Source organism: Empedobacter sp. UBA5528 (genome assembly GCF_002426075.1).
In the GTDB taxonomy this organism is placed as follows: domain Bacteria; phylum Bacteroidota; class Bacteroidia; order Flavobacteriales; family Weeksellaceae; genus Empedobacter; species Empedobacter falsenii_B.
Genome location: NZ_DINY01000026.1, coordinates 1 through 57,671 on the forward strand (window position 1 = coordinate 1; position 57,671 = coordinate 57,671).

Genomic DNA, 57,671 nt, shown 5'->3' on the forward strand with positions numbered 1-57,671 from the left:
GAACTTACAACTCATAACTCGATAACACTCCTTTGTAGATTTTTATTGTCAGTCTTAAATCTTATGTCTTATAACTTATTACTCAAAACTCAGAACTTAAAACCCGCGTTAGGGATAGTAGTGTAAATCCTTTTGTAGGAGTTGGATTTTCTGTAATCACTTCTAATCTTCTTTTACAAAAGATTGGAACGGATAGCCCAACCGAGCGATTTGCATTAGCTGTGTTTGTATTATTTTGGTTATTTTATAAATAATATAAATGGAAGGCAAAGAGCGAGGGAACGCCCAAATAATTACAAAAAAAGCCCAACCGAAGTTGAGCTTTTAAAATATAGATGAAAGGGTAATAATTTACTCGCCTAAATATGAAACTGTCTTAGAATCTCCTTCAACAGTAACTTTAGTCAAGTTATATTTTGCTAAATTTTTCATTGATTTGTCCCATTTTTTACCGCTTAAAGCAGCTTGAGATTTTAATTCATTCAAATCAATGTTTTCGTTAGCTTTTAAAATTTCAATAATTTGAGTTTCTTCTTCTGTCAATTCGTAAGCTGGTGCAGCTTTTTCTGGACGCATTTGAGGGAAGAATAAAACTTCTTGAATAGATGGATTATTTGTTAAGAACATAATCAAACGATCCATTCCGATTCCTAAACCTGATGTTGGAGGCATTCCGTATTCTAATGCACGTAAGAAATCTTGGTCGATAAACATTGCTTCGTCGTCACCTCTATCAGCTAAAGCCATTTGTGCTTCAAAACGCTCACGTTGATCGATTGGGTCATTTAACTCAGAATATGCGTTAGCAATTTCTTTTCCACAAACCATTAATTCGAAACGCTCAGTTAATTCTGGATTATCACGGTGCTTTTTAGTCAATGGAGACATTTCTTTTGGATAATCTGTAATGAAAGTTGGTTGAATGTAGTTTCCTTCACATTTTTCACCAAAAATTTCATCGATTAATTTTCCTTTACCCATAGTCTCATCAACCTCGATCCCCATTCCTTTAGCAGCTTCAAATAATTCTGCTTCAGATTTTCCATCGATATCAAATCCTGTAAAATCAATAATTGATTGACGCATTGTTACACGTTTGTAAGGTGCTTTGAAATCAATTTTATGTTCTCCGAAAGTTGTTTCAGAAGTTCCATTAACAGCAATTGCACAATGTTCTAATAATCGCTCTGTGAAATCCATCATCCAGTTGTAATCTTTGTAAGCAACATAAATTTCCATTGCTGTAAATTCTGGATTATGCGTACGATCCATTCCTTCGTTACGGAAGTTTTTAGAAAATTCGTAAACACCATCAAAACCACCAACGATTAATCTTTTTAAGTATAATTCGTTCGCGATTCTTAAATATAATGGAATATCTAATGCGTTATGATGCGTAATAAATGGACGAGCTGCTGCACCTCCAGGAATCGATTGTAAAACAGGAGTTTCTACTTCCATGTATCCACAATCATTAAAGAAATTACGCATTGCTGTAAAAAGACGTGTACGTTTTAAGAAAATTTCTTTGACTTGAGGATTAACAACCAAATCTACATAACGCATACGGTAACGCAATTCTGGATCTGTAAAAGCATCAAATACATGACCTTCGTCGTCAGTTTTTACAATTGGTAATGGACGTAAAGTTTTTGATAACAACGTTAATTTTGTTACGTGAACAGAAATTTCACCCACTTTAGTTTTGAATTCATATCCTTCAATTCCAATAAAATCTCCGATATCCATCAATTTCTTGAAAATTGTATTGTACTCAATTCCTTCTTCAGACGAAGAAATATCATCTCTCGAGATATAAACCTGTACACGACCTTCGCTATCTTGTAACTCAGCGAAAGAAGCTTTTCCCATTACACGAACACTCATCAATCGTCCGGCAAGCTTGACAACCTTTCCTTCTTCGTACTTTTCCTTAATTTCTTTAGAATTAGAAGTTATCACGAATTCTTCGGCAGGGTAAGGCTCAACGCCTAAGTCTCTTAATTGTTGTAGTTTTTCTCTACGAATAATTTCTTGTTCAGACAATTGCATAGTGAATATAATTTATATAAAATGAATGCAAAATTATGAAAAATAATCTTGATTCACGAAGTTTTTATGATTTAATAATGTAAGAATTATCAGTATTGATGCGAGTTTTAGTCTACTAACTCAAAACGGCGCTCTAACGTGTAATCCGTATCTTGAAATTTCACCTTTTTGGTTTCGATACTATACGAAATCCAACCGTTATCTTTGATACGCGAAGTTGTTTTAACGTAATATTTTATGTCGTCTTTCAATCTTTTTTCAGATGGTTGTTCAGAACCTAATTTCGTAGCTAAATCTTTCAAATAGCTGTACCAAGAATTGGCCAACCAATCTTTATCGGCTTGCTGAAAACTTGACATAATATAATTGGTTTGCAAAACTCCAATCTCATTCAATTTCAATTCTGTTGTCGCTGGAGTGGGAGAAGTGCTAAATAAATTATCCATGTAAGATTGATAAACAAATGGCGCACTTTCTAAAGTAAAATTACTTTTTCCATAAAAATGATGGAATTGACGAATGTCTTTGTCAAATAATTTAACAATATTTTCTTCTGTAGAATATTGTTGAAGATTTTTTTTGATTAACGCAATCGCAGTAGGATTATCCAAATATTTATTCTCTAAATCTTCTGATGATAAAACCAATTGTTTGATCGTTTTATCTAAATCTGTATAACCTAAAAATCGTCCGTCTTGATCTATTTTAAAGGAAATCGAAACATTATTAACTAACGAAAAAGGATTATTTAAAAATGATTTTGAATTGAATTGTATATTTCTGAAATTCCACTTTACAATGGTTTCGTTTTGATAAATATTTTCAACTTGAATAATAACGTTATAAGTATATTGTTCTTGATGCGAAATCGTGTCATCTTCCAATTTCACTTCACTTGTTGTTACATTATATCGTTTTTCGTTTCCAATATTCCAATATGTTTTGGGAAAAATAATCGTTTCCTGCGGAGCATTAAAAATGGTATCATTTTTAACAACCGGTGAAATTGTATCTTGAATAGGATCTTGGGCAAATATTTTTATCGAAAAAAATAGAAAAAACAGATAATATGTAAAATTAATTTTCATTTATAAGTAATCAAACTAATTCAAAAATAGAGCAAATTATCTAAAATGAAGTTTGAAATTCGTTAAAAAATAAAATTTAGTCATTTAAAAGTTTTATACTTAATTGATTAACTGTTTTCTTAGAACCAATATTTAAGCTAAATAAATATTCAGATTTGATTAAAATTGAATTCAAATCGTACGTATTTTCATATTTCACTTTTAATTCAACTGTTTCTGAATATTTTTTGATTTCTTTTTTTACCTGTTCTTGCGACAAATTCAGTTTAGCATCATTCAACATATAATACGCCATTTCTTCCCATAATTTCTCAAAATCATCTTTGCTCAAATTTTGGTCAGAAGCAATTGTATACGTACCTTTTTCTTTGTTGATATCTTTTAGATAAGTATTTGTGGTAGAAGAAATTGGAAATCCAAAAATATTTTCCTGTACAGATTTTCCTTCATATGTTTCACCTAAACGAAAATATTGTCCATTAAAATAATTGAAAACGTGAATTTCTTGCTCAAAAACATAGGGAACATATGTTTTCGATTTGACCATTTCCTCAATGTACGCAATATTTGCCTTATAATCATCAGATTTTTTGCGTTGTTTACCAAGTTTATCTGTTATTTTAAGCAATTTTTCTTCAATCTGAGGAACATTTAATAATTCTAAAAATTCTCCAGAAGGATTTGTTGTGAATTCGTACTCTATTCCTTCAGAATTATTGATAAAATCGCGGTAAAATTCATCAGGATCATTGGATTGATTTTTACCATTTACAAATGTATACTTATTGGCAAAATCATTCTTGTCAACCAATTCCATCGATTTATTTGATTGGTTGATGACTTTAGAAACCGTATCATTTACAGAAATCGAAAAGTTACGATCTGTAAATGAGTAGTTATATATTTTGTTTAATTCTAAATTTGGTTTTACCTGTACAGATTTTTCTTCAAAATTCACCTGCGCAAAAATGGCAGGAGAGTATAGTAAAATCAAGGTAAATAGGCTTGTTTTCATTCTCTCTAAAAGTTGTACAAATATAGAATGATTATTGAATATCCAAGTTATTTATTGAACGAATCATTGTATCAATTGGCTTAGTTTCCGAAATTTCTTTTTCCATCAAAGTTCCACCGATTTCTTTCAGCTTTTTAACCTGCGGAATAAATCGATTTTCTAGTGAACCTATAGCTTTATTGTAACTTTGGGTTGCTTGGTTTAGATTATGACCAACCGTCGCCAAATGTTGTATTAAAACATTCACACGATTGTATAATTCTATTCCAGCATCTCGCATTTGATATATATTTTCCGCAACATTTAATTGTTGCCAGCTAAACGCAATTGTGCGAAGCATTGTAATCAAAGTAGTTGGTGTTGCAATAATTATTCTATTGTTTAGTGCATCTTCTATCAAAGTTCGCTCCAATTCTAACGCAGCACCAAAAGAACTTTCAATTTGCAGATACATCACCACATAATCGGGTGCTTCTGTGTATTGATTCCAATAAGCCTTAGAACTCAAATTCTTTAAATGTTCGCGTACAGCTTTCGCGTGCATTTGTAAATGATGTTTTCTTAAATTCTCATCTTCCGTTTCAAATGCAAGCATATATTGGTTTAATGGAACTTTAGAATCGACAATTACTTTTCGATTTCCAGGAAGATTAACGATTAAATCCGGGCGAAGCAAACCATTTTCGGACTGAACAGAAGTTTGTTCTTCAAAATCACAAAAAGATGACATTCCAGCAAATTCAACGACACGACGCAATCCAATTTCTCCGTATTTTCCTCTTGTGTGTGAAGTTTTAAGAGCAGAAACTAATGTATTGGTTTCTTTTTGCAATTTATCAGTTGTACCACGCATTGAATCTAAGAAAACTTTAATTTCTGAATAAGCGCCTTCTCGAGCTTTTTCTATTTCGGATATTTTTCCGTCAAATTTATTCAAGCTTTCATTTAATGGTTTGATTAACGAATCAATCGCTTGTTGACGTTTTTCTAAATCGTTTTGAGAATTAGAAAAATGTTTATCCAATGTTGTTTTCGCTAAATCAAGAAATTGTTCGTTATTACTTTTCAAAACTTGAGCTGAAAGTGCTTCAAATTGCTCTTTTAATCGTTCATTGGTTTCGAGCATAAACGATTTTTGCTCCTCCACAGCTTTCATTGCTTCTTGATGGCGAACCGTTAATTCTGTATTTTTTTCGCGCTCTTTTTGCCATTGATCCAAATTGAAATTTGCATCATCTTTTATTTCGATAAATTCATTTTTTAGCGAATCATATTGTTTCTGAAGTTCTTGGTGTTTTATTTCATTTCCAATTATGGCTAAATTTGCTTTCGATTTTGAATATAAAAAACTGATAACGGCTCCAATGATAAAAAAAAGGATGGATGAAAGTATGATTGCGCTGTTCATAATCTTAAAATTTAAACAAAGGAACGATTTTATACGACACAATATGTCGTTATTAAAAATAAAATCATAAAAAAACGATTTCTAAGAATTGTTTTTTCATCTTAAATTAATTGTTTTGATCTCTTTAGATAATTTTTGTGCCTTTTATAAAATTAATGTTAAGAAAAAAGACAGCTTGAAAAAGCTGTCTTTGTATGATCATAAATGAATAGAATCTTGGGATTCTGTCCTTAAATTATCTTTTGTTTCGAAGATAGAATTTTTGATGATTTGAGAACTTTCGTTCAAAATTGGTAAAATCTGGCTTTCGTCTTTTGTTTCTTTAAATCCTAGTTCTAAAATCGGATCGATATAATACAAAATACTTGATGTTAAAAGTAAAGAGATTATTAATCCTAAAGCCGCTCCACCAAATCGATTAATGATTCCTAAACCAACTGCTTCTACTGTTTTTTGTGTTAAACTTGACGCTAATTTTATTGTGAAAAAAGCAATTGCAAATGTAATAACTAACGCAACCAAAGAAGTTAAGCTATCTGCAACAATGTTGTAAGAATCGACATAAACTTCGATGATTTGATAAAATTTAAAACTGAACCAAATTGCTACAAAAAAACCGACTAACCCAATTAATTGAGAAATAAAACCTTTGAAAAATCCGTTGATAAAACCAAAAGCTAACGCAATTAAAATCAGAATATCAAGTTGATTGAAATCAGTCATTAAGCGTTTTGTAATTGATGTTTTTCAGCGATTTTTTTCAATGTTCCAACTAAGACATCAATATCTTCTTTAGTTGTTTCGTATGAAAAAGATACACGTAAAGGCGTCATTTGATCAATTTCTTCTTCTGTGTACAATGTTTGCATAACTAATGAAACTTTTGCTGCACCAGAACTGCAAGCACTTCCTTGTGAAACAGCGATACCAGCTAATTCTAATTCGAATCCGATTAAGGCATCATGAAATGGTAATTTGATGCTTAATAATGCATACAAACTTTTGTCTAAATCATCTGATAATCCATTGAAAGAAACGCCTGGAATAGCTGCTTTTAATTGATCGATTGTATATTGTTTAATTTCTTTGATGTGATTAACATGAGCTTCTAACTCATCAATTGCTAAATCAAAAGCTTTTGAAAGTCCAACAATTCCGTATACGTTTTCGGTACCAGAACGCATTCCTCTTTCTTGTCCTCCTCCAGCAATCAAGGCTTTTAAATGCGAAGCTTTTTTTGCATATAAAAATCCAGCACCTTTTGGTCCATGAATTTTGTGTGCTGAGCAAGAAGCGAAATCCATTCCCAAATCTTGGAAATCTAAATCGTAATGACCAACTGTTTGCACCGTATCTGTGTGGAACAATGTATTATTTTCTTGACACAATTGCGAAATACGTTTAATATCTGTTAAATTTCCAATTTCGTTATTAGCATGCATCAAAGAAACCAATGTTTTTTTAGATTGATCTTTAACTAATTCCTCTAATTGAGCATAATCAATGTCTCCATTTTTTTGAATATTGATGCGGATTACTTCAACTTTTCCACGATATTCTAAATCTTTGATACTTTCTTGTACGCATTTGTGTTCCATATCCGAAGTAATGATACGTGTAACATCTAAATCATTTACACAAGAACGTATAATCGTATTGTTAGATTCTGTCCCACAAGAAGTAAAATAAATTTCGGCAGGAGAAATATTTAAACGCTGCGCAATGTTCTTTCGAGCCATTTCTATAAGTGCCTTGGCTTCTCTACCAAAAACGTGGGTAGAAGATGGATTTCCGAAAACATTTTTCATCACATTTGCCATTTCGTCAACTACTTCTGGACGAATTGCTGTGGTTGCTGCATTGTCTAAATATACTCTTTGCATTATCGATTATTTACTGTATTGTTGTTTACTTTGAGGTTTTGAACAACAAATTTAAGTAAAATGTAAGGATTGAAAAAGTAAAATGTTATTTAAAACGCATCAAGTCCGAAGACAAAAATCTCCACTCAGGTGTAAGAAGTATGCCTTCTTTTGCAATATACCATGGTGAGATTAAATCGTTGCTTGGATTAGAAAGAATATGAATGTCTTGACTTGGATAATAACTTTGAGCCAAAATGAATATATTATTCCCATTTTTATCTTTCGCTAAATCAATTACCATTACAGCATGACTTTTTATATTTCCCTTTTGAAAAAATACATCGCCAATTTGAATCTCTTTGATAGAGATTGGTTTTAATAATTCAGCAATTGTATTTGAATTTGTATTTTCTAAATAATAGATCAAATATTGCATGTATTTCGTATGAGAATAATCTCCTTTTACATAGTCAGTGTAAGGAATTGGCTTTGTAGAAATTTTAGACAATTTATCTATTTCATTGTATTTTTTCGAACGGAAGAAATACTCTAAACGCAAACTCATCATCGCATTTGCATTAAACTGTACATTTTTTTTGGGTTGTTCTAAATCTAAAACTCCTACATATATATTTGGATTAGATTTTTTTTGACCATCAAAAGAATAAACAGCTGTATTATTGTTTTTGAGCGGAAGGTTATTTATCCATTTACCAAAATCTGTATAATTTTGATTCCTTTCATAATTTGGAGGTGTATCAAATCTCTTGAAAATCTTTAATTCACGTGTATGAACTAAACTACTTTCTTCATTTTCAAGCAATTCATTATTTGAAGATGATTTTAAAATCTGTGTGTTACAAGATGATAAAATGGTAAAAAACGATAGAGTTAAAAAAAATGTATTCTTAAAAATTTTCATTGAAATGTTGAAAAAAACGTGCTATTCTTTGGTTAAGAGTTGAATTTGATCTCTTAATTCGGCTGCTTTTATAAAATCTAAATTTTTTGCAGCATTTTCCATTTCTTTCTGCAATTTTTGTACCAATTTCTCTTTATCTTCTGTCGAATAATTTTCATTAATCTCTGCTGCTTGTTGAATCAAATGTTTTTGTTCGTAAGGATTTTCTTCAAAATCTGCTGCAGCTAAACTTAGTTTCGTTATTTTTTTGTTTAAAGCTTGCGGAACTTTATTGTGATCTTTGTTGTATTTCATTTGAATTTCACGACGACGATTTGTTTCATCAATCGTTAATTGCATACTATCTGTAATTCTATCTGCGTACATAATCGCCAAACCATTCACGTTACGAGCAGCACGACCAACCGTTTGCGTTAAAGAACGATGACTTCTTAAAAAACCTTCTTTATCAGCATCCAAAATTGCTACTAGAGAAACTTCAGGTAAATCTAAACCTTCTCTCAAAAGATTAACTCCAACCAAAACATCAAATAATCCAGCGCGTAAATCAGCCATAATCTGAACACGTTCTAATGTATCCACATCAGAATGAATATAACGACATCGAACGCCATATTTTGTCAAATATTTCGTTAACTCTTCCGCCATTCGTTTCGTTAAAGTAGTGACCAAAACACGTTCGTCTAACTCTACTCGTTTATTGATTTCTTCCATCAAATCATCGACTTGATTTTGTGTTGGACGAATTTCAATAATTGGATCTAATAATCCTGTTGGACGAATGACTTGCTCTACAACAACTCCTTCCGATTTTTCTAATTCATAATTCGCAGGTGTTGCTGAAACATAAATCACTTGATTTTGTAAAGCTTCAAATTCTTCGAATTTTAACGGACGATTGTCCATTGCAGCTGGAAGTCGGAAACCATATTCTACTAAATTCTCCTTGCGCGAGCGGTCTCCACCATACATTGCATGAACTTGAGAAACTGTAACGTGCGACTCATCAATCACCATCAAATAATCTTCTGGGAAATAATCTAACAAACAGAATGGACGAGTTCCTGGTTCGCGACCGTCTAAGTATCTCGAATAATTCTCGATTCCAGAACAATATCCCAATTCTTTGATCATTTCCAAATCGAATTCAGTACGTTCTTGCAAACGTTTTGCTTCGAGATGTTTTCCGATTTCATGATAATATTCAACTTGTTTACCCAAATCGATCTGAATATCAGCAATTGCACCATTTAAAGTGTCTTTAGAAGTAACAAAAAGATTGGCTGGATAAATATTAATTTTATCTAATTTAGTTGAAGTTTTACCTGTTTCTACATTGAAAACTGAGATTTCTTCGATTTCATCACCAAAGAAATTAATTCTGATTCCATCATCCGCATAAGCAGGGAAAATATCTAATGTATCTCCTTTAATTCTAAAATTTCCGCGTTGAAAAATACCTTCTGTTCTCGAATATAAAGCTTGGACTAATTTATGCAAAAAAGCTGTTCTCGAGATAATTTGCCCCGTTTCAATCTGAATCACATTTTTATGAAATTCTGTTGGATTTCCAATACCATATAAACACGAAACTGAAGCCACAACCAAAATATCGCGACGACCAGAAAGTAGGGAGGAAGTTGTACTTAAACGAAGCTTTTCAATTTCTTCATTAATTGATAAATCTTTCTCAATATAGGTTCCTGATGAAGGAATGTAAGCTTCTGGTTGATAATAATCATAGTAAGAAACGAAATATTCGACTGCATTATTCGGAAAAAATTCTTTGAATTCCATATACAACTGTGCCGCCAACGTTTTGTTATGTGCCAAAACTAAAGTTGGACGTTGCACATCTTGTACAACATTCGCGATTGTAAATGTTTTACCAGAACCTGTAACACCCAAAAGTGTTTGATAACGATCATTATTTAGAATACCATTTGATAATTCTTCAATAGCTTTTGGTTGATCACCAGTTGGCTTGAATTCAGAATTTAATTGAAACTGCATTCTACAAATTTACAAATTATTCAGATAAAAAAGGATTGTTATGAATTGTGATTTTACATAGAAGTTGATAAAAAATAAAAAGGCGACTTTAAGTCACCTTTTCATCAAAACCACAAAAAAATGAGAAAACTGTTTACTTAGTAAACAAACTTCCTTCCATTATTACAAGCTATTGCCCGCTATAACCATTGCAAATATATGTCGGTTTTCTGTGCGTGCACAATAATTTGTAATACTTTGTTTTATTGGTGTCGATAAAAGTTATTTATAATAGTGTTAAAACGTCTGATTACAACGTTTTCGTTGATTTGAATAAACTTTATAGTGTTAAGTTTACACTAGCGAATTTTCGCTAAATTCCATAATTTATCTAATTCGGAAATGGTTAAATCAGCTATGTTTTGACCATTTTCTTTCGCGATTTCTTCTAATTTCTGAAAACGTGTGATAAATTTTTTGTTCGATCTTTCTAAAGCATCTTCAGAATTGATGCCATTAAATCGTCCATAATTAATCAAAGAAAATAAAATGTCACCAAATTCCATCTCTTTATCTGTTGGATTTTGTTCTTCTTTGAATTCATTAATTTCCTCGATAATTTTATCAAAAACTTGATCAGAATTTTCAAATTCAAATCCAACACCTTTTACTTTGTCTTGAATTCGGTAAGCTTTTACCATTGCTGGGAGAGAAGTAGGAACGCCAGAAAGTACAGATTTGTTACCTTCTTTTAGTTTGATTTGTTCCCAATTTTGAAGCACCTTTTCTTCTGTATTTGCTTCTACATCGCCGTAAATATGTGGATGACGATGAATTAATTTGTCACAAATACCATTTAAAACATCAGCAACATCGAAGTTGTTTTGTTCTGATGCGATTTTAGAATAAAAAACTAGGTGAAGAAAAACATCACCTAGTTCTTTTTTTATTTCATCCGAATCTTTTTCGATGATGGCATCCGAAAGTTCATAAATTTCTTCGATAGATAACGTACGCAACGTTTCCATTGTTTGTTTACGATCCCACGGACATTTTTCACGTAATTCATCCATTATATCCAACAATCTTTCGAAAGCCTGTAATTGATCTTTACGTGTATTCATCTCTAATTATTCAGCGTCTTTATCTTTTTTTGCTGTTGTTTTTTTAGCAGCAGTTTTTTTAGCAGGTTTTTCTTCAGCGTCTTTTTTGTCAGCAGCCTTTTTAGCAGGAGCTTTCTTTTTTGGTTTTTCTTCCACAACAACTTCTTCTGTAGCTTCTACTTCAGCAACAGGAGCTTCTTGTGCTTGTTGAGCAGCCATTGCAGCTTCTACAGCAGCTAAGTCGATGTTTAATAATCCGTTTTTGTGTAAGATATTATACCATTGGAATAATTTTTTCAAATCAGAATCATAAACTCTTGAATCGTCATATTCTGGTAAAACTTCTTCCATATATTTACGCAATTCTGCACCAGAAGTTTTGTAATCGATCGTTTCTCCTCCGTTTTCTTTTTTGTAAATTCTGAAGAAAACTTCAGCCAAAGGAAATTCTTGTGATACTCCGTAAATAGCAACGTTGTCTAATAAACTAACATTGTAGTTAGAAGCGATTGAGATTTTTTTACCTTTTTCTAAATCTTCAACAACAAAACCACCTCTTGTTTGAGAAACTAAACGGTATAATCCTGGTTTTCCTGAAATTGCGATAACTCTTGATAAATCCATATTCTATTATGTTTAAGGGTCTATGAAGGGAATTTCATTTTGTAACTCGTGTTTACTTTCCCTTTTGTTATATTTTTTAATTTATTACTTATTAATTTCTTTTTAAAGCTCGAAATATAGTCAATAAAAAGCTTTCCTTCCAAATGATCGTATTCGTGTTGAATAACTCGAGCGCGAATATCCGAAAAAGTTTCGGTATGTTTCACCCAATTTTCATCAAAATATTCTAAAGTTACCGATTCTGGACGTGTTACATCTTCGTGAATGTGAGGAATACTCAAACATCCTTCTGTAAAAGCCCATTCATCACCTTCAGAACTACTGATTTTTTTTGGATTGATGAAAACTCGTTTGAAATCTTTTAATTCATCTTTTACATCATCATAATCTTCATCTTCTTCGAAAGGCGAGCAATCAACAACAAATAAACGTATATCTTTCCCGATCTGAGGCGCTGCGATACCAACTCCGTTAGAGTCATACATTGTATCGAACATATTTTGGATCAGTTCTTGTAAATTTTTATAATCTTGATCGATTTCTTGTGAAACTTTACGCAAGACAGGATCTCCGTAAGCTACAACTGGTAATACCATTTTCTGATCTTTTTTTATTAATTTAACGGCAAAGATACAATTTGTTATAGTTTATGTGATAAAAATGATTGTAAAATTATTACGGCACTCACTTTATCGACCATTCCTTTTTCTTGACGTTTTTTCTTTTTCATTCCTCCAGCAAACATTGCTTGAGAAGCCATTTTTGAGGTAAACATCTCATTTTCACGATGAATTTTAATCAACGGAAATTGTTCAGAAAATTTTTTCAAAAAAGGTTGAATTTGATTTTCAATCTCATTTAATTCTCCTGAAAAACGAACAGATAATCCAACTACAAGGTCAGAAACGTTTTCTTTCTCGATATATTGTTTCAAGAAATCCATCAATTTTGATGTATCAATTGTATCAACTGGCGAAGCTATAATTTGCAATTCATCGGTTACGGCAACGCCTGTTCTTTTTCCTCCGTAATCTAACGCTAATATTCGTGACATTTGGCAAATTTAAAAAAACGATTCAATAATAAATAATCTCTATGAAATCCCTTGATTATAATTTTTATATTTGTGGCTATTATTAATAAAGATGGAGAATTTAAAACAAATCATAGAAAAAGCTTGGGACAATAGAGAATTGTTACAAGAAGAGTCAACACAAATTGCAATTCGTGAAGTAATTGAGTTAATCGATAACGGACAATTACGTTGTGCAGAACCAGTTGGAGAAGATTGGCAAGTAAACGAATGGGTGAAAAAAGCAGTTGTAATGTATTTCCCAATTCAGAAAATGGAAACTTTAGAAGCAGGAATTTTTGAATACCATGATAAAATGGAATTGAAACGTAACTATGCTGAAAAAGGAATTCGTGTTGTTCCAAATGCTGTTGCCCGCTATGGTGCGTATATTTCTTCGGGAGTTATTTTAATGCCTTCTTATGTAAATATTGGTGCGTATGTGGACGAAGGAACAATGGTTGATACTTGGGCTACTGTAGGTTCTTGTGCACAAATTGGTAAAAATGTTCATTTATCTGGTGGTGTAGGAATCGGTGGAGTTTTAGAGCCATTGCAAGCTGCGCCAGTAATTATTGAAGATAATGCGTTTATCGGATCTCGTTGTATCGTTGTAGAAGGAGTTCGTGTAGGTAAAGAAGCGGTTTTAGGAGCAAATGTTGTGTTGACAGCATCTACTAAAATTATTGATGTAACAGGTGACGAACCAGTAGAAATTAAAGGTTATGTTCCTGCTCGTTCAGTTGTAATTCCAGGTTCTTATACAAAGAAATTTGCTGCAGGTGAATACCAAGTTCCGTGTGCTTTGATCATCGGAACTCGTAAAGAGTCTACAGATAAAAAAACTTCATTAAACGATGCATTACGCGAGCATAATGTGGCGGTTTAAGTAGAATAAATTTTATAAAATATAATCCTCAGCAGTTTTGTTGAGGATTTTTTATTTTCGAATCAAACATATTTTAGTAGTTTTGCTTTATAACTATGTTTTATGAAAATTTTGATTATCCAACACAAGATGATAGGCGATGTTTTAATCACATCATTGTTGTGCGAAAATATCAAAAGAGCTTATCCAAATGCTATTGTTGATTATTTAATCAATAGTAATACTTTGCCTGTTTTAGAGAATAATCCATACATCGATCATAAAATTGTTTTCGATGAAAAAGAAAACAAAGGCTTGATGAATTTGATTAAATTCTCGAAAAAAGTTAATCAAAATAGATATGATATTGTAATTGATGCTTACTCAAAATTACAGAGTTGGGTAGATGTTTTTATCAATAATGCACCAAAAAAAATATCGTACAAAAAGATTGGAAGAACGTTTTTGTATACAGATAATGTAGAAAAACATGACGAACCAAATTCATATTTAGGTTTAGCAATCGAACATCGTTTGTCTTTATTGAAGCCTTTAGGAATTGAAATTCCTTTGGCAACAGAACCGAAATTGTATTTAACAGAAGAAGAAATAAACTTTGCGAAAGATTTATTTGAAAAACATCAAGTTGATTCTACTCGTAAATCAGTTATGATTAGTTTACTTGGTTCTGATCCTTCAAAAACTTATCCGTTGAATCAAATGGCAAAAATGGTTGATTTTATTGGTCAACATTATAATGTCAATATTTTATTCAATTATTTTCCGAAACAATTATCGCAAGCAAAAGAAGTATATAATCAATTATCTGATGAAACCAAATCGAAAGTTTATTTTGAATTGTTGGGTAATGATTTGCGCGAGTTTATTGCAATTGCAAACGAATGTGATGTGATTGTAGGAAATGATGGAGGAGCAATTAATATGTCCAAGGCTTTAGGGAAAAAATCGTTTATTATTTTTTCTCCTTGGATTGATAAAAAAGTTTGGGCAACTTTCGAAGATGGAATTAATCACACAAGTGTTCATTTGAAAGATTATTTTCCTGAAAAACTTGGAGATTTAAACAATCGTCAAATAAAAAAACAAGTAAATGAATTTTATTCAATATTTGATTTCGAGTTGTTTAAAGAAAAGTTAGAAAATTTTCTAAACAATAACTCATTGGATAGGCAATTAATAAGTAATAATAACGTTGAAATAGAAACTAAAAAAGAATATTCTATAGAATCAATGTCTACTAAAATTTCAGCTTTACTGATTACTTATAATGAAGAAAAAAATTTACATCGTTATTTAAATGATGTAGATTTTGCTGATGAAATTATTATTATTGATTCTTTTAGTACCGATAAAACAGAAGAAATTGCTCGTCAAAATCCTAAAACTAAATTTGTAAAACGTAAGTTTGATAATTTTACGAATCAACGTAATTACGGACTTTCTTTAGCAAAAAATGATTGGGTTACTTTTTTTGACGCAGATGAAGGAATCCCACTAGAATTAAAAAAAGAAATTGTTTCGGTTTTTAATCAGCAACCTACTTTTGATGCATACTTTGTTTATCGAAAATTCTTTTTTAAGAAGAAGCATATTAAATATTCGGGCATGCAAAATGATAAAGCTGTTCGAATTTTTAAAAAATCTAAATCTCAATATAAATCAGATAGAATGGTTCATGAGATTATAGAATGTAATGGTAGAACAGGTTATTTAACAAACAAACTTGATCATTTTACATTTGATAATGAAGAAGAATATTTAGATAAACTGAATAGTTATTCTCGCTTACGAGCACAAGAACTTCGTCTTAAAAATTTGAAACCATCATTTTATCATTATACGATAAAACCTGCCTATCGTTTTTTTAATTATTTCGTAATGAGACTTGGTTTTTTAGATGGAAAAGATGGTTATACAATCGCGAAACTACACGCAATTTCTGTTGCAAATCGTTATAAATATTTAGACGAAATTTATAGAAAAGAAAATCAAAACTTAGGTTAAATAAAGAAGTTTAAGATTTTATTATACATTTGTCATACATTAAAAATAATACAATGAAAGCATATGTTTTTCCAGGACAAGGTGCTCAATTCTCTGGAATGGGTAAAGACTTGTACGAAAATTCTGAAATCGCAAAAGAATTATTTGATAAAGCAAACGAAATCTTAGGATTTGATATAAAATCAATTATGTTTGAAGGTTCTGCAGAAGACCTAAAACAAACAAAAGTTACACAACCAGCAGTTTTTTTACATTCTGTTATTTTAGCGAAAATTTTACCAGATTTTAAACCAGAAATGGTTGCAGGACATTCTTTAGGAGAAATTTCTGCTTTAGTTGCAAATGGAACTTTAGACTTTGAATCTGGATTAAAATTAGTTTACAAACGTGCTTTAGCAATGCAAGCTGCATGTGAAGCTAATCCATCTACAATGGCTGCAATCTTAGGGTTAGAAGATAAAATTGTAGAAGATGCTTGTGCAGAAATTGATGGAGTTGTAGTGGCTGCAAATTACAATTGTCCAGGTCAGTTAGTGATTTCTGGAGAAATTGAAGCGGTTAATGTAGCATGCGAAAAACTGAAAGAGTTAGGTGCAAAACGAGCATTAGTTTTACCAGTAGGAGGAGCTTTTCACTCACCTTTAATGAAACCTGCTGAAGAAGAATTAGCACAAGCTATTGAAGAAACAACATTCAATACTCCAATTTGTCCAGTTTATCAAAATGTAAGCACAACAGCTGTTACAGATCCTGCTGAAATTAAGAAAAACTTGATTGCTCAATTAACTGCTCCTGTAAAATGGACGCAATCTGTTCAAAATATGATTGCTGATGGTGCGAGTGAATTTATTGAGGTTGGACCAGGAAATACTTTACAAGGTTTAGTGAAAAAAATAAACAGAGAGGTCTCAACTTCTTCGGCACAAATCTAAACGAAATGAAAACATACCGTTCCAATGGAAAATTATTCCTTATCGGGGAATATATTGTAATTGATGGAGCGAAAGCATTTGCATTGCCCACGAAATATGGGCAATGTTTGTTTGTAGAAAATTCATCAGAAACTGAGAATTTAATCACTTGGAAAGCGACGAAATTTGATAATTCTATTTGGTTTGAAGCTGAAATTAGATCGAATGATTTAGAAATAATTTCTTCTACAAACGAGAAATTAAGTCAATCATTACAAAATATTTTAAAACAAGCTAAAATTTTAAATCCTGATTTTTTTGATTCTAATAACAGTTATCAATGTTTAACGAAGTTAGAATATCCGCAAGAATGGGGACTGGGAAGTAGTTCGACTTTGATTGATTTGATTAGTCAATGGATAGAAATAAATCCGTTTGAATTAAATCAATTAACCTTCAATACAAGTGGTTATGATATTGCATGTGCGCATCATCATCAGCCCATTTTGTTTTCGAATAATCCTATCGAAGTAGAAGATTTAGAATTGAATTGGAATTTTAAAGATCAACTTTATTTTGTTTATCTTAATCAAAAGCAAGATACACAAGCCGTTGTTGGAAATCATTATAAGAACAAATCAAAAGATTGGAAAATGATTCAAGAGCTTTCTGATTTGGTTGTTCAAGCAACTAAAGTTGAGAATTTAACTGATTTAGAATCTATTTTAGATGAATATCAAGAACGATTAGGAGATTTTATGCAAATTTCGCAAGTCAAAGAATTGCATTTTCCTGATTATTTAGGAGCTGTAAAAAGCCTCGGAGCTTGGGGCGGAGATTTTGTTTTAGTGACGTATAGAGAAGGAATGAACGATTATTTTAAAGAAAAAGGATATGAGATTATTATTCCGTTTTCTGAAATGATAAAATAACAAAAAAGCAGATTTAATTTTAAATCTGCTTTTTTGTTATTGTTTTTTACCAATCATGGCTTTTAATTTCTTTTTTCGAGCTTGTTTTGTTTGAAATTTTTGCTGGAATTCTTGTGTTTTATTCCACATTTCTTTAATAACTTCTTGTTCTGGTTTATTAATAAGTTTCGCATATTCTTTTCCCATAATTTCTATCATTTCTTTTTGAGGAGTTAGACGAGAAAAATTTTTCATTCGAATATCAAAACTCATTGAATTATGAAAATTCATGCGATTTAAATCAACCAAATAAAACTCATATTGATTTTCTCCAACTTGCTTAATTAAAGTATTTCCAGGAGAATGATCCAAAAATTCAATTCCAGCTTCATGCAAATCAAATGTGAATTTTGTAAATTGTTTCAAGATTTCATTTCGATTTGAATAATTAATATCTAAAACTAATTCTCTAAAAGTTATTTCAGATGTAACTAATTCACAAAAATAATAACTTTTTAAAAATGAGATTGTATTAAAATTTTCGACATATGCGATTGGAGTAGGTGTTTTAAAACCTAAATCAATTAATTTATTAGCATATAAGAATGATCGTTCAGCTTTTGATTTTCTGAAAAATCGATATACAAATTTATTGACAATATTCGGAATTTTGAATGATTTAATCGTAGCAATTTTACCCGATTTTAATGTCTTTTTTTTGATAGAATTTCTTGTGCCTTTTGCAATATAATCGTCAATCAAGTCAAAATTGTCAATAATGGATTTGATTTCAGTTTGCGTAGTTTGATAATTATTATTTACGACAATTTTCTGTGTCATTTTTCAAAATATTATAATTAATATAGAAAAAATCTATATTTCATTTTAATCTGTCAAAGATATGTCTATTTTTGTTGAAAATAAGGACAACTTAAAACAAGTTTTTTAAAAATTTTAGAACCTAACTTATGGTAAAAAAAATTCTTTTAGAATCTCATAATCTAAAGAATCGTGCAACTGGTTTCGGAGTTTTTAATTACGAATTGATTAAAGCTCTTTCGAAATTAAATTTTGATGATCAAATTTATTTACTTTACAAAAAACCTGAAGATTTAAGGACTGAATTTGGTACTAAATTTCATTATAAAAAATATTATAGTTTAATGCGCAATCCGTTTTTCAGAACGCGTGAAAAGTATGATGTTTGGCACTCCTTAAATCAAAATATAAAAGTTGAACCTTGTCATAAACCAAAAAAATATGTTTTGACGATTCATGATGTTAATTTTATGGAAGAAAATTCGCTTGATTATAGTCCAAATCACATTAAATATTTTAAAGAAAAGATTAAGCGAGTAGATGTTATCACATTTATTTCTGAATATGCAAAGAAACAAACTATGCAATATTTTGATATTTCGGGAATAGAAAATACAATAATTTATAATGGAAATTCAATTTCAGAAATTATAAATTGTGATGATTTTCAATCTCCATTAGATATTTCAAAACCTTATTTTTATACGATTGGAGCTTTTCTTGAAAAGAAAAATTTTGAATCACTTGTAAAAATGATGAAATTTTTACCAGATTTTAATTTGATTATTTCTGGGAATTGTACGAATGCCTATGGTCAAAAAATAAAAGATTTAATTGCTAAAGAAAAATTAGAAAACCAAGTTTTTTTATCAGGTAAAGTTTCTGAACGAGCAAAGCAATTTTATATGCAAAATTGCGAAGCGTTCTTATTTCCATCAACTGGAGAAGGTTTTGGTTTGCCTCCCTTAGAAGCGATGAGCTTTGGAAAACCAATTATTTTATCTGATAAAACGTCTTTACCAGAAATTGGTGGAAAAGATGCGTTTTATTGGAATGATTTTGAACCAGAATATATGAAAAATGTAGTGGAAGATGCGTTAAATCAATACAATCAAAATTCAGATTATTTTATAGAAGCTTATATCAAAAGAGCTGGAAGTTTTAGTTGGGATAAAGCGGCAAATGAATATCTAAAGGTCTATGAAATCTAAAATCTATTTTGCGATAAATAATATTTCGAAGAAAATCGACTTCATTCAACTTTCCTATAATACCTTTGCACTCAAATTTATAAAACAAAGAAAATGTCAGATATAAACGAAATTGTAGCCAAACTAAAACAAGGAGAAACAATGCTTTATCCAACAGACACAATTCTTGGACTGGGTTGTGATGCGAAGAATGAGGCTGCAATCGAAAAAATTTATCAGATAAAAAATCGTCCTTCATCAAAATCGTTGATTATTTTGGTTGATTCTCCACGTATGTTACAAAATATTGTTGAGGTGCCAGAATTAGCTTGGGATTTGATTGATTTGAACGAAAAACCTCTTACAATTATTTACGATAATCCAAAAGGTTTACCACAATCGTTAATTGCAGAAGATAATACAATTGCCATTCGAATGACTGATGATTTGTTTTGTAAAAAAATCATCGGGAAATTAGGAGGACCAATTGTGTCTACATCGGCTAATTTATCAGGAGAATCTTCTCCAAAAGTGTTTTCGGAAGTTAATCCTACTATTTTAGAGCGTGTTGACTTTTATCCAGATGAAACAAAAACCTTTGTACCTCAGTTCACTGCATCAACGATAATTAAATTAGGTCTAGATAACGAAGTAAAAGTTATTAGAGAGTAGTTTTTTATTTCAAAACTTATACTTTTGCAGAATGAAAATCTTAGAAGCCGTATCAAATCCAATTTTTAGAAATGTAGCAGAAGTTGCTGATGAAATTAATCAAGAAACTTATGTGGTTGGTGGATTTGTACGCGATTATTTATTGAATCGTGGTCAGAAAAAGGACATCGATTTTGTAACAGTTGGAAATGGAATTTTATTGGCTAAAGAATTGGCTAATAAATTAGGACATACATCACAAGTTTCAGTTTTTAAACGTTTTGGAACAGCAATGTTCAAATATAAAGACACAGATTTGGAATTTGTAGGTGCGCGAAAAGAAAGTTATTCAGAAGATAGTCGAAAACCACATGTTGAAGACGGAACGTTGGAAGACGACCAAAAACGTCGTGATTTTACGATCAATACATTGGCAATTTCGATGAATAAAGAGAATTTTGGCGAATTAATTGATCCTTTTAATGGAGTAGAAGATTTGAATAATAAAATTATCAAAACACCATTAGAGCCGAATGTTACCTATTCTGATGATCCTTTGCGTATGATGCGTGCGATTCGTTTTGCAGCTCAATTGGATTTTGAAATAGAAAAAAAATCTTTTCAGGCAATAATTGATAATGCAGAACGTATTAATATCGTATCTTTTGAACGCGTAATGGATGAGTTTCAGAAAATTATGATGACTGACAAACCTTCGGTCGGATTATTGTTGTTGGAACAATCAGGATTAATGCAACATATTTTACCAGAATTGGTTGCGTTAAAAGGAATCGAAGAGGTTGAAGGTCAGAAACATAAAGATAATTTTTATCATACGTTAGAAGTCGTTGATAATATTTCTGTCAACACAGATAATGTTTGGTTACGTTGGGCAGCGTTGTTGCATGATATTGGAAAAGCTGTAACAAAACGTTTTGATAAAAATGTAGGTTGGACATTTCATTCGCATGAATTTGTTGGATCAAAAATGGTATTAAAATTGTTCAGACGATTAAAATTACCATTAGGACCGCAAGTAAAATATGTTCAGAAGTTAGTCATGATGAGTTCTCGACCAATTGCTGTTGTAACAGACGACGCTACAGATTCGGCATTACGTAGATTATTGTTTGATGCTGGAGAAGATTTCGACGATTTAATTACGCTTTGCAAAGCTGATATTACAACAAAAAATGAACGTAAACAAAAACGTTTCAAACAAAATTTTGAAGTTGTAGAACAAAAAATAAAAGATGTTGAAGAACGTGATAAAGTACGTAATTTTCAACCACCAATTACAGGTGAACAAATAATGGAAATATTTGATATTCAGCCAGGAAAAGAGATTGGAATCTTAAAAAATGCCATCAAAGAAGCAATTTTAGAAGGCGAAGTAGAAAATAATTATAATTCTGCATTAGAATTTGTAATTAATATGGGAAAAGATTTAAATTTGGAACCGAAAAATATTTAGAAAGTGATATATAAAATTCGTGTATTCCTTGATGCAAAAGAGGATGTTTTTAGAGACATAGAAATTAAAGAGAAGCAAACATTATTCACATTGTACAAAGGTATAATTAGTGCTTTTAGTTTACAAGGTGAGGAGTTGGCGTCGTTCTATGAAGTAGATGAAGATGGAAACCAAACAAAAGAAATTCCTTTAGAGGATATGTCTGATGATGGAACTGATGAAACAATGGCTGATTTTTATATCAAAGAAGCTTTTGCTAATCAAGGAGATCGTATGGCTTTTGTATATGATTTTATGGAAATGTGGACATTTGTGGCTGAATTAATTTCTGTAGAAGATAAACCAGCTGTTCTTAATTATCCATTAACGGTTTACCGTTTCGGTTCAATGCCTCTTAAAGCGCCTAAAAAAGACATGATGGTTGATTTAGACGATGAAGAAGATATTGATTTTGCAGAAGATGCTGAATTAAATGATTTACAAATCGACGAAGATTTAGACGTAGACGATTTATAAAAACTACAACTAATCAACTTATATATCAAAAAATCTGAATGGCAACATTCAGATTTTTTTTGTGCTATATATAAACCATTTGATAATTTTTTTACTTCCTCAACCAACCATTTTTCCGTAACTTGCATCTACTGATAAAAGAAAGAATCTATGAAACAGCTACTGTTTTTATTATTAATTTTAACCAATTCGATGCTTATGGCTCAATCCCCAACGATTGATCAAAAGTGGAAGGAAATTGACCAACAAATGCAAAATGGTCAATTCAAATCTATCCAACCAAAAATTGATGAACTTAAAACGTTATCAAAAAAGCAAAATAATCAACAAAGTTATCTGAAAGCTTTGTTTTATGAAGCAAAAATAAAAGTCGCAACTTCTGATGAAACAGATGATGTAAACTTCGTTTTTGATTTGTTTAAAAAGGATTTAGATGAAAAATCAATTGTAAATAATGCGATTGTTTATTCATATTTAGCTGAGTTATATCAATTGTATTACAACGAAAATCGTTGGAAAATCAATAGTCGTACAAATGTCGAAAATCAAGCTACAAATGATGTGAGATTTTGGACAGAAGATACTTTTAAGAAAACAATTAATGATTATTTTTCGAAATCAATTCAACCAAAAAATGAATTAATAAATGCAAAATCTCAAGATTATAAAATGATTTTGAATATTGCAAATGATAAGAAAAATGCGCAACAACAATTTGATTTAACGCCAACATTGTATGATGTTTTAGCAAGAAATTATATCAATTATCTGAATGAGAATGATGAAAAAGATAAAGCAAATCAATTGCTTTCTGATTTAGTTGAGATTAATAAACAAAAAAATAACGAAAATGCTGTTTTGTACAATGAATTGATTTTAATTGATTCAAACCGAGGTTCGACTTCGGTTCAAGAAATTATTAAACAAAAAGAATTTTTAGCAACAAAATATCCAAAAGCATGGTATTCGTCTTATGTGTATGCAACTTTAGCGACAGATTATTATGGTTTGCAAGAAGATAAATTGGCGAACGTAAATAAGATTTTTGAACTACAACAAAAAGTTGCGAAGCTTTATCCAAATTCGGAGGAATTAGAGAATATAAATAATTTAGTTTCGAAGATAAAATCGCAAGAATTAAGTGTACAAGCAGAGCGATATATTAACGAAAATCAGAATACACCAATTCAATTAACGCATAAAAATTTGTCGCAAGTTTTTGTGAGAATTTTCGCTTATAATGAAGGTTTTGATGGAAAAGATAAAATACAAGCGTTAAATGTTTACAACGAAAATAGAATTGCAGAAGCGCAAAAATTTCTGAATAGTTTAAAGGTTGTTGATCAATATGCAATTGATGTTAAATCGTTTGAAGATTATCAAAATCATTCGACAATTGTTAAATTAAATCCACTAAAATCTGGTCGTTATATTGTCCTTTTTTCGAATAATTCTGAATTCAGAATCAACACAAAAGACGATATTGATTATTTAGATGTAATGGTTTCGAAATATGCGATAAATTCTTTAAATGATAAATTGTCGGTTGTGAATCGTGAAACTGGAAAACCAGAAAGTAATGTTGCGGTTGAGTTTTCTAATTTGACAAATTATAATAAAAAGGAAACAAAAACTTTAACATCGGATAAAGATGGAATAATAACAATTCCTTCGGGCTGGAGAAATCTTCAATATCGTGTGAAAGACGAACATACTATTTATTCAACGTATTACTACGATTATGATCGTGATGATGAAGATGATGATTCTTCTGTCAAGATTTTCACAGATCGTGCGATTTATCGTCCTGGACAAACGGTTTATTTCAAAGGAATTTATTATTTATCGAAAGATAAAACTCGAAATATCATTCCAAATTCTAAATTGACGATTGCTTTATATGATGTTAACAATAAAGAGCTTTCTAAAATAGATTTAACAACTAATGAATTTGGATCTGTAAATGGAAGTTTTATTTTGCCAAGTTCTGCTTTAACAGGTAACTTTTCGATCAGAGCTATTAATGAAGACGGTTATTATTCATTCAAAGTGGAAGAATATAAACGTCCAAAATTCAAAGTAGAAATAGAGAAAAATAAAGGTGTTTATAGTTTAAACGACAAGGTAAAAGTAGAAGGAAAGGCGATTGCTTTTTCTGGTGCTAATATCGATAATGCTAAAGTTTCGTATCGTGTTTATCGTCAAGAAATTTTTACATTTTGGCCTTGGTATCGCTCAATTCCAGCAGGTCGTGGAGAACGAGAAGAAATTACGTTTGGAGATACAACAACAGATGCGGAAGGAAAATTTAACTTTGAATTTGTAGCAAAACCAGCTTCGGAGAAAAAGAAAGATGAGGTAAGAACCTACAATTATTTTATTGAAGTAAATGCAACGGATATCAATGGAGAAACGCAATCAGAATCTTCTTCCGTAAAAGTTGGAGACACAAGAATATCGTTAAATATTGCTATTTCTGAGAAAGCTAAAGTAGATGATTTGAAAGCTTTCAAAATTGAAGTGAAAAACTTGAATGATGAAAAATTAGATGGAAAAGGACACGTCGAAATTTATTCGTTAAATGCACCAAAAGAAATAGTTCGTCGTCAAAAATTTACAACAGATTATAATATTTATTCGAAAGAAGAATTCAAAAAAATATTTCCGAATGAACCTTATGGTGACGAAATGAATCCAAAAACGTGGACAACAAATCAAAAGGTTTTTGAAAGTGATTTTGATACAAAAATTTCTGATGAAATTAAATTTAATCAAGCTTCAAATTTAGAAGAAGGTTATTATGTTGTAAAAGGTTTTGTGATGGACGGAACACAAAAAGTGGAAGTGGATAAATTGATTTATGTTTCGAATGAAAAGAAAGCAAATGCAATTAAAACACTTTTAGCAGTTTCGCCTAATAAATTGACTTTCGAACCAAAAGATGTTGCAAAAATTGAGTTCAAATCGGGTTCTAAAAATACATTTGTGTATTATGAAGTAGAGGCGAATCAAACAATTATTGAGAAAGGTTTTTTGGATTTGAGTAAAAAATCTGTAGTCGAAATTCCAATTAAAGAAGAATATCGCGGTGGAATTTATGTGAATTATGCCATGACGAAATTCAATGATGTGCAAACAGGAAGTCTTAATTTGGCAGTTCCGTTTACCAATAAACAACTGAAAGTTACGGCTGAAGTTTTACGTGATAAATTGACGCCAGGTGCAAAAGAAAAATGGCAACTAAAAATTGAAGGACCAAATAAAGATAAAGTTTCAGCTGAGGTTTTAACAAGTATGTACGACGCTTCGTTGGATCAATTTGCGTCAAATTCATTAGATTTTAATGTGTATGATTTTACAAATTCAAGAAGAAATAACCCTTTTAATCTATATCAATTTTATATAACAAATCAATCTCGAGCAATTTATTATCGTACAAATTATGATTTTTATGCAAGAGGAAATGCAGGATTAGACCTTAATTTATTTGATTTTGGTTTCAATCAATATCGCATGAATCGTATGATGATGAAGTCTGTTGCGCCAGGTGTAAAAATAAAAGAAGTATCAGAAAATGAAATTCATGTTGAGGTACAAATGGGGGCTGCTGCTGATGTAAGTTTAGAAGGTTCTGTTGTAACAGCTTTAGGAATTACAAGAGATAAGAAATCGTTAGGTTATTCAACTCAAGCAGGAGAACCTGGAGCTTCTGCAAATGTAACAGTTCGTGGAGTTTCTTCTGCCGAAATTTCAAATGCACTTTATGTTGTAGATGGAGTTGTGTATGATATAATGCCAGAACTTAATTCAGATGATATTCAGTCTATGAATGTATTGAAAGGAGAAGAGGCGACTGCTTTATATGGAGCAAGAGGAGCAAATGGAGTAGTGATTATTACAACTAAAAAAGAGGCAAACGCAACTTTAGATAATGTAAAAGCGCGTACAAATTTAAATGAAACAGCCTTCTTTTATCCAAACTTAAAAACAGATGCAAAAGGAAATATTATTATAGAATTTACTACGCCAGAAAGTTTAACAGAATGGAAATTTATGGCAATTGCACATACGCCAGACCTTAAAACAGGTTATTTGGAGCAAAATGTTCGCACGCAAAAAGACTTGATGGTTGTGCCAAATATGCCACGTTTCTTACGTGAAGGCGATCAAATTTCGGTTTCGTCTAAGATTAATAATTTATCAGATAAGGTATTAAATGGTTCTGCGAAATTGATGTTGTTTGATGCGTTTACCAATCAACCAATTGATGCACAATTCAAATTGACAAATGCAGTTCAGAATTTCTCTGTTGCAAAAGGAAGCTCGGATCAAGTGACGTGGACAATTGATGTTCCGAAAAATGTACAAGCAGTTGTGTATCGTGTGGTGGCTTCGGCTGGAGATTTTTCGGATGGTGAAGAATCGGCTTTACCAATTTTGACAAATCGTATGATGGTGACAGAAACGTTGCCGATTTATGTGAAAGAAGGTCAAAAGAAATCGTTCCAATTTGATAACATGATCAACAATAAATCGACTTCGTTAGATAATTTCAAATTAACATTCGAGATGACAACGAATCCGATTTGGTATGCAGTTTTCTCGTTGCCTTATTTGCGCGAATATCCTTACGAATGTGCAGAGCAAGTGTTCTCGCGTTTATATGGAAATATGATTTCAGAAAAAGTGATCAATTCAAATCCAAAAATTAAAGCTGTTTTTGATGATTGGAACAAAAAAGGTGAATTGAAATCAAAATTACAATTGAACCAAGAATTGAAAAATATCATTTTAGAAGAAACGCCTTGGATGAAAAATGCAGAAAGCGAAGAAGAGCAAATGAAGCAAATTGCAGTTTTATTTGAATTGAATCAAATGCAAACGGAAATGAAATCGGCTTTCCAAAAATTATCGGATAAACAACAATCAAATGGTGGCTTTGCTTGGTTTGACGGTGGTCGTCCAAACGAATATATCACAACGCATATTGTTTCTGGTTTCGGAAATATGAAGAAAATGGATGTGAATTTCAAAGCATTTGAAATAGATGTAAATCCATTAATCAAAAAAGCGATTCAGTTTATTGATGATGAGAATTTAAAACGTTTCAAAGAGTTCAAAAAAGATCAAAAATCATTCAAGGATGTTACGTATTCAGACGGTTTACATTATTTATATGCGCGTTCGTTTTTCTTAGAAGATTATCCGATGTCGAAAGAATTGGAAGAAATGAAAACAGCGATGTTAAAGAATCTAAATGATACAAAATTAGAGTTGTCGTTGCAACAAAAAGCAATGGCTGCAATTGTGATGAATCGTTTTGGAATGCAGTCTGCTGCTAAGATTGTAGTCAATTCGATCAAAGAAAAAGCAGTAGAATCGGATGAAATGGGTATGTATTGGAAAGAAAATCAACCGGGTTGGTTTTGGTATCAAGCGCCTGTAGAAACACAATCGTTGTTAATCGAAGCATTTGACGAGGTAACAAAAGATGAAAAATCTGTCGAAGAAATGAAAGTTTGGTTATTGAAAAATCGTCAAACAAATCAGTGGAATTCGACAAAAGCAACGACAAAAGCGGTTTATGCTTTAATGAATTTCGGAAAATCTTGGATAGATGCAGAGAAAGGAATTGAAGTGAAGATCGGAAATCAAAAAATTGATTTAGATAACAATGCGCAAGCTGGTTCGGGTTATGTAAAAACTTCTTGGAACAAAGAAGAAATTAAACCTGAAATGGGTAAAGTTGAAGTTTCGAAAACTTCTCCAGGTGTTGCTTGGGGAGCGATGTATTGGCAATATTTTGAAGATTTAGATAAAATAAAATCTGCTGAAACTGGAATTAAATTCAACAAGAAATTATTTGTTAAATCGAATTCTGCAAATGGTCCAATTCTGAAAGAAATTACAACGTCAACACCGATAAAAGTTGGTGATATTGTAACTGTTCGATTAGAGATTTCTGTTGATCGCAACATGCAGTTTGTACACATCAAAGATATGCGTGCAAGTGGTTTCGAACCTGTGAATGTACTTTCTGGTTACAAATGGAAAGGCGAATTTGGATATTACGAAAGCACAAGAGATGCTGCAACTAATTTCTTTTCGGATTACATGAGAAAAGGAACATATGTTTTCGAATATGATTTGAAAGCGAATAATGCAGGTAATTTCTCGAACGGAATTACATCGATGCAAAATATGTATGCACCAGAATTGAGTGCGCAAAGTGAAGGAATTCGTGTTGAAATTAAATAGATTTTAACTTGTAAGTTTAATAATAAAGGCAAGATTTTTAATCTTGCCTTTATTTTGGTTAAAAGATACCTAAGAGTTGGTGAACTCTTAAGCAAGAGTTTAGTAATTCCTGCTTAGCTTTCTTTTGATTTATGAGTTGCGTGAGTTACGAGATTAGTGTTTCGAATTTTACACTTTGTAAAACATATTACGTACAACTTAAAACGTTAAGCGTATCACATACAATTCAAGATTTTATTTATCTTTAAAATCAAATAACACTAAATGAAGAAAAGACTTCTACTCAATATTGTACTCATTCCTTTTATCGGATTTGCGCAGCTGCAAACCATTTTTCAATCTAAAATAGATTCGATTTACGAAAAAAATAAAAACGCTGTCGGAATTATTGTTCACGTTGAAGCACCAGAACAAAACATTTCGTGGAGTTATGCAAAAGGAGTTTTGGATATTAAAACCAACGAAATTTTAAACAGCCAACAACCGGTTTTAATCGCAAGTAATACCAAACCTTATGTAGCTGCTGCAATTTTGCGTTTGGTAGAAAAAGGTCAAGTTAGAATTAACCAATCGATCAAGAATTTATTGTCTAAGAAGACTCGTCAATTGCTCGAAAAAGATGGTTATGATTTGAATACGATAACAGTCAAACATTTGTTGTCGCACACTTCTGGAATACAAGATTATGTCGATGATGCGTATTTTGAATTAGTTAATCAGCGACCGCAATATAAATGGACGAAGGAGGAACAAATAAAACGAGCAATGGAAATCGGAAGTCCACAAAAAGTAGGAGAAAAGTTTAGTTACGGTGATATCAATTATTTGCTTTTAGCAGAAATTATTGAACAAAAAACGCGTCAACCATTTTACAAAGTAATTCGAGATTTGTTAAAGTATAAAGAATTAGGTTTGACACAAACGTGGTTTATCGATTTGGAGAAATATCCTTCGAAAACACTTCCGCTTGCGCATCAATATGCAGATAAATACAAGTGGGATTCGTATGATTTAGATCCTTCGTGGGATTTGTATGGTGGTGGTGGAATAGCTTCGACAGCGAAAGAATCGGCTCTGTTTTTTCAGTATTTGTTTGAAGGGAAAATTATTCAGAATAAACAAATTTTGGATTCGATGTCAACATATGTTTTACCTTCGGATCAATCGAAATATTGTTTGGGAATTTATCATTTTGATATGGGATTCAATGCCTATTATCATGGTGGTTGGTGGGGAACAGATGTGATTTATTCGCCAGAAACTAATGCGACAATTACAGTTTTTATCTTGCAAAAAGGGTTTCAACATATCATTAATCCTTTTATTGGAAAAGAATTTCTGAAGTTGTTGATGAAGAAGAGTTAGAATTTTGAATAATTTTCTCATAAGATTTGACATTTTTTTAATTCATTCTAAGTATAAAACTTTCTAAATTTGAGGCATGAAAAAATCAATACTTAGTATATTTTCTGCAATTGTTTTAACGTTCTCAGTTACAGCAAATGCACAAGAAATCGAAGAACAAATCGTAATCGAAAATCGTGTAAATGATGCCAAACAACAAGATAAACCTTATGTTATCTTGATTTCGGCAGATGGTTTTCGTTATGATTATGCTCAAAAACATGAAGCTAAAAATCTATTAGCTTTGGCTAAAAATGGAGTGAAAGCAGATGCCATGTATCCGTCTTTTCCTTCTGTTACATTTCCAAATCATTATACAATTGTAACTGGTTTAACACCTATTCATCATGGTTTGGTAGGAAATAATATGTTAGACAGAGAAGTTGGTGATCGTTATTTATTGGGAAATAGAAATGCAGTTATCAATCCGAAATGGTACGGAGGAACGCCAATCTGGAACCTTGCAGAACAGAACAAAATGTTAGCTGCTTGTTACTATTGGCCAGGTTCGGAAGCGCCTATTAATGGTATGTTCCCAACGTATTCGTACAAGTATTCGGAAAAATCACCAATTGATTACCGTATTCAGCAAGTTGTAAATTGGTTGGAGTTACCAGCTGAAAAACGTCCACATTTAATTACGTTTTATTTTCCGGAAGTAGATCACGCAGGGCATTCTTTTGGTCCTGATGCACCTGAAACAAAGGAAGCTGTACAATTTGTAGATCAATCAATCAAGAAATTGAATGATGAGGTTGCAAAAACAGGTTTGAAAGTGAATTTTGTTTTTGTTTCTGATCATGGAATGACAAGAATTGATGATGAAAATCCATTGAAATTGCCAATTAAAATTGATGAATCAAAAGTACAAGTTGCTTCAAATGGTTCTTATGTAAGTCTTTTTGTAAAAGATAAAAATGATATCGAATCAATTTACAAAGAAATAAAAGCAGTTCAGAATAATACGTTCGAAGTGTATAAAACAACAAATGTCCCATCTAAATATCATTTTGATAAAAAGAATGATCGATACAATCGTATTGGAGATATTATTTTGATTGCACATGCTCCAAACTATTTCTCAAACAAAAATGCACCGAAAGGTTCGCATGGTTTTTATGTAAAAGAAACGCCAGAAATGAAAGCGACTTTTATGGCTTGGGGACCAAATATTAAGTCTGGTAAAGAGATTAAAGTTTTTCCAAATACAGAAATCTATCCAATGCTTGCGAAGATATTAGGTTTACCAATTCAAGAAAAAATTGATGGAACAAATCAATTAGCCAATAAAATTTTGGTGAAATAATTTAGATTTTACTCAAAATACAAAGCCAACTTATTAAGAGTTGGCTTTTTTTGTTATTGAATTTTCATTGACTTATAAGAATTCGTCATTTTGAATTTATTTTTTCTTAAAATTCAGATTTGATATAATAATAGCAAAAATAATAACGGCGATTCCTGTCCATTGTATTGCGAGTACTTGTTCATGTAAAAGCACAAAAGCCATGGTTACTGAAACGGGTAATTCTAACGAAGAAACAATACTTCCCAAACCTAATCCTGTGTGCGGAAAACCTTTGTTTAAAAGAATAGGAGGTAAGACAGTTCCGAAAATTGCCAACGGTAATCCCCAAGTATAAAAAATGCTAAAATTGAATGCATGAATTCCATTTACATCATTTGAAAAGTTGTTGTAAAAGCTCATTAAACCATCAAAGTAATAAGGTCCGATTTGGCTAAAAAACAAAAATAGAGACACAATAATAGAACCTCCAAAAAGCATCCACAAACTTTTTTTATAAGCTGGTAAATAATTGGCTAAACTATTCGATGTAAACATGGTAGTCGTAAAAGAACAAGCTGCTAAAAATCCCCAAAACAATCCTTTAGGATTTAACTCGACTTCTTGGTTGATTAAATTTGTTGCCAAAACAGTTCCAAATAATACCAAAACCATTGCAATTAATTTTTTGGCAGAAGGAAATTGTTTTCCCAAAATACTCTCAACCAAAATACTAATCCAAACCGTTTGCATCAACAATACAATTGCGATTGACACATTGATATATTGTACCGCTAGATAGTAAAATAAACTTGTGAAACCTAACGAAGTTCCAGCAAGAATCAACCTTTTTTTATCTTTTTGTTCAATCTTTGGTAAATCTTTTTTACTCATCATAAATAAGTTGATGATTCCCAAAATCAAAATTCCTAATACAAACTGAGAAGTTGTTACCTCGGCAGTCGTATAGCCTTGATCGTATGCAATTTTTACAAATGTTGCTAACATTCCGTAGAAGCTAGCGCCCATTGCAACGAACAAAACTCCCTTCAAAATACTTTTATTTTCCATAATTTTTTACGCAAAAAAACGGCCTGATTAAATTTAAAATCAAGCCGTGCAAGTTACTTTATTTTTTCTGACTAAAAAAGTCCGTTAATTTCTCCTTCTATTTTATTGAAAATGAATCCTAAATCTTCTTTATTTTCAACAAAATCTAAATTATCCACGTCGATTACCAACACTTTTCCTTCTTTATAATTCGAAATCCACTTGTCGTATTTCTCGTTTAGACGATTCAAATAATCAATACTAATCGAATTTTCGTAATCGCGACCACGTTTCTGAATTTGCGAAACCAATGTAGGAATTGAAGCTTTAAGATAAATCAATAAATCTGGTGCTTCTACAAAACTTGTCATCAAATTAAAAACACGTAAATAGTTGTTATAATCTCTTGTAGACAATAATCCCATATCGTTCAAGTTACTCGCAAAAATATGCGCATCTTCGTAAATTGTACGATCCTGAATAATGTCTTTTCCGCTTTCTCTAATCTCTTTTACTTGATTAAAACGGCTTCCTAAGAAATAAATCTGAAGATTGAACGCCCATTTTTCCATGTCGTTGTAAAAATCATCCAAATACGGATTCATTTCTACATCTTCAAACTGAGCTGTCCAGTTGTATTGTTTTGCTAAAAGGTTTGTTAGAGTAGTTTTACCTGCTCCAATATTTCCGGCTATGGCGATATGCATTTTCCAATTATTTTAACGTTTGCAAATATACTAAAGCTTAATTTTCAAAACAAAATCTAAGCTAGCGACTCATAGAAAAATCTTTTTTTAGAAAAAAATTATTCCGATTGATTTATGAATTTTTATTCAATTATAAATTAAAAATAAATAAGGATTAGTAATTAGTTTTAATTGATTAAATAGTTTATTATTAATTATTTGTATTTAAAATAGTATAAGTGTAAATTTTATTTTCGACCAAAGTATAAAGATTTTTTTCGCTAAACGCAAAACTTTTTACATTTTCTAAATCGATAAAAGTCGTCAAATTTTGATTAACAATATTTTTTGATATTAGTTTATTGTCATTTATATAGAAAATAACATCTTTATAAAAATAAAAAGGTTGCTGATTGGTGTCAAATTCAAAATTAGATTTGAAATTTCCATAATCATCGTAAACATAAATTGTTTTCTGACCTTTTAAATACACCAAATTTTTGTACACATGTATTTTATCGATTGATTGATCATTATACTTCAAATAAATTTGTTTTGATGTCAGAATTGGTTTTTGTAACTGATAATTATAGTAAACAATTTTATTCCCGATTAAATCATAAAACCAACAAAATTGCGTGTCAACAACTTTTAATGCTGCAGGCATAAAATCGTTAGATTTAATCTTTACAATATCCTGAATAGGATTCAAATCTTCGTCTAAAATAGTGAGTTGATTAAAATTTGAATACACATAAGCTCGAAGTGGATTATTGACATCAACTGAAGTAATAATATTTTTGAGATCAATACTTTTGTTCTTTTTCGACTGAAATATTTTTTCAATTCTAGTATCTGAAATCAAATAAATCGAATTATTTAGATCAGTATCAATTGATTTGATTGTTTTATTTTCAATCAAAACTGAATCTTTTAACTCAAACTTTTGAGAAAAAACAGTGATAAATGCAGAAACAAAAATAATTGAAAAAATGGTTTTCATTTACTTGAAAATTACTTCATAACCAAATCTACAAATTGAGAGTAGGATTACCAAAATAAATATGTATCGAATAAATTTATTCCCTTTGTTGATGGCTAATTTTGCTCCAATAAACCTCCTAAAGCGTTGCAAATAGCCATTGGTAAAGCTATTTTCCAGATAATTTGCCCTTTGATTAAAAACAAACAAATCGAACCAAAATTAGTTGCTAAATTGATCAGTTTTGCATTAGTATTAGCTTTCAAAAAATCCATACCAAGAAGTGTTACGAATCCCAAAATAAAGAAAGTTCCAGTTGCAGGACCAATAAAACCATCGTAAAAACCAACTGCAATACTCACAATACAACCATTGATAATCGCAATGTGGTAAGGAATTTTACGCTCGGTTGCTTGTCCAAAATCTTTCTTGAAAATAGTGTAAATGGCTAAAACAATCAAAATGATTAACAAAACAGGCTTCATAAAATCATTATTGATAACCGTTAACAATTGTGATCCTAAAAAAGCAGAAACAAATGCGCATATAGCCATAATCGTGAAAAGTTTCCAATCTATTTTTACCTTTTTTAGATATTGTGAAGTTGCTAAAGCTGTTCCACTAAATGCTGGAATTTTTAGCGTTCCGATTACTGTTGAAACAGGTAAATTAGGTAAAAAAGCAAGTGATAATGGCGTTTGTATTAATCCACCACCACCAACAATAGAGTCGATGAAGCCAGCGCAAAAAGCTGCCATGCATAAATAGAATAAAATCTCGATTTCCAAAACTGAAAAATTTTGGCAAATGTATAAGAGAAATAATAAATAATGAAGGAATTATTAAAAATTGTAGCCACGATGAGACTCGAACTCATACTGTCAGAACCGGAATCTGATATTCTATCCATTAAATTACGCAGCCAAAAGTTTTGCAAATATAGATAAATAGACTATTTGAGTTGAATATTTTGTCTAAAATTTCGGTGTTGGGTTGCGGTAAAATAATCTCTGAAAATTTGATTGATTTCTTCATTTATTTTTGAAGCTTTAATTCCAAGTTGTGGATAAATTTCAATGATAAATTGAGTGATTTTCTCAACAGTTTCTATTCCAAATGAATGAATTTCAGTTTCGATTTCTTCTGAAATAGGAGAATTATTTGTCAATAAATTTTCTATTGTTTTAGCAAATTCAATAGTTTTCGAAGTTGATTTAATAACGAAATTATCAAAATTAGTTTGTTTTTGGTATTGAATAATCTCTAAACTTTTTTCGATAAAATGTTCTGCCATTCCAAGATANNTTTACCAATAAAGTTAAATCAGCAAAAATTCGGAAAGGTATTTTTTCGACCAAATCATCACTATAAAATTCATTATAAATAAAACTATAATCTTGATGAACGATTTCATTTTCTACTTCAAAACTATGAGAAGATGTAGCAACCATTCCCATTGATTTCCAAGTTGAAATTAATTTAACTTGAGATTTATTTAAAATAAATGACAAAAACTTTGGTTCACCATTTTCATCCAATATCTCTTTTCCATTTTCGATTATTTTCGCATTTAATGTAAAATGAGTGAGGTAAGGAGCGCCAGTTGCATAATGCCACAAACCGTTTATGATATATTTATTTCCAACTTTTTCAGCAGTTCCTCCAAGCATTCCGCTTCCTCCAAAACACGTTTTTTGTGAAGAAAATAAATTAGAAGCAACATCAGATTTTAGATTTCGAGAAAAATAATTTGCACCACTACAAAGCGTTACAAACCAACCTAAACTTCCGTCAATTTTAGCAACAGATTGTAAAACTTTTAATCCTTTAGAAAAATGTAAACCAAGTCCATTGTATTGCTTAGGAACCCAAATATTCAACCAATTTTGAGTATAAATATGATCGAGAACTACTTGATTAAACGATTCTTTATTCAATAATTCTTGTCGAAGTTTGGGAATATCAAGCATTATTTTCATTCAAAATTTTTCTCCAATTAAAATATCCAGAAATTGCTACGCAAAATAAAATCAACGATAAAATAGCGTATAAATACAAATCTTTGTGAATCATTAATGGAATTGAAATAATGTTACTAATATTCAATAAAATCCAATTTTCGAGTTTACGTTTTGCCATTAACCACATACCTGCCCATGCAAATGCGCTTACAACTGAATCCCAAATAGGAACGTCAGAATCGGTGAAATGTGTGAGTGCTAAATAAAAAATGGTAAAACTGCTTAAGACAATTCCTGTGACAATTCCCCATTCTTTTTTGTTGGTTTTCGTAATTTCAATTTCTTGTTTTTGTTGTCCAAATTTCCAATATAACCAACCATAAATGCTCATCACTAAATAATAAATATTAAGTGTGAATTCGGCATATAGCTTAGAATTGAACATAACGAAAAGCGATAATGTAATTCCTGCAATTCCAAATAAATAATTTTTTGGATTATTGAATCTCGCCAATACGACTTGAAAAATAGAAAATGTGACACCTAGCCATTCAAGCCAAGTTGTGTGTAAAATAATTTCCTTCATCATAATTTGTTTTGATGAGGAGATAGAAGTTATTGCTAACATCAATTCCTCCGCCAGCATTATCTGGATCAGGTATAGAACAAAATTGTTCTTGGGTATATTCTCAGCTTTTTAGCACCCCATTGAAAGACAAAGATGAAAAGTTTTGATGAGTTTTCCTAATTAATAATCAAAAAAGCTTTCTCANNTGAGAAAGCTTTTTTGATTATTGTATTTTTTATATCAAACCAAATTGCTTGAAATGATGTGTAAAATGTTTTTTATGAAATGTTTTCCAATCTTCGTATCCAATATCATTTAAAACAGGATTGACAATTTTAGCATCAGGATTTTCTGTGAAATATGAATTGAATTTATCAATTTCTTGTTCTAATTTTTCTATTGCAGCTTCTAAAGAATGGTAACGTAAATCTAGTAAACCTTCCATTCCATTTGCTTTTATCCCCTTTTGCATTTCATGATCAGATTCTAATAAAAAGGATTTGTATTAGGGTATTTGCTCTGCAGGAATTCGACAAGGTACTGTTAAACCTCCATTTGAAATTTTAGTGGTTACAATCAAATGTTCAACCATATGTTGGGGTGTCATAATTCCCCATTCTGGCTGTTGATCTACTTTTAAACTTTTTAGTTTAGAAATAAGACTGGCTTTATCTTCAAAATTTAAAAACATATTTTTTCTGTGAAGTTAGTTAGTCGTATAATAATAATCAATAAAATTCAAGATTTATTTTGTTAATTGTTCAAGCCTTTTTATATAAGCGTCTACAAAATTCTGAATGAAACTTGTTGTGGTTATAGAGTTCTAATTGTCCAATCTTAATAACTTTAAGGGTATATCCTTCGGTTGTCATTTTAATTAAGTTCTTTGAAATCTTTCTAGAATTTGCTTCTTTTCATAGACTTCCCATAAAAGTCCAATTGTTTTTTGAGTTTAGTTATCTGATTTCATTTTAAGAAAGTTTATGTAAAAATTTTCAATGAATTAATTATCATTTTTAATGAATATCGTATAAGAAAAATGTAAATTAGTATTGTATTAAATGAAACAAATGATAAATATTCAGCCCAATTTAGAAAATGATTTAGTAGAACTTCAACCGCTCAACGATAATGATTTTGAAGCGCTTTATTTAGCTGCTTCAGACCCGAAAGTTTGGGAACAGCACCCAAATAAAAATCGTTGGAAAAGAGATGTTTTTATGAATTTTTTCGAAGGTGCAATTCAAAGTAAAGGTGCTTTCAAGATTATTGATAAACAGACAAATCAAGTTGTTGGTAGCTCTCGTTTTTACGATTATGATGAGCAAGATTCATCTATTTTGGTTGGTTATACGTTTTATTCGACGAATTGTTGGGGAAAAGGTTTTAATCCGTCTGTTAAGAAATTAATGTTTGATTATATTTTTCAGTTTGTTGACAAAATTTATTTACATGTTGGCGCTGATAATGTACGTTCGCAAATTGCAGTAGAGCGTTTGGGTTGTAAAAAAGTGAAAGAAGAACAAATTGAATATTTTGGAGAAGAGCCAAAGTTAAATTTTATTTATCAGTTGAATAAAGTTGACTGGTTTAAGTAATTGATAATTAAAACTATTTTTTGAGGACAGATTTTTTATGTCCTTTTTTTGAAAAAAAACTTAAAAATATGATTATGTTTTTCGTAATAAAATATACTTTTACTGAAGTTTTCATAATAATGAATGAGTAATATTACATTAAACCCAATTTATGAAAAGATTATTGATGACTTATCAAATCAAAAATACTCTATTTCAGACTTTTTTTTCTCAACAGAGGAAACAAAGCAACTTCGCGAAGCTATAATTCGAAAAGAAAATAAAAAAGATTTTCATCAAGCTGCTGTCGGAAGTTCGGTTAACGAACAAATTATAAAATCAATCAGAGGCGATAAAATCAGATGGATTGATGAAGAAAATAAAACAGAAACGGAAGAAATTTTTTTCTCAAAAATCAATGATTTTATTGACTATCTCAATTTAACATGCTACATGGGCATTGAGGAAAGTGAATTTCATTACGCTATTTATCCCGAAGGGACATTTTACCAAAAACATGTTGATGCTTTTAAGAATGATGATAGACGCACACTTTCTATTGTATTGTATTTGAATGATGAAGAGTGGAAAGATGAATTTGGCGGACAATTGACCTTGTATTTGGCAGATGAAAATAAGGCTGAAAAAGAATTAGATATTTTACCTCTTGCTGGTCGTTTGGCTGTTTTTGATAGTAAAACTATTCCGCACGAAGTAAAAACTGTTAATCGACCAAGATATAGTATCACAGGTTGGTTGAAAACCAGAGGAAATATTTTGACATATTTGTAATAAAATCTGTAGTTGCTTCGAGATTTCAATTTCTATTTACATTAGATAAATATTGGCATAAATTTGAACGATTTAGACAATAAGAATCAAAAAAACTCAACCAATTGGTTGAGTTTTTTTGATATGTTATTAAAAATATAATTAAGCTTCAAAGAATTCTGCTACATAACGTTCTGCGTCTAATGCAGCAGCACAACCAGATCCAGCAGCAGTAATTGCTTGTCTGTAAACAGAATCTTGCACATCACCAGCAGCAAAAACACCTGCTACATTTGTTTTGTACGAACGATCTTGCGTGATTAAATATCCCGTTTCGTCCATATCCAATTTCCCTTGGAATAATTCTGTATTTGGTTTATGTCCAATCGCGATAAAAACTCCATCAACGATTAATTCTTTTTCTTCGTTTGTAACATTGTTGATGATTTTCGCTTTTTCAACAACATTGTTTCCTTCCAAACCAATTAATTCGTGGTTATATAAAACCTCTAAATTATGTGTATTTGCAACACGATCTTGCATCGCTTTAGACGCGCGCATTTCCTCTTTACGAACCAATAAATAAACCTTGTTACAAAGTTTTGATAAGTAAGTTGCTTCTTCAGCAGCGGTATCACCACCACCAACTACCGCAACATCTTTACCGCGGTAAAAGAAACCATCGCAAGTTGCACAAGCTGAAACTCCGCTACCAGCGTATTTAGTTTCATCATCTAAACCTAAATATTTCGCAGTTGCACCTGTCGAAATAATAATAGAACGAGCTTGGTAAGTTCCATTGTTCGATTTTACAGTATGTACATCACCTTCTTTTTCTCCAAAAGTTACTTCCGTTACATATTCGTATTTTATTTCAGTTCCAAAACGCTCTGCTTGTTTTTGTAAATCAGCCATCAATTCTGGTCCTGTAACTGCTTCTGGATAACCTGGGAAATTCTCAACATCTGTAGTTGTTGTTAATTGTCCACCTGGCTCCATACCAGTTAGAATCAAAGGATTCATGTTCGCGCGTGCAGCATAAATTCCCGCTGTATAACCCGCAGGTCCAGATCCTATTATGATAACATCTCTTACGTTATTTTCCATTGTGTTGTTTTATTTTTTACAAATTTAGTATTTCTTATTTATTTTTTTCAATTCTATAAATAGATGAAAATTATAGATTCATAATTTTATACACTAATTCAATCAATAATTGGCTTGGCGTCACATTTCCAGTAGTTCCAACACCTTTTCCTTTCAAATCATATTCACGTATAAATGAGATAATTCTCGTAGCTTTTTTTAGCGGATAATTACTCGCAGCTGTCATCATTCCTTGTACAAAGTAGGGATTAATTCCTAATACTTTTGCCAAATTTTGCTTCGATTTATCTGGCGTAACATGTATTTGAATGATATTTGTAAACAGATTGAAAATTGTTGTGATCGAAACGACGTACGGATTATCCTTCGGATTTTTCTCGAAATATTTAATGATTTTGAATGCTTTCTCGATGTTCTTCGTTTCGATTGCATTGCGAAGTTCAAAAACATTATAATCTTTACTAATCCCAATATGTTCCTCAATATGATTTGGTGTGATGGTTTTATCTGCACCAACAATTGTAAAGAGTTTTTCTAATTCATTATTCAATCGAGATAAATCAGCTCCTACATATTCCGTCAACAGAAATTTTGCTTTTGGTTCAATCTTAAATTGATTAGCTGCAACTTTTTGTTCTATCCAAGCAGGTAACTCGCTTTCATAAATCTTTTTGAATTCATGGTAATACCCTTTTTCATTCAGAACTTTATAGATTTTCTTGCGTTTATCAAGTGAATTTCCTTTGTAATTGATGATTAAAACCGTAGAATCTTGTATTTGACTTGCATACATTTCCAACTGATCTATCGAACGGCTAAGATGTTGTGCTTCTTTTACAATCACTACAGATTTTTCTGCACCCATCGGGTATTGACGCGCCATTCCAATCAATTGTCCAACCTCTACATCTTGTCCGTAAACTATTGTTTGGTTAAAACCTTTTTCTTCTTCTGGTAAAATATTCGCTTCCAATAAATCAGTTACCTGATCGATGAAAAACGGCTCATCGCCCGCCAAGAAGTAAATCGGTTTATAGTTTTTGTTTTTTATATCTTTGATCAAAGATTCTACAGGACTCATACAATGACTGAATTAGTACAATTAAATTTTTCCGAAAAATACCAAATAAGATTGAAACAAGCCCAAGATAAATTGTATATCTTTTGTTTGATTCGAAAAAAATGGTTGATCTATACGCCCGAAGAATGGGTTAGGCAACACGTTCTGAATTATTTAATCAACGATTTGGGTTATTCAACTTCGGCTATTGCATTAGAAGTTGCAATTGATATTACAGGAATGCGAAAACGTGCAGATATTGTCGTTTATCAGCAAGAAAAACCATTTATTATGGTGGAATGTAAAGCGCCGCATATTGCAATTTCGCAAGCAACTTTTGATCAAATAGCGCGTTACAACATTGTGTTAGGTTCTCAATTGTTGATGGTAACAAATGGTTTGAATCATTTTTATTGTATGATGGATTTTGTTCAAAAAAGATATAACTTCTTGAAAGAGTTGCCGAAGAAAGGATAATTTGAAAATGAGCTAATGTGTTGATGTGAAAATTTGTCAATTCGAGCGATTTTAATGGATCTTGAGTACGTTTCAAACGTAGCTGACACGTCCCGAACGTAGTCGACGTGGTTCTGAAGCAAGCTGAGTACGTTCCGAAGTAAGCTAGCTTTGTATTTTAGTAAGCTGATGAGGTTTTGCACCTAGTTGATTACATCCAGAACTTAGCTGACCACGTAATGGACGTCAAATTTTGGGTTAGATAACCTCGTTTTCTTGGTTCGTAACCAAGCCAGCTTGGTAAAAGACACCGTCAGCTTAGTAAATAACCCTATCAGTTTGGTTGTGGACGTGGTTGAGATACTTGAGATAGTAAAAATTTAAAAAACTTTGAAATTATGAAAACTTGTCAAATATTTAAGATTGATAACAAATTTATAATTGTAACATTATATAGATTAGAATCTTGGTCATATATTTCAAGTGAACCAATATTTATTTTACCTGATGATATTGATATTAAAATATTGTTAACAGAAGTGTTTGAATCACTTGAAAATAGTAGAGATATTTCAGAAAAAGAGGAAAATGAAATGTGGTTAGGACATGATTTATTAAAACTATTAAAAGTAAAATCGTTCTCTAAATTATATAAAGAATCAGTTGCCTGTATAGTTTCGTTGAATGAAAAGAACATTGAAGTAACACCTTATGAATTTTATTTTAAAACAAAAGGGTTGAGTGAAAAAATTGAAGATAGATTTATTGTAGAAATTGATAATATCAAATCACTTATTGAATATTTTTCTAATTATTTTAAATAACAACAAAAGCCACTCGCAGAGTGGCTTTTACATTACTAAAAAATATCTAAAGAATTAATTGTTTTATAACCAAGTTACAACGCCTGAATCTACACAGTAGTTTGCACCTATTATCTTGATTTTCCCTTCTTTTTCTAAGGTATTCAAGGTTGTACTTTGGTTACGAATATCTTCTATTGTTTGTATAACGTTTTGGTGATTTAATCTTTCTAATAAATCTGCATTTTTAGAAGAGCGTTCTTCACCTTCTTGAATGATTTCGTCGATAATTGGATTGAAATGATCAACCAAATGACACAAATTATTCATTCCAGTTTTGTGAATTGCTTCAGCGTCTAATCCGCCTTTCAAAGCGCCACATTTAGAGTGTCCTAAGACAACAATCAATTTAGAACCAGCTACATTTGTTCCAAATTCCATTGAACCTAAAATATCTTGATTAACGAAATTACCAGCAATTCGTACACTAAAAATATCTCCTAAACCTTGATCGAAAATAAGTTCCGCAGAAGTACGGCTATCAATACAGCTCAAAACAACCGCAAACGGCCATTGTCCCTCTCTTGTGTCATTCACTTGTGAAAGTAAATCTCTGTTCGCTTTTAAATTTTGAACAAATCTTGCATTTCCTTCTTTTAAAAATTCTAACGCTTTATCTGGAGTTGTTGTTGCTTGAGTTTCTGATGTATGTGCTTTCATTATATTTAATTTTATTGTGTGTGTTTTAATTTTTATATGTTTTTTACAGATTAATGAGCTCCGGCAACCAATACGTAACCAAAAAACTCTCTGAATGATGGGGGATTATCGACTGTTCCACGTTCGGAAATTAGTCGAATATTAATGTTATTATTTTTTGCTTTGACTTTAAATTCATCTAAATATTCAATAATATCATAATCTAAAATTCGTGTTTTACGAACATCTAATTCAAGATTAGAACCAGGTTTCAAACCATCTAATTCTTTTACAATTGCGCCACGGTTTACAAACGTTACCTCCTCAGCAAAATTCATATGGAAAACATTTCCTTCTTTCACCAACATTACGTGCGAGTTATTGTAAGATTTGATTAACGAAACCACTACACCAACAATAAGACCAATGATGATACCCTTTAATAAATCTGTTGCCAAAATTGCAATAACTGTTACTGCGAAAGGAATTAACTGATCTTTTCCTAATTTTTTCATATCCAAGAATTGTTTCGGATTACCTAATTTGTAACCAATAACCAATAGAATAGAGGCTAAAACCGCATTTGGAATTAAATTTAAAAACATTGGAATAGAGATCACACTCACTAATAATAAAACACCGTGCGTAATTGTAGAAAGTTTTGTAAGTCCGCCACTCATTGCATTTGCAGATGAACGTACAATAACTTGCGTAACAGGTAAACCTCCAATTAAACCAGCTAAAGAGTTTCCGACACCTTGTGCAATCAATTCTCGATTTGTAGGTGTTTGACGCTTTAAAGGATCTAATTTATCAGTTGCTTCTACAGATAATAAAGTTTCTAATGATGCTACAATTGCGATGGTAAATGCAACTTGCCAAACCATAGGATTTGTTAATCCAGAGGCGAAATCGGGCATAGTAAATTGTCCTAAGAAATCTGAAACACTTTCAGGAACAGGAACTTTTACTAATAAATTGTGGTCGATAGAAAATACTTCGTGATTGGTATCACCAATTGTAACTTGGTACAAAATACCCACTAATACAGCTACTAATGATCCAGGTAATAATTTGAAAAAGTTTGATTTTTTTCCTAAAATATTGTCCCAAACAATCAAGATAAATAAAGAGATTGCTGTAATAATAATCGCTCCTGGCGTGATAAAATCTAAACTAAAATTACTAAAACTAAATGTTTCTGTATATCCTAACGCTAACGGAATTTGTTTCAAGAAAATTGAAATACCAATCGCGCACAACATTCCTTTAATCACCGAAGATGGAAAGTAATAACCAATAACTCCAGCCTTTAGAATACCTAGTAATATCTGAAAAATTCCGGCGATAACAACCGCGACTAAAAATAGTTCGTAAGCACCCAAATCTGTAATAGCAGTTAATACAATAACGACCAAACCAGCAGCTGGACCAGAAACACCAATTTGAGATTTAGAAATAAGACCAACAACAATTCCTCCTACAATTCCCGCAATAATTCCGGCAAATAAAGGCGCACCACTGGCCAACGCAACACCTAAACATAAAGGCAATGCAACGAAAAAGACAACAATACTCGCAGGTATGTCCTTTTTCCAATTTTGAAAAAGATTCATAATAGTTTTAAAATGAATTATTTAATAATTTGAAATGATAAAAATAAATTTGCTGTCCATTCAATAGATTTGAATAGAATGATGCAAAAAATCAATTAAAAAATTAAATTAATTCAGGAGGTGGAGTTGTCACACCATTGTCTAAAGACGCATATGCATTAGAATGATGAAAATCCGAATGTGTAGTTTGTTTCACATTAAAAAATGTAAACAATTTTATTTCGTGGAAATAATGTATTTTTTCTGTGATTTCGCTCGAAGAATTTTTCTGATTATTTTCTTCTTCAGTTGAAGTTTGAGAAAACAAAGCTTTTTGATCATTGTCAGAAGAATCTTTTTTGTCTTGTTGCTCCATTCTCATCTGATAATCTACATAACCCGCCAACCCTTGCATGTTCGTACTGAACACCAAAAGAAGCGTGAAAAAAATTCCAATGCTATGTTTTATCAGGTAGTCTTTCATTATGTCACAAAAATATATTTTAATTTTTAATTACAAAATAGAGAACATCATTTTTAATAAATATTTATCATTTTATTTTATGACGCTTAACAATGTTTATTGATTTTAAATATTGTCTAGATATAAAATTGATATCATAAATCATTTTTACTCAATTTTTTTAAGAATAAATTTGCAAAAAGTTAAATTTTGAGAAAGTATATAAGTGTAATGTTTTTAGTTGCTTTAGTTGCAACTACTTTCGGGCAAGGAAAAAATAATAAAGGTAAATTTTATGTTTATTGGGGTTGGAATCACGCGCAGTATACAAAATCAGATATTCAGTTCAAAGGAGATGGATACGATTTTACGTTAGATAATGTAGCAGCTCATGACCGTCAAACTTCTTTTGGAATCAAGTATTTCAATCCAAGTTCTATGACGATTCCGCAATATAACTTCCGTTTAGGTTACTTTGTTTCGGATAATTGGAATATCTCTTTCGGGATTGACCACATGAAATATGTGATGGATCAAGACCAAGTTGTAAAAATGAATGGTCACATCAATACAGGTTCAGATTACGATGGAACATATAATAATGTCGATCAAAAATTAACAGAAGATTTCTTAACGTTTGAACATACAGATGGTTTGAACTATGCTAATTTAGAGGTTCGTCGTTTTGATAATATTCAGCATTTCCCAATTACAAAAAACGGAAAAGGAATCGATGTTAACGTAACAGCTGGTTTGGGAGCAGGGATTTTATATCCACGTTCTAACGTAAAATTAATGGGTAATGAACGTTATGATGAGTTTCACTTAGCAGGTTTTGCTACAGCTGCAATGGTTGGGATCAACTTTACTTTCTGGGATTATTTCTTTGTACAAGCCGAATTAAAAGGTGGATATGCTAACTTAAGTGATATTCGTACAACTGCAAACAAAGCTGATAAAGCAAAACAGGATATTGTGTTCTCTCAACAAAATTTAGTTTTTGGAGCAATTATTCCAGTTTTTACTCATAAAAATAAGTTAAACTTTTAATTAAGTAGTTTAATATAAAATATATAGCCTAATTTTAAGAATCGATTAGACGATTTGAAAAAAATTATTAGCGGAGACATCATTTAAGTACAATTTGTACTGGATGATGTCTTTTTTTATCTATAAATTTAACCTTTCTCGATAAAGAATTGTTACTTTTACAATTATTTAGATTTGAAATTAACATGAATAGATTTTCTGTATTAGTCGCAAGTATCTTGATATCGACAACAGCAATGGGACAAAAAGTAATGACGCCAGAACTTCTTTGGCAAGTAAAAAAAGTAGCTCCAGTTGGAGTAACGAAAGATCAAAAAAATCTGATTTACAAAGTAACTTCTACTAACGTAAAAACACAAGAAGATACATCGAAAACGTATATGATTTCGTTGGCAGGAGGAAAAGCTTCGGAAATCGAAGATTATAAAACACTTTTGGCTGATGAATCGTTGAATAAATCTCAACAATATAAAGCAGAAACTGATAAAGTTAAAGTACAAAAGGTTTTTGGTTCTGATTATTATCCAGAAATGGACAAATCGAATGTGCAGATTTATAACGAATTAAATTACAGACATTGGGATACTTGGAATGATGGAAATTACGATCATTTATTTGTATCAGAAAATAAAGAAGGTTCGACTAAAATTGATGTTTTAAAAGACGAACCATATTCAGTTTCAGAATTTGTTTGGACACCAGACGGAACAAAAGTTTTGTATGTTTCTAAGAAAAAATTCGGAACAGATTACGCATTAAGCACAAATACAGATATTTATCAATACGATTTAGTAACGAAAACGACGAAAAATATCACGGAAGGAAAAATGGGTTATGACAATACACCAAGTTTTTCTTCTCAAGGAGATTTTGCTTTTTTGAGCATGGAACGAGATGGTTACGAAGCAGATAAAAATGATTTAATTGTTCGTCGTGGTGATATCGAAATGAATATTACAAAACATTGGGACGGAACCGTACAAGGTTATAAATGGAGCAATGATGGTAACAAAATTTATTTCAATGCGCCAGTAGGAGGAACAATTCAATTATTTGAGGTTGATGTAAACTTCAAAATGAGAAAAATGCCTTTCATCAAACAAATTACTAAAGGTGATTTTGATATTGCAGACATCAAAGAAATTGTTGGTAATAAAGCAATTGTTACAAAAACAGATATCAATCACGCTGCAGAAATTTATGTAGTTGATTTGAAATCTGGAGCATTAACGCAATTAACAAACGAAAACAAAGAGATCTTCGATAATATTGCGTTGAGTGATGTAAAAGCACGTAAAATTAAAACAACAGACGGAAAAGAAATGTTTGCATGGGTAATTTATCCGCCAAATTTTGATCCTAATAAAAAGTATCCAACTTTATTGTATTGTCAAGGTGGACCACAATCTGCTTTAACTCAATTCTATTCTCCTCGTTGGAATTTCCAATTAATGGCAGCACAAGGGTATATTGTAATTGCGCCAAACCGTCGTGGAATGCCAGGTCATGGAGTAGAGTGGAATGAGCAAATTTCTAAAGATTGGGGAGGACAAGTAATGCAAGATTATTTGGCTGCGATTGATGATATTTCGAAGGAATCTTATGTAGATAAAGATCGTCGTGGTGCTGTTGGTGCGTCTTACGGAGGATATTCTGTTTATTATTTAGCAGGTATTCACGAAGGTCGTTTCAAATCTTTTATTGCACATAATGGTGTTTTCGATTTGAAATCGATGTACGGAACTACAGAAGAAATTTTCTTTACAAATTGGGACGCTGGTGGCGCTTGGTGGGAAACAAATAACAAAGCTGCGCAAAAGACGTACTCTAAATTTGATCCAAGTAGTACAGAATTAGTAAATAAATGGAATACGCCAATGTTAATTTATGTTGGAGGTCATGATTATCGTGTGCCAATGGGACAAGGGCAAGAGGCTTATCAAATTTTACAATTGAAAGGAATCAAATCTCGTTTTATTTATTTCCCTGAAGAAAATCACTGGGTGTTAAAACCTCAAAATTCTGTGATTTGGCATACAGAATTTTTCAAATGGTTAAAAGAAACCTTGTAATTCAATTGATTTATAAATCATAACTATAATTTAAAAGTGCAATTTCTATAGAAATTGCACTTTTTTTATTTCTTTGAAAATCAATGACAATATCTAATAAACGAACCAATTATTTTTTTAAATTTTGTAGAGTAGAATAATCGTTGTAAATTCAAAAACATAAGTCAAAACCCAATTTATGAGTAAGGATAATAACAAAATATATTTTTCGAATAGCCCATTTACAAACGGACACAAAGTAATAGATTTTGTTTGGAGTGCTCGCCTTGATGAAAATTTTGACCTTTGGATGGACCTTCATTTAGAGTCAGATAATTATGACGAAGAAGAAGAATATAAAGATGATTTGGATGAGATAGATGACATTTCTGAAGAGAATGCCGAAAAGCAACTTTGGATTAATTATGATCATGCTATCATCTCGAGTACATATTGGAACAACAAAGGGATAAAGATCGAAAATGATGCGCAATTAGATTTTAATCAACTCAATAAAAAAACATTCGAAATTGATCCTCTTCCAGTAAATCTTGACGAGTCAGAAAATCTTGCTTTTGGTATTTCAATGTTAGGTAATGACACGGTTGCACAGCACGAAATTACGTTTTTAGATACAGAAGAATTTGGTGTTTTTGATATCAAATGGAAAGGAAAGATAGCCAATACTTATTTAGGAGAAACCGATTTCGATTACGATTTTTATGTTTATATGAAGAATATAAAATTTAACGGAATCAAGGTTCATCCATCGTTAGAAAAAGAAAAAGTTACAACATTTTTTGAGAAAAGTTTAACTCATTTTAATGATTTTGAATTAGTGGAAACTGACGAATTAGAGTTGGAAAACTATATTCTGAAAATTAAAAGACAAGAAGATTAAAAAATAAATTTACCTTAGATTCATAATTACACTCCTAAACCATTTATATGATCAACCAAATCATCAAAAATTGTGAAGACGAAGAAATTCAGTTTCTCAACGAAATTCAACCTTTTGGATATTTGATAGGAATTCATAAAAATTCGCATCAAATTGAATTTTTTTCTCAAAATATTGATGAATTATTTGAAATTTCTACCGAAAAGATATTAAGCCAACATATTAATCAACTTCATGATTTTGAGCTTGATTTTGATGAGATTTTGAATTTAGAACAAGGTGAATTTTACCGAACTAACACAAAAGTTAATTCAAAAACCTACCATTTAACAGTTTATCATTTTGATGAATTGATTTATTTAGAGTTAGAAGAATTAATTATTTTAGAAAACAGATTAGCTTATTATAATTTTTCTGAACAAATCCTGTACTCTAAGTCTATAAGCTCAACTTGGGATTTGTTAATTTCGTCTATCAAGAGTTTGATTCATTACGAGAGAGTAATGTTGTATAAATTTTTGGAAGATGGTAGTGGAGTTGTTATAGCGGAAGAAATTGATAAGGGATTAGATTCTTATATGGGTTTGCGTTTTCCCGAATTTGATATTCCTAAACAAGCACGTCAACTGTATTTAGAGAAAAAAAGCCGTTTGGTTGCAGATGTTGACAGCAAAAGAATCATTTTAATTGGTAATGAGAATTATCAAAAAATAAACTTGATGTACTCTTCTGTTAGAGCACTTTCTCCGATACATCTACAGTATTTACGCAATGCTAATTGTGAAGCAAGTTTCTCTATTTCTATTGTAATTAACGAAAAATTGTGGGGAATTGTAGCATGTCAGAATTCCAAGCCAAAATTTATTCCAAATCAAGTTCGTTTGCAAACCGAATTATTGACGCGTCAAGCAAGGTTGACTTATGTGAATTTTAAATCAACTGAACGATTAAAGTTCCAAAATCATTTTAACGAAACAGCGATTAAACTGAAAGAGAATCTTTTAACAGAAGAAAATCTTCAACAATCAATGAACAATAATCTAAAAGAGGTTCTTAATCTTACAAAGGCAGATGGAATTGCATTGGTTAATTTTGACGATGTTTTTGTAGAAGGCGAAACGCCAGATAAAGAAGAAATTTTGAGAATAAAAGAATGGGCATTTAAAAGAAACTCAGCACGTTTATTTACCTCGAATACTTTTTATCTAGATTATGGACAAGAGCTTAGGCTTAGTCCAAGTTCGGCTGGTGTAATGTTTTGTTTTCTAAATCAAACTTACGAACATTTTATTATTTGGTTCAAAAAAGAACAAATTCAAACCTTAAATTGGGCTGGAGAACCAAGTAAAATTAAAAATGTAGATGTTATAAATGGCGATGAAATACATAGTTTTTCTCCTCGAACTTCTTTCAAGATTTGGCAAGAGAATATTAAGAATAAATCGTTTATTTGGTTAGATAAGGAGAAATATGTTGCGAAAGAAGTGATTAAGTTAATTATAGAAACACTTCATTTACAGTCTTTCAAAATTCATAGTTTATATGAACAATTAAAAGAAATAAATGACGAATTAGACTCGTTTACCTATACAGTTTCTCATGATTTACGTACACCATTATCGGTGATGAAATTGAATTGTCAGATGCTTCAAAGAAGTTTAAAAGATGATGAAATTAAAAATGATAGATTAAAAAGTGTTATTGAAGAAATTGATCGAATGACACAAATGATGCAGGATCTTTTGGCGTTGAGTAAAGCTAAAAAATCAGAAATTGTATTGTCTACAATCGAAACAAAACCAATCATAGAAAAGATTATACATGATGTTTTGTTGTATTATAAAATTAACAATACTGAAGTTGTTGTAGAAGAAATACATAATGTTTTGGGGGATAAAACGATGTTTTATGAGGTTTTTCTGAATATTATTGGTAATGCAATAAAATATTCTTCTCAAGCAAAACATCCAAAGATTGAAATATCATCTGAAATCAATAATAAAGAAGTCATTTTCAAAATAAAAGATAACGGAATTGGAATAAAAGAAGAAGATTATAATAAAATGTTCAAGTTATTTAGCAGAATGTCTAACACTGGAAACATTTCTGGAAACGGAGTTGGACTTTCGATTGCACACAGAATGATGGACAGAATGAATGGTGGTATATCTTTTGAGAGTAAAGTTGGTGATGGAACTACTTTTATATTAACATTTAAAAAAAACTAACTAATGCTATCTGATTATTTAAAAGAAAAAACAGCAATTTATCACAAAGAAATTGAAGATAAATTAGAGTCGAATAAGTTGTTCAACAGCACATTTACAGATAAAAATTATTATAAAATGTTGCAGGTTAATCATATTTTTCTAAAATCGTACGAAGATTCTATTAAACAACTTTTGAATGACAATGATTTAAAAAATTTAGCCTTAACAAAATTGAATAAATTATCTTTGATTGAACAAGATATCAATGAGTTGGGCTTAGAAGAATTGAATGTGCCAAAACAATTTGAATTACAAAATAGAGCCGAAGCAATTGGAGCTTTGTATGTGATAGAAGGTTCTATGCTTGGTGGAAATGTTATTGCAAAAACACTGAAAAAATATCCATTTTTAGAGAATAAAAGTTTCAATTATTTTGGACATTATGGTGAAAACCTTGGTCAAATCTGGAAAACATTTATTGGTTATATCAATCAAGAATTTACAACTGAAGAAGAGCAACAACAAGTTTTTGAAGGCGCTAAAAAAGCCTACGAAGATTTGATAAGTTTTGCTTAGAAAAAATATTTTTAAATAAGACCTCTTAGTAGAAACTAAAGAGGTCTTATTTTTTTATGAAGTAATTAAAATTATTGATTAGAATAATTATATTAGTAATCAATAAAAATAATACATTTTACTTTTGTTTCTCCAACCAGCTTGGCTTTCATATTTCACAAAGAAAACTTTTACATCTGCTTGACTGGCTAAATCTACAAAATAGATGTTGAATTTTGCTTGACTTTCATATTTTGTGAAAAACCATTTTCCGTTGTTACTGTCTGCTTTTGAAGAAGAATTTAATTTGAAAACTTTCAAATCTGCTTGTGCTTCTGTCTTTACCACAAATACTTTTACATCAGCCTTACTTTTTAGATTTACACTGAAGACGGTTTGTGCATTTGTTTGTGCAGAAAAAAATAGAAATGTTATTAAAAGACTTAGTAAAATTTTCATATAATCAAGTGTAAATCAAGTTAACTAAGATAAACTATTTCAGAATAAAAATTAAAAAGAATTACCATTAAATAGAAAATCGATTACATAAATTTTCGTTATTTCTTAAAATCTAAAATCTAAAATCTNNATCTAAAATCTAAAATCTAAAACGGATTATTAATCGTCAATCCAATCATCAAATGATCGGTATGTGATGTTTTCTGACTTTGTAACATGTAACCAGCTTCCAAACTAAAAGTTGGCGAAATAACGTAACCAAAGCTTAAACCAAGTCGATTTCTATCAAATGTTTTATCTTTTACAGCTTGCAAAAAGATTTCGTTATACGCTTTCAAATACCACGTATTTTCGATCAATTTTGCATTATTTAGCGGAACAGTTGCAGTCAATTGATAACGAAATCTAAATTGTGTATCATTTTCTAAAAAGCGTTCTTCAACACGAAATCGATGCGCGAAATTAAAACGTTGTAAAGCATGTTTTGTATTGAATTGTTGATACAAACGATGTTCGTGACTATGAGCATAATCATTTGTAGCAGTAGGAGTTCTGTTTTGAATGTAGGCGTAACCAGCTAAAATTGTATTGTTATTTTCGGTTAAATTGTATCCTATTCCCCCTCGAATCAAAAGTTGTTGTAATTGATCTAAATCTTCGTACGAACGATATTGTATATCCGATTGAAAATTAAAATCTTTATTGATTTTTTGATTGATATTTAAGGTACTCCAAGTCCTAAAATTACTTTCTTGTGCCTGTACACCGAAGTTGGCTAAAACAATAAAACTGGCTAATATTTTCTTCATTCATTCAATTTTAACGAAAATAAAAAAAGACACGAAAACGATTCGTGTCTTTTGTCAGTATATTTAAAATTTATTTTGTTGCCTCTTTAACTTTTGGTAAAATATCTTTCCCAAAAATTTCGATAGATTTCATCATATCCAAATGATTTGGTGCTCCAACATCCATATGAGCAGAAAAGCGAGTTAAACCAAACATTTCTTGATATTTCAAAATACGATCAACCGCCAAAGAAGCGTCTCCAACAATCAAATGTCCATTCGTAGAACGTCCATAGTCAAACTGTGGTTTTGTATATTTTGGCCAACCTCTACTTGCTCCAATTCTATTCATTTGTGCACCATAAATTGGAAAATATTCTTCAGCAACTTTTTCGCTATCCTCTCCAAAAAAAGAGTGCATGTGAACGCCAATTTGCATCGTTTTAATATCATGACCATTTTCGATATAAACTTGTTTATAAATTTCGAACAGATAGTTAAAATCAGCTGGGTTGCCTCCAATAATAGCAAAAATAATAGGTAAACCTAATGTTGCAGCACGTACAATTGATGATTTTGTTCCGCCAACAGCAATCCAAATAGGTAGTTTTTCTTGCACAGGTTTTGGATAAACACTTTGATTAATAATTGGCATTCTAAAATTTCCGCGCCAATTGATTACTTCGTTATTATTTAAATCTAAAAGTAAACGAAGTTTTTCATCAAAAAGAGCATCGTAATCGTTTAAATCATAACCGAAAAGAGGGAAAGATTCGATGAATGAACCGCGTCCAGCTATAATTTCAGCACGACCATTCGATAAATTGTCAACACTTGCAAAGTCTTGATATAACTTTACAGGATCTGTAGAACTGATGACAGAAACGGCACTTCCCAACTTAATATTTTTTGTAACTGTAGACAAAGCAGCCAAAATAATTTCTGGAGATGAAACTGCATAATCAGGACGATGATGCTCTCCAATTCCAAAGAAATCTAATCCAATTTCGTCCATCAATTTTACTTCTTCTATAATCTCGCTCATACGTTGTTGAGGAGTTTGCGTATAACCAGTTTTAGGATCAATATGTAGATCGCCAAACATTCCTATTCCTAATTCCATACTATTTTAGATTTAGTCAAATTTACGTATAGAATTTTAGATTTAAATTGATGTAGGATAGTTAATAAAAGATCAAATTTGTATATTTAATGTATATATTCTGTTATGGAAGAATTTTTAGCAAAATCGGTTCAAAATGATTTGATTTTAATTTGTATATCGATTATAATTGGCGTTTTGATCGGTACGGAAAGAGAATATCGCAACAAATCTGCCGGATTAAGAACATTCATTTTAGTTAGTTTTGGATCTTGTTTGTTCACAATTCTTTCGATCCGAATTGGAGTAGAAAATCCAGATCGATTGGCAGCAAATATCATCACGGGAATTGGATTTCTAGGAGCCGGAGTAATTTTTAAGGACGATAATAAAGTTGCAGGAATTACGACCGCAACTACTATTTGGGCGACTGCGTCGTTGGGAATGTGCATTGGCGCGGGTTATGTTTATTTAGGTTTATTGGGAAGTGTTATCGTTTTGATTATTTTGGTTGGATTAACTTATCTTCAAAATTATATTGATGATTACCATAAAATTAAAAATTATACAATTCTAACAAAGTCGAAAGAAGAATATGAATATTGTCAAACATTATTTAAAAAATTTGATTTAAAATTTTCTGTTGCTAAGCAACATGCTACAGATGGAAATGTTTCTACAACTTGGTTGGTTAGAGGTAAAAGTAAACAACATAAAATGTTGATGAAACAATTATTAGATGATAAAATTATAAAAACCTATCAATTTTAATTAGAATGAAAAACATAACAGATGACAAAAATATTTGGTTAGATGAACCAGAAGAGCACGATTTTCCCGCTGCGCAAGATTATTTGGAATTAATTTTTAAGCCTGAAATAGCTGCTTCGCTTGTAAATAAATTATCGGAAGCTGAAACAATCATAAAAAAATCCAAAGACATTTTCAGAGCGAGTAAATTGAGTTTACTTCCTTTGGAAAATAGACATGTTCAAGAGAATTTCAAAAAAATAAAAGCGAATAAAAAGCTTTCTCCAATTTTATTGGTGCGATCTGCAAACGAATTAATCATTGCAGATGGTTATCATCGCTTGTGTTGTAGTTATTATTTGACGGAAGATTTGGACGTTCCTTGTCGATTGATTTATGTCGAATAAAAAAGTGAAATCAAACCTTGATTTCACTTTTTTATTATCTAAATTCTATCCGTGTATCGCTTCTTTATTTCCGTAAGATTGAATCAAATTTCCTTCAAAATCTAACCATTCTTTCCAACGTTTGTCCACATCAACATCAGTGGAAAGTTTTCGAGCAAAATTTAAGAAAGTTGTGTAATGATTTGCTTCCGAAACCATCAAATCATAGTAAAATTTTGCTAATTCTTCGTCATTAATATTTTGAGATAATGTTCTGAAACGTTCACAACTTCTAGCTTCAATCATCGCTGCGAATAACAAACGATCCACAAAAGCCATATTACGAGAACCATCTTTTTTACAAAATTTCATCAACTGACCAACGTAATCATCTTTGCGCTCGCGACCTAATTTGTATCCACGACGCTCGATAATTTCTACAACCATTTTGAAATGTTGCATTTCTTCGATGGCAATATCTGACATTTCTTGAATAAATTCGTCATGTTCAGAATTATACGCAATCATTGTAATTGCATTTGTTGCCGCTTTTTGCTCACACCACGCATGATCCGTTAAAATTTCTTCTAAATTTCTTTCCGCAATATCAGCCCAACGTGGGTCTGTCAAAAGTTTTAATCCAAGCATTTTTCGAAAAATATTAAATCCAAATTTACGAAATTATATTGTTTAAAGATTGAATGTAAAAAATCGTCTATTAAATGATTTTCTTTTCAATCATTTCTAACATCACATCCGATGCGTGTTTAAATGTTGGTGCTTGTTCTGTCAAACTTGCAGCATTTTTTTTGTTCACTTTAAAAATTAAATCTTTCTCTGTTGTAAATAATAAAGCGTTTGTAAATGGATTTTTGATGTAAGAACTCAAAATCAAAAAAGTCTGGTCAACACTATGAAATTGCTCAACTTCTTCAGTTTTATAACGAAAAGTGAAGGCAAAATTGTACTCATTATTTTCTAAAAGATGTAAACGAACAAAAATATTTTTAAGATCAGTATCTCCAATAGTTTTGGCCATTGTCAATTTTGCAAAAGTTCCTTCTTTGATACTTGATTTTACTTGTTCGAAAAATTCTTCAAAAACAGTTTGATAAGACATTTTATATAATTTTAGTTGCAAATTTACATTAAAATAAGCCAAATTGGATGCATAATATTTAATCTTCCAATTAAGAAACAGAAAGCGTAATTTTGTGGGATGAAAAAACTTTTAATCATTGGTCAAGTTTGGCCAGAACCAACTTCTTCTGCGGCAGGAACTCGAATGATTCAGTTAATTGATTGTTTCAAAAAAGCTGAGTTTGAGATAACTTTTGCGTGTGCTGCTTCAAAATCTGATTATAGTTTTGATTTGATTTCTAAAGGTGTAAAAGAAGTTGAAATTCAGTTAAATGATGAAAGTTTTGATGATTTTGTGAGAGAATTAAATCCTGAAATTGTTCTTTTTGATCGTTTTATGATTGAAGAACAATATGGTTGGCGAGTTTCAAAAGAATGTCCAAATGCGTTGAAGATTTTGGATACAGAAGATTTACATTTTCTACGAAATGTGCGACAAGAAGCAACTAAAAAAGGAATAGAATTTACAGAAGATTTATTATTTTCTGATTTAGCAAAACGAGAAATAGCTTCTATTTTACGTTGTGATTTATCGTTGATGATTTCGAAAAAGGAAATTGAAATTTTACAAAATCAATTTAAAATTGATGAAAAAATCTTGTATTATTTACCTTTTTTAGAAGATGAAATTACAGATGAAAAAATCAATTCTTGGAAAAATTTTGAAGAAAGAGAACATTTTATGTTTATCGGAAATTTTATTCACGAACCTAATTTTAATTGTGTTCAAACCTTAAAAAAAGAAGTTTGGCCAATTCTGAGAAAGAAATTTCCAAAAGCTGAATTACATATTTACGGTGCTTATGCAACGCAAAAAGTTTTGCAATTAAATAATCCTTCCGAACGATTTTTGATCAAAAGTAGAGCAGAAAATGCGCAAGAAACGATGTCAAATTACAAAGTTTTGTTGGCGCCGATTAATTTTGGCGCTGGTGTAAAAGGAAAGTTTGTGGATGCAATGCAAACTGGAACTCCTTCGGTTACGACTACGATTGGAGCAGAAGCAATGAAAGATAATTTTGATTGGAATGGTTTTGTAGAAGATGAT

53 protein-coding genes, 1 tRNA gene and 1 pseudogene (1 of these 55 running past the window's edge) are annotated in these 57,671 nt (G+C 31.0%); 23 read left to right on the forward strand and 32 right to left on the reverse strand.

The window, feature by feature from the left end; all coding sequences use genetic code 11:
* Positions 1-351 precede the first annotated feature (351 nt).
* From lysS to ruvX, 12 genes are all read right to left on the reverse strand, one after another.
* Positions 352-2,052, reverse strand: coding sequence for a lysine--tRNA ligase (gene lysS / locus B4L98_RS05540; RefSeq protein WP_291077714.1), 1,701 nt, complete (start codon positions 2,050-2,052; stop codon positions 352-354).
* 107 nt (positions 2,053-2,159) lie between these two features.
* Positions 2,160-3,140, reverse strand: a complete 981-nt coding sequence (locus tag B4L98_RS05545) for a hypothetical protein (RefSeq protein WP_291077716.1) — start codon at positions 3,138-3,140, stop codon at positions 2,160-2,162.
* 76 nt (positions 3,141-3,216) lie between these two features.
* Complete coding sequence (locus tag B4L98_RS05550; RefSeq protein WP_114999803.1) at positions 3,217-4,155, reverse strand: hypothetical protein; 939 nt, start codon at positions 4,153-4,155, stop codon at positions 3,217-3,219.
* A 31-nt stretch (positions 4,156-4,186) separates the two neighbouring features.
* Positions 4,187-5,563 (reverse strand): DNA recombination protein RmuC, encoded by a 1,377-nt coding sequence (gene rmuC / locus B4L98_RS05555; protein ID WP_291077718.1) that lies wholly within the window; start codon positions 5,561-5,563, stop codon positions 4,187-4,189.
* Between the two features lie 198 nt (positions 5,564-5,761).
* On the reverse strand, positions 5,762-6,286 hold the full coding sequence (locus tag B4L98_RS05560; protein ID WP_286496127.1) for a CvpA family protein: 525 nt from the start codon (positions 6,284-6,286) through the stop codon (positions 5,762-5,764).
* Positions 6,286-7,446 (reverse strand): cysteine desulfurase family protein, encoded by a 1,161-nt coding sequence (locus tag B4L98_RS05565; protein WP_125350150.1) that lies wholly within the window; start codon positions 7,444-7,446, stop codon positions 6,286-6,288. Before B4L98_RS05565 ends, B4L98_RS05560 begins: the two co-directional genes overlap by 1 nt.
* Before the next feature lie 85 nt (positions 7,447-7,531).
* Positions 7,532-8,350, reverse strand: coding sequence for a DUF4846 domain-containing protein (locus tag B4L98_RS05570; RefSeq protein ID WP_286496128.1), 819 nt, complete (start codon positions 8,348-8,350; stop codon positions 7,532-7,534).
* A gap of 21 nt (positions 8,351-8,371) precedes the next feature.
* Entirely contained in the window at positions 8,372-10,363 is a 1,992-nt protein-coding gene (gene uvrB, locus B4L98_RS05575) for an excinuclease ABC subunit UvrB (protein WP_286496129.1), read from the reverse strand.
* A gap of 338 nt (positions 10,364-10,701) precedes the next feature.
* Entirely contained in the window at positions 10,702-11,466 is a 765-nt protein-coding gene (gene mazG, locus B4L98_RS05580; RefSeq protein WP_114999814.1) for a nucleoside triphosphate pyrophosphohydrolase, read from the reverse strand.
* A gap of 6 nt (positions 11,467-11,472) precedes the next feature.
* A complete protein-coding gene (locus tag B4L98_RS05585; RefSeq protein WP_038333500.1) occupies positions 11,473-12,069 on the reverse strand; it encodes a DUF5606 domain-containing protein in 597 nt (198 codons plus the stop codon).
* Between the two features lie 20 nt (positions 12,070-12,089).
* Positions 12,090-12,665 carry a peptide deformylase gene (gene def, locus B4L98_RS05590; protein WP_114999818.1) on the reverse strand — a complete coding sequence of 192 codons (576 nt, stop codon included), beginning with the start codon at positions 12,663-12,665 and terminating at the stop codon, positions 12,090-12,092.
* Between the two features lie 44 nt (positions 12,666-12,709).
* Positions 12,710-13,123 carry a Holliday junction resolvase RuvX gene (gene ruvX / locus B4L98_RS05595; protein WP_038333513.1) on the reverse strand — a complete coding sequence of 138 codons (414 nt, stop codon included), beginning with the start codon at positions 13,121-13,123 and terminating at the stop codon, positions 12,710-12,712.
* 91 nt (positions 13,124-13,214) lie between these two features.
* Between ruvX and B4L98_RS05600 the strand changes: the two genes are divergently transcribed.
* From B4L98_RS05600 to B4L98_RS05615, 4 genes are all read left to right on the forward strand, one after another.
* Positions 13,215-14,030 (forward strand): 2,3,4,5-tetrahydropyridine-2,6-dicarboxylate N-succinyltransferase, encoded by an 816-nt coding sequence (locus B4L98_RS05600; RefSeq protein ID WP_125350148.1) that lies wholly within the window; start codon positions 13,215-13,217, stop codon positions 14,028-14,030.
* Positions 14,031-14,132: 102 nt separating this feature from the next.
* A complete protein-coding gene (locus B4L98_RS05605; RefSeq protein ID WP_291077720.1) occupies positions 14,133-16,034 on the forward strand; it encodes a glycosyltransferase in 1,902 nt (633 codons plus the stop codon).
* Positions 16,035-16,087: 53 nt separating this feature from the next.
* Positions 16,088-16,966, forward strand: coding sequence for an ACP S-malonyltransferase (fabD, locus tag B4L98_RS05610; protein WP_114999826.1), 879 nt, complete (start codon positions 16,088-16,090; stop codon positions 16,964-16,966).
* Positions 16,967-16,971: 5 nt separating this feature from the next.
* Positions 16,972-17,877 (forward strand): GYDIA family GHMP kinase, encoded by a 906-nt coding sequence (locus B4L98_RS05615; RefSeq protein WP_291077722.1) that lies wholly within the window; start codon positions 16,972-16,974, stop codon positions 17,875-17,877.
* A gap of 36 nt (positions 17,878-17,913) precedes the next feature.
* Here the strand turns inward: B4L98_RS05615 and B4L98_RS05620 are convergent, their stop codons facing one another.
* Positions 17,914-18,696, reverse strand: a complete 783-nt coding sequence (locus B4L98_RS05620) for a lipopolysaccharide kinase InaA family protein (protein ID WP_286496133.1) — start codon at positions 18,694-18,696, stop codon at positions 17,914-17,916.
* A 128-nt stretch (positions 18,697-18,824) separates the two neighbouring features.
* Here B4L98_RS05620 and B4L98_RS05625 point away from each other — a divergent pair, with 128 nt between their 5' ends.
* The 7 genes from B4L98_RS05625 (at position 18,825) to B4L98_RS05655 (ending at position 31,474) form a co-directional block, all read left to right on the forward strand.
* The gene (locus B4L98_RS05625; protein WP_125350144.1) at positions 18,825-19,886 is read left to right on the forward strand and encodes a glycosyltransferase family 4 protein; all 1,062 of its coding nucleotides are present in this window, start codon (positions 18,825-18,827) and stop codon (positions 19,884-19,886) included.
* A gap of 93 nt (positions 19,887-19,979) precedes the next feature.
* Positions 19,980-20,537 carry an L-threonylcarbamoyladenylate synthase gene (locus tag B4L98_RS05630; protein WP_286496134.1) on the forward strand — a complete coding sequence of 186 codons (558 nt, stop codon included), beginning with the start codon at positions 19,980-19,982 and terminating at the stop codon, positions 20,535-20,537.
* A gap of 31 nt (positions 20,538-20,568) precedes the next feature.
* Positions 20,569-21,990, forward strand: coding sequence for a CCA tRNA nucleotidyltransferase (locus tag B4L98_RS05635; protein ID WP_286496136.1), 1,422 nt, complete (start codon positions 20,569-20,571; stop codon positions 21,988-21,990).
* A gap of 3 nt (positions 21,991-21,993) precedes the next feature.
* Positions 21,994-22,506, forward strand: a complete 513-nt coding sequence (locus tag B4L98_RS05640; RefSeq protein ID WP_038333549.1) for an IS1096 element passenger TnpR family protein — start codon at positions 21,994-21,996, stop codon at positions 22,504-22,506.
* Positions 22,507-22,656: 150 nt separating this feature from the next.
* Positions 22,657-28,764, forward strand: coding sequence for an alpha-2-macroglobulin family protein (locus B4L98_RS05645; protein WP_291077724.1), 6,108 nt, complete (start codon positions 22,657-22,659; stop codon positions 28,762-28,764).
* Positions 28,765-29,028: 264 nt separating this feature from the next.
* Complete coding sequence (locus tag B4L98_RS05650) at positions 29,029-30,129, forward strand: serine hydrolase domain-containing protein (RefSeq protein WP_286496138.1); 1,101 nt, start codon at positions 29,029-29,031, stop codon at positions 30,127-30,129.
* A gap of 76 nt (positions 30,130-30,205) precedes the next feature.
* On the forward strand, positions 30,206-31,474 hold the full coding sequence (locus B4L98_RS05655; protein WP_219034738.1) for an ectonucleotide pyrophosphatase/phosphodiesterase: 1,269 nt from the start codon (positions 30,206-30,208) through the stop codon (positions 31,472-31,474).
* A gap of 96 nt (positions 31,475-31,570) precedes the next feature.
* Here the strand turns inward: B4L98_RS05655 and B4L98_RS05660 are convergent, their stop codons facing one another.
* From B4L98_RS05660 to B4L98_RS05700, 9 genes and pseudogenes are all read right to left on the reverse strand, one after another.
* Complete coding sequence (locus B4L98_RS05660) at positions 31,571-32,524, reverse strand: EamA family transporter (RefSeq protein WP_219034739.1); 954 nt, start codon at positions 32,522-32,524, stop codon at positions 31,571-31,573.
* 71 nt (positions 32,525-32,595) lie between these two features.
* Entirely contained in the window at positions 32,596-33,210 is a 615-nt protein-coding gene (locus B4L98_RS05665; RefSeq protein WP_038333632.1) for a deoxynucleoside kinase, read from the reverse strand.
* Between the two features lie 190 nt (positions 33,211-33,400).
* Positions 33,401-34,192: a hypothetical protein gene (locus B4L98_RS05670; RefSeq protein ID WP_221854784.1), complete on the reverse strand. Its 792-nt coding sequence runs from the start codon at positions 34,190-34,192 to the stop codon at positions 33,401-33,403.
* Positions 34,193-34,959: pseudogene (locus tag B4L98_RS05675) on the reverse strand (sulfite exporter TauE/SafE family protein).
* A 64-nt stretch (positions 34,960-35,023) separates the two neighbouring features.
* Positions 35,024-35,095, reverse strand: a tRNA-Arg gene (locus tag B4L98_RS05680).
* Between the two features lie 28 nt (positions 35,096-35,123).
* Complete coding sequence (locus B4L98_RS05685; RefSeq protein WP_291077727.1) at positions 35,124-35,465, reverse strand: hypothetical protein; 342 nt, start codon at positions 35,463-35,465, stop codon at positions 35,124-35,126.
* A 668-nt stretch (positions 35,466-36,133) separates the two neighbouring features.
* On the reverse strand, positions 36,134-36,721 hold the full coding sequence (gene pnuC / locus B4L98_RS05690; RefSeq protein WP_291077764.1) for a nicotinamide riboside transporter PnuC: 588 nt from the start codon (positions 36,719-36,721) through the stop codon (positions 36,134-36,136).
* A gap of 214 nt (positions 36,722-36,935) precedes the next feature.
* The gene (locus tag B4L98_RS05695; protein WP_291077729.1) at positions 36,936-37,172 is read right to left on the reverse strand and encodes a hypothetical protein; all 237 of its coding nucleotides are present in this window, start codon (positions 37,170-37,172) and stop codon (positions 36,936-36,938) included.
* 33 nt (positions 37,173-37,205) lie between these two features.
* Positions 37,206-37,391, reverse strand: coding sequence for a hypothetical protein (locus B4L98_RS05700; protein WP_291077731.1), 186 nt, complete (start codon positions 37,389-37,391; stop codon positions 37,206-37,208).
* 370 nt (positions 37,392-37,761) lie between these two features.
* Here B4L98_RS05700 and B4L98_RS05705 point away from each other — a divergent pair, with 370 nt between their 5' ends.
* Together B4L98_RS05705 and B4L98_RS05710 are read left to right on the forward strand one after the other, a co-directional pair.
* Positions 37,762-38,298 (forward strand): GNAT family N-acetyltransferase, encoded by a 537-nt coding sequence (locus B4L98_RS05705; RefSeq protein ID WP_306822322.1) that lies wholly within the window; start codon positions 37,762-37,764, stop codon positions 38,296-38,298.
* A 123-nt stretch (positions 38,299-38,421) separates the two neighbouring features.
* Positions 38,422-39,069: a 2OG-Fe(II) oxygenase gene (locus B4L98_RS05710; protein WP_219034743.1), complete on the forward strand. Its 648-nt coding sequence runs from the start codon at positions 38,422-38,424 to the stop codon at positions 39,067-39,069.
* Positions 39,070-39,210: 141 nt separating this feature from the next.
* Here the strand turns inward: B4L98_RS05710 and trxB are convergent, their stop codons facing one another.
* Entirely contained in the window at positions 39,211-40,155 is a 945-nt protein-coding gene (trxB, locus tag B4L98_RS05715) for a thioredoxin-disulfide reductase (protein ID WP_221854545.1), read from the reverse strand.
* A gap of 70 nt (positions 40,156-40,225) precedes the next feature.
* A complete protein-coding gene (gene holA / locus B4L98_RS05720) occupies positions 40,226-41,236 on the reverse strand; it encodes a DNA polymerase III subunit delta (protein ID WP_291077733.1) in 1,011 nt (336 codons plus the stop codon).
* A 3-nt stretch (positions 41,237-41,239) separates the two neighbouring features.
* Here holA and B4L98_RS05725 point away from each other — a divergent pair, with 3 nt between their 5' ends.
* Together B4L98_RS05725 and B4L98_RS05730 are read left to right on the forward strand one after the other, a co-directional pair.
* Entirely contained in the window at positions 41,240-41,692 is a 453-nt protein-coding gene (locus B4L98_RS05725) for a type I restriction enzyme HsdR N-terminal domain-containing protein (RefSeq protein ID WP_291077735.1), read from the forward strand.
* 377 nt (positions 41,693-42,069) lie between these two features.
* On the forward strand, positions 42,070-42,495 hold the full coding sequence (locus tag B4L98_RS05730) for a hypothetical protein (RefSeq protein WP_291077737.1): 426 nt from the start codon (positions 42,070-42,072) through the stop codon (positions 42,493-42,495).
* A 63-nt stretch (positions 42,496-42,558) separates the two neighbouring features.
* Here B4L98_RS05730 and B4L98_RS05735 read toward each other — a convergent pair whose 3' ends face one another.
* From B4L98_RS05735 to B4L98_RS05745, 3 genes are all read right to left on the reverse strand, one after another.
* Positions 42,559-43,194 carry a carbonic anhydrase gene (locus tag B4L98_RS05735; protein WP_125350207.1) on the reverse strand — a complete coding sequence of 212 codons (636 nt, stop codon included), beginning with the start codon at positions 43,192-43,194 and terminating at the stop codon, positions 42,559-42,561.
* A 50-nt stretch (positions 43,195-43,244) separates the two neighbouring features.
* On the reverse strand, positions 43,245-44,789 hold the full coding sequence (locus B4L98_RS05740; RefSeq protein WP_038333625.1) for a SulP family inorganic anion transporter: 1,545 nt from the start codon (positions 44,787-44,789) through the stop codon (positions 43,245-43,247).
* 103 nt (positions 44,790-44,892) lie between these two features.
* A complete protein-coding gene (locus B4L98_RS05745; RefSeq protein WP_291077739.1) occupies positions 44,893-45,183 on the reverse strand; it encodes a hypothetical protein in 291 nt (96 codons plus the stop codon).
* Between the two features lie 258 nt (positions 45,184-45,441).
* On the opposite strand from B4L98_RS05745, the gene B4L98_RS05750 reads away from it, so the two are divergent.
* The 5 genes from B4L98_RS05750 to B4L98_RS05770 all read left to right on the forward strand — a co-directional run bounded on the left by B4L98_RS05750 (position 45,442) and on the right by B4L98_RS05770 (position 52,019).
* Entirely contained in the window at positions 45,442-46,281 is an 840-nt protein-coding gene (locus tag B4L98_RS05750; protein ID WP_236688191.1) for a hypothetical protein, read from the forward strand.
* Between the two features lie 185 nt (positions 46,282-46,466).
* On the forward strand, positions 46,467-48,353 hold the full coding sequence (locus B4L98_RS05755; RefSeq protein WP_286500882.1) for a S9 family peptidase: 1,887 nt from the start codon (positions 46,467-46,469) through the stop codon (positions 48,351-48,353).
* Positions 48,354-48,531: 178 nt separating this feature from the next.
* Positions 48,532-49,233, forward strand: a complete 702-nt coding sequence (locus B4L98_RS05760; RefSeq protein WP_280062001.1) for a hypothetical protein — start codon at positions 48,532-48,534, stop codon at positions 49,231-49,233.
* Positions 49,234-49,280: 47 nt separating this feature from the next.
* A complete protein-coding gene (locus B4L98_RS05765; RefSeq protein ID WP_280062000.1) occupies positions 49,281-51,461 on the forward strand; it encodes an ATP-binding protein in 2,181 nt (726 codons plus the stop codon).
* 3 nt (positions 51,462-51,464) lie between these two features.
* Positions 51,465-52,019 carry a biliverdin-producing heme oxygenase gene (locus B4L98_RS05770; RefSeq protein ID WP_280061999.1) on the forward strand — a complete coding sequence of 185 codons (555 nt, stop codon included), beginning with the start codon at positions 51,465-51,467 and terminating at the stop codon, positions 52,017-52,019.
* Positions 52,020-52,118: 99 nt separating this feature from the next.
* Here the strand turns inward: B4L98_RS05770 and B4L98_RS05775 are convergent, their stop codons facing one another.
* From B4L98_RS05775 to B4L98_RS05785, 3 genes are all read right to left on the reverse strand, one after another.
* Positions 52,119-52,457 (reverse strand): DUF6150 family protein, encoded by a 339-nt coding sequence (locus tag B4L98_RS05775; protein ID WP_291077745.1) that lies wholly within the window; start codon positions 52,455-52,457, stop codon positions 52,119-52,121.
* Positions 52,458-52,603: 146 nt separating this feature from the next.
* On the reverse strand, positions 52,604-53,266 hold the full coding sequence (locus B4L98_RS05780) for a DUF2490 domain-containing protein (protein WP_291077746.1): 663 nt from the start codon (positions 53,264-53,266) through the stop codon (positions 52,604-52,606).
* A 70-nt stretch (positions 53,267-53,336) separates the two neighbouring features.
* Positions 53,337-54,368 carry an LLM class flavin-dependent oxidoreductase gene (locus B4L98_RS05785; protein ID WP_291077747.1) on the reverse strand — a complete coding sequence of 344 codons (1,032 nt, stop codon included), beginning with the start codon at positions 54,366-54,368 and terminating at the stop codon, positions 53,337-53,339.
* A gap of 105 nt (positions 54,369-54,473) precedes the next feature.
* Here B4L98_RS05785 and B4L98_RS05790 point away from each other — a divergent pair, with 105 nt between their 5' ends.
* Positions 54,474-55,118, forward strand: coding sequence for an MgtC/SapB family protein (locus B4L98_RS05790; RefSeq protein WP_291077749.1), 645 nt, complete (start codon positions 54,474-54,476; stop codon positions 55,116-55,118).
* A 5-nt stretch (positions 55,119-55,123) separates the two neighbouring features.
* Positions 55,124-55,504 (forward strand): hypothetical protein, encoded by a 381-nt coding sequence (locus B4L98_RS05795; protein WP_291077751.1) that lies wholly within the window; start codon positions 55,124-55,126, stop codon positions 55,502-55,504.
* 45 nt (positions 55,505-55,549) lie between these two features.
* Here the strand turns inward: B4L98_RS05795 and B4L98_RS05800 are convergent, their stop codons facing one another.
* Positions 55,550-56,131 (reverse strand): tRNA-(ms[2]io[6]A)-hydroxylase, encoded by a 582-nt coding sequence (locus B4L98_RS05800; protein WP_115001228.1) that lies wholly within the window; start codon positions 56,129-56,131, stop codon positions 55,550-55,552.
* A 70-nt stretch (positions 56,132-56,201) separates the two neighbouring features.
* Positions 56,202-56,603 carry a hypothetical protein gene (locus B4L98_RS05805; protein ID WP_180906228.1) on the reverse strand — a complete coding sequence of 134 codons (402 nt, stop codon included), beginning with the start codon at positions 56,601-56,603 and terminating at the stop codon, positions 56,202-56,204.
* A gap of 99 nt (positions 56,604-56,702) precedes the next feature.
* On the opposite strand from B4L98_RS05805, the gene B4L98_RS05810 reads away from it, so the two are divergent.
* A protein-coding gene (locus B4L98_RS05810; RefSeq protein WP_291077754.1) for a glycosyltransferase crosses the window boundary here: on the forward strand, positions 56,703-57,671 show its 5' portion. It continues 273 nt past the right edge of the window; the window shows 969 of its 1,242 coding nt (coding positions 1-969); its start codon is at positions 56,703-56,705; the stop codon falls past the right edge of the window.

Coding starts and splice junctions, on each gene's coding strand:
- lysS (WP_291077714.1), bottom strand. CDS start 2,052: ATGCAATTGTCTGAACAAGAAATTATTCGTAGAGAAAAACTACAACAA.
- B4L98_RS05545 (WP_291077716.1), bottom strand. CDS start 3,140: ATGAAAATTAATTTTACATATTATCTGTTTTTTCTATTTTTTTCGATA.
- B4L98_RS05550 (WP_114999803.1), bottom strand. CDS start 4,155: ATGAAAACAAGCCTATTTACCTTGATTTTACTATACTCTCCTGCCATT.
- rmuC (WP_291077718.1), bottom strand. CDS start 5,563: ATGAACAGCGCAATCATACTTTCATCCATCCTTTTTTTTATCATTGGA.
- B4L98_RS05560 (WP_286496127.1), bottom strand. CDS start 6,286: ATGACTGATTTCAATCAACTTGATATTCTGATTTTAATTGCGTTAGCT.
- B4L98_RS05565 (WP_125350150.1), bottom strand. CDS start 7,446: ATGCAAAGAGTATATTTAGACAATGCAGCAACCACAGCAATTCGTCCA.
- B4L98_RS05570 (WP_286496128.1), bottom strand. CDS start 8,350: ATGAAAATTTTTAAGAATACATTTTTTTTAACTCTATCGTTTTTTACC.
- uvrB (WP_286496129.1), bottom strand. CDS start 10,363: ATGCAGTTTCAATTAAATTCTGAATTCAAGCCAACTGGTGATCAACCA.
- mazG (WP_114999814.1), bottom strand. CDS start 11,466: ATGAATACACGTAAAGATCAATTACAGGCTTTCGAAAGATTGTTGGAT.
- B4L98_RS05585 (WP_038333500.1), bottom strand. CDS start 12,069: ATGGATTTATCAAGAGTTATCGCAATTTCAGGAAAACCAGGATTATAC.
- def (WP_114999818.1), bottom strand. CDS start 12,665: ATGGTATTACCAGTTGTAGCTTACGGAGATCCTGTCTTGCGTAAAGTT.
- ruvX (WP_038333513.1), bottom strand. CDS start 13,123: ATGTCACGAATATTAGCGTTAGATTACGGAGGAAAAAGAACAGGCGTT.
- B4L98_RS05600 (WP_125350148.1), top strand. CDS start 13,215: ATGGAGAATTTAAAACAAATCATAGAAAAAGCTTGGGACAATAGAGAA.
- B4L98_RS05605 (WP_291077720.1), top strand. CDS start 14,133: ATGAAAATTTTGATTATCCAACACAAGATGATAGGCGATGTTTTAATC.
- fabD (WP_114999826.1), top strand. CDS start 16,088: ATGAAAGCATATGTTTTTCCAGGACAAGGTGCTCAATTCTCTGGAATG.
- B4L98_RS05615 (WP_291077722.1), top strand. CDS start 16,972: ATGAAAACATACCGTTCCAATGGAAAATTATTCCTTATCGGGGAATAT.
- B4L98_RS05620 (WP_286496133.1), bottom strand. CDS start 18,696: ATGACACAGAAAATTGTCGTAAATAATAATTATCAAACTACGCAAACT.
- B4L98_RS05625 (WP_125350144.1), top strand. CDS start 18,825: ATGGTAAAAAAAATTCTTTTAGAATCTCATAATCTAAAGAATCGTGCA.
- B4L98_RS05630 (WP_286496134.1), top strand. CDS start 19,980: ATGTCAGATATAAACGAAATTGTAGCCAAACTAAAACAAGGAGAAACA.
- B4L98_RS05635 (WP_286496136.1), top strand. CDS start 20,569: ATGAAAATCTTAGAAGCCGTATCAAATCCAATTTTTAGAAATGTAGCA.
- B4L98_RS05645 (WP_291077724.1), top strand. CDS start 22,657: ATGAAACAGCTACTGTTTTTATTATTAATTTTAACCAATTCGATGCTT.
- B4L98_RS05650 (WP_286496138.1), top strand. CDS start 29,029: ATGAAGAAAAGACTTCTACTCAATATTGTACTCATTCCTTTTATCGGA.
- B4L98_RS05655 (WP_219034738.1), top strand. CDS start 30,206: ATGAAAAAATCAATACTTAGTATATTTTCTGCAATTGTTTTAACGTTC.
- B4L98_RS05660 (WP_219034739.1), bottom strand. CDS start 32,524: ATGGAAAATAAAAGTATTTTGAAGGGAGTTTTGTTCGTTGCAATGGGC.
- B4L98_RS05665 (WP_038333632.1), bottom strand. CDS start 33,210: ATGCATATCGCCATAGCCGGAAATATTGGAGCAGGTAAAACTACTCTA.
- B4L98_RS05670 (WP_221854784.1), bottom strand. CDS start 34,192: ATGAAAACCATTTTTTCAATTATTTTTGTTTCTGCATTTATCACTGTT.
- B4L98_RS05685 (WP_291077727.1), bottom strand. CDS start 35,465: ATGGCAGAACATTTTATCGAAAAAAGTTTAGAGATTATTCAATACCAA.
- pnuC (WP_291077764.1), bottom strand. CDS start 36,721: ATGATGAAGGAAATTATTTTACACACAACTTGGCTTGAATGGCTAGGT.
- B4L98_RS05695 (WP_291077729.1), bottom strand. CDS start 37,172: ATGCAAAAGGGGATAAAAGCAAATGGAATGGAAGGTTTACTAGATTTA.
- B4L98_RS05700 (WP_291077731.1), bottom strand. CDS start 37,391: ATGTTTTTAAATTTTGAAGATAAAGCCAGTCTTATTTCTAAACTAAAA.
- B4L98_RS05705 (WP_306822322.1), top strand. CDS start 37,762: ATGAAACAAATGATAAATATTCAGCCCAATTTAGAAAATGATTTAGTA.
- B4L98_RS05710 (WP_219034743.1), top strand. CDS start 38,422: ATGAGTAATATTACATTAAACCCAATTTATGAAAAGATTATTGATGAC.
- trxB (WP_221854545.1), bottom strand. CDS start 40,155: ATGGAAAATAACGTAAGAGATGTTATCATAATAGGATCTGGACCTGCG.
- holA (WP_291077733.1), bottom strand. CDS start 41,236: ATGAGTCCTGTAGAATCTTTGATCAAAGATATAAAAAACAAAAACTAT.
- B4L98_RS05725 (WP_291077735.1), top strand. CDS start 41,240: ATGACTGAATTAGTACAATTAAATTTTTCCGAAAAATACCAAATAAGA.
- B4L98_RS05730 (WP_291077737.1), top strand. CDS start 42,070: ATGAAAACTTGTCAAATATTTAAGATTGATAACAAATTTATAATTGTA.
- B4L98_RS05735 (WP_125350207.1), bottom strand. CDS start 43,194: ATGAAAGCACATACATCAGAAACTCAAGCAACAACAACTCCAGATAAA.
- B4L98_RS05740 (WP_038333625.1), bottom strand. CDS start 44,789: ATGAATCTTTTTCAAAATTGGAAAAAGGACATACCTGCGAGTATTGTT.
- B4L98_RS05745 (WP_291077739.1), bottom strand. CDS start 45,183: ATGCAAGGGTTGGCGGGTTATGTAGATTATCAGATGAGAATGGAGCAA.
- B4L98_RS05755 (WP_286500882.1), top strand. CDS start 46,467: ATGAATAGATTTTCTGTATTAGTCGCAAGTATCTTGATATCGACAACA.
- B4L98_RS05760 (WP_280062001.1), top strand. CDS start 48,532: ATGAGTAAGGATAATAACAAAATATATTTTTCGAATAGCCCATTTACA.
- B4L98_RS05765 (WP_280062000.1), top strand. CDS start 49,281: ATGATCAACCAAATCATCAAAAATTGTGAAGACGAAGAAATTCAGTTT.
- B4L98_RS05770 (WP_280061999.1), top strand. CDS start 51,465: ATGCTATCTGATTATTTAAAAGAAAAAACAGCAATTTATCACAAAGAA.
- B4L98_RS05775 (WP_291077745.1), bottom strand. CDS start 52,457: ATGAAAATTTTACTAAGTCTTTTAATAACATTTCTATTTTTTTCTGCA.
- B4L98_RS05780 (WP_291077746.1), bottom strand. CDS start 53,266: ATGAAGAAAATATTAGCCAGTTTTATTGTTTTAGCCAACTTCGGTGTA.
- B4L98_RS05785 (WP_291077747.1), bottom strand. CDS start 54,368: ATGGAATTAGGAATAGGAATGTTTGGCGATCTACATATTGATCCTAAA.
- B4L98_RS05790 (WP_291077749.1), top strand. CDS start 54,474: ATGGAAGAATTTTTAGCAAAATCGGTTCAAAATGATTTGATTTTAATT.
- B4L98_RS05795 (WP_291077751.1), top strand. CDS start 55,124: ATGAAAAACATAACAGATGACAAAAATATTTGGTTAGATGAACCAGAA.
- B4L98_RS05800 (WP_115001228.1), bottom strand. CDS start 56,131: ATGCTTGGATTAAAACTTTTGACAGACCCACGTTGGGCTGATATTGCG.
- B4L98_RS05805 (WP_180906228.1), bottom strand. CDS start 56,603: ATGTCTTATCAAACTGTTTTTGAAGAATTTTTCGAACAAGTAAAATCA.